The sequence below is a fragment of the Legionella maioricensis genome (assembly GCF_023618015.1).
Classification (GTDB): Bacteria; Pseudomonadota; Gammaproteobacteria; order Legionellales; family Legionellaceae; genus Legionella; species Legionella maioricensis.
This window is the reverse complement of record NZ_JAJKBJ010000008.1, coordinates 1-57671: the sequence shown is the minus strand read 5'-3', so window position 1 is coordinate 57671 and position 57671 is coordinate 1. Positions and strand designations below refer to the sequence as shown.

The following is a 57671-nucleotide window of genomic DNA, read 5'->3' as shown; positions in this document are numbered from 1 at the left end:
TTAGCAAAGAATACCACGGCACTCTTATCTTTTAAATTGACTGCAACCCATGCTCTACAATCATTCATGTCGCCTGAGTGGTAAGCCGTAACAACATCCTCCTTTTCATTGGTTTGTAGCCCCCAACCTAAGCCCCATGCGACATGACTTAAAATGAGCTCGGGTATCTTGTCTCTAGCAATTCCGATCGCTCCAGCTAAACCTCTATCGTGCGTCATGAAGGCATGCGGAACAAAAGGATTTTCAATGGAGTTGTCATGGCTTAGATGTTTGACAAACTTTGCATAATCTGTTGCTGTAGTTCGTAGTGTATTGGCGGCACATGGTTTGGGTTCTTTACATCCATATTGCGAGATTACAGCTTCTATCAACTCCAAATTGTTTGAAAGTTTACCTTTATCAGGTAACTGTCTAAGAATTCCTGGAACTACTCTTTCCGGAAAAGAGCGATTGACTATTTTTCCATTCTCTAACCAATAGGCTGTTAGTTGCTCATCTTCTTTTAGTATGACAATCTGACCAGGCTTCATTTCATCAAACAAGGGTTCTTTTTCAGCATGCAAAAGCAAGTGATAGGCCTTTGGTGGCTCATAAGTGCTATGAGTCATGTCACAATGATCAAACACATGGTTTTTGGCCAATGTTTCTAGATTTGCTTCAGTCAATTTTTCAATCACTTGATGTAAGTACACAATACCAACATTTGAATATCCATGCATTTTTTCTTTAGAATCTTTTTCTTTAGGATTAGGAATGAACTGAAACTTCATTTCACCATGAGCAAGGCCTGTTGTATGTGATAACACCATCCTTGCAGTAAGTGCTTGGGCACAGACAACAGCAGATGTGTTAGACATATCAAATTTCATTCCATCTATCTCAAATTCTTCTAACGGCAAGATATGAAAAAGAGGGGTATCTAAATCAAATTGACTCAGGTTGAATTTATCTAAATTAAATTTACCTGTCCCTTTCTCTGCTTGATTCGTCGCATTTGACTGAATCAACTTTTGCACTAAATAAGCAAATACGGGTTTGCTTAGCGAGGCTGCTCCAAAAACGGTTTCTGGTTTCACTCTCGTAGGTGGTGTAAGACCTGTTAGAGTAGTTATTAATTCAGACTCTTGAGGATCGGCCAATTTATAGGTATCAGTACAACTTTTTCGTAACTTTTGATATGAGGATTGATTACTTTCATTTAACTGTATTTGATGAACGCTTTGTGTCGTTTGATTTACATAATAAAGTTTGTCGTCAAATAAAACTACAGCATCTTTAGTTCCTAATCCCAGCTTATTAAAGGGACACTTGAGTGGATCAACTGGTATTGCAAAAAGACCGCAACCCTCTGTAAGGCCTTGTTCTTGAGTAGATATGATTCCATCACTGCTTATGAAGGCAATAGAAACTCCTGGAATCTGTGCTTTAGACATGACGTCCAGCAAAAGTAATTCTGCCATTTTTGCATAAGACATAAAATTGCTCAAAATACAAACTAGTGATTTAATTATACCTGATGCCGTAAAATTTATTCTCAATCAGCATTTTTTTACGAATTTTTTAACATTGGCGGATGCTCAGGTTGGCGGCTTTTTACCGAACAGAATCCCCCTAGATGGATTAAGTTGATATTTAATTAAGATTGGATCGGTAAAAATAGCACCGATCCAAATTTACATCTATTGTTTACATTTTGTAGGCATCTAAGATACTTTTAAGCCAAGTCTTTGCCTCTAGACTGACCTTGTCATCATTCAAAGCAATGTCACAAACATCATATTTTCGTGAAATTTCTTCACCATACATATCATCTAAGGCCTTATTCCAAAGCATTAGTACAGTGGAAGCTGAAGTTTTTCCTACTTGTTCAAGAATGCCATAAAGTCTATCCTTCCAATAAGCATCTAAAGCTTTTTCTAACCATGCCATGATCTCTGATGTTAATCCAATGTCGTCAAGACCTTTTCCTTCTCCAAATCCTTTTTCCCATTTTTTGGTTCTTAGATGAGCATATTTTTTACCGTATACGCTGTTAACCCATTCCATGTAGTTTTTTCCTGTTTGGATACCTATAGTGGAATCAGGATCGTGTTTCACGTTTTGTTTCAGTTCATCTAAGAGTTGATGCCATTGTTTTTCAAACTCAGCCTTATTATTTGTTTTCATTTCCTTTTCAAATGCTACATATTGTTTTAATTCATCAGGAGTGAATATTTCCTTAACCCAATCATGTTCAAGATGTTCTGCCATTTTATATACCTCAATCAGCTGAATAATGGTTTCCCATGGAATGGATTGATTGATATCAACAGAGTTAATAATGCTTCTTAAGGTTTTAGCTCCGGAAGTACATGCCGCTGCTTTTTGTTCTAACACTTGAGCTTGGGCCTCAAAATGGTTTAGCGCATGACGTTCTTCAGAGAGCAAGGTTTTGATTTGTGACAACTCAAAACCAAAAAACTTTAAAGCAATAATCTGTTGTAATTTCAATAAATCCTTCTCGGAGTAAATACGATACCCATTGGACTGTCGCAATGAAGGTTTAAGTAAACCAATGCGGTCATAATGATGCAATGTTTGCACCGAAACACCGGTCAATTTGCTTAAGTCTTTTACGAACCATTGAGTCATAGTATTACCTCCTTAGGAACAAAGGTAAGATATATAGTAACAATAGGGTCAAGCGGTTTTTTCATAAAATGGATGTTTATTTTTTTATACCTAACGTTTCAAGGACAAATCGGCAACGCTCTTCAATCGCATTATTAGGCACAAGCACAATTTCAAAACCAAACTCTTTGTATACCTCTATGTGAATTTGCTCAAAAATAAGGGCATCTTCATAACTGATTTTGCGAGCGGAGGTTGGTTCAATAAACCCCAAGTTCTCAAAAAAGAATACTTTGCGTTGATAGATACCCGCTTTTAGGCAGCGGTCAACTTCAGCTAATAAAACAGGTGAGGGTGTAAAATCACGATGATGCCAATGAGCGGAATAACGTCCCAATGCATAAGCACAAAATGGTGATCGATCATAAAATTGTAACTCACCTTTAGCATTCAATTGCCTTAATTTTTGTGTTAAGGCAATCTTATCTACAAAATCAGCCTGCTCCCATGGGCGCATAGTTCCCTTTGCCTGCTCTTCTGCAATGACATCCGTTGCAGATTCAGGAATCACTACATGCCCTAATCTTTTCAATGCCAAAATAACAGAAGTTTTTCCACTGCCTGGGGTGCCAGTGAAGATAAAACGATTTGCTTGTTCTAATCTATTCATTTAATTCAAATCTTTTTTGGATCTCACCGTTTATCTCAATGTTTTCAAGGAACATCTTAAGAGGTCGAACCCATAGTTTAAAATCACCGTAAAGCGCTCTGTACACCACCATATCTTCCAAGCTTTCCGAATGCCTGGCGATATCAATTACTTCATACAAATTACCTTTATAATGACGGTATATTCCTTTTTTTATAAAACTCATAGTACCTTCTTCATATAATAACGCTTATGACCTTTAGGGCAGTCATCCAGAACTCCAAACTCTTCGTAACCATATTTGAGATAAAAATCTTTTGCTTGAAAATCAAAGGTATCGAGGTGAATTAAAGTAACTCCTAATTCTTTAGCTTTTTCCTCAACTTTATTGAGTAAAATGGTACCCAAACCTTGGTGGCGATATTTTTCCTCAACAAAAAAGACACTGATGTACAGGATCTTCCATGTATAAACCTCCGAACAAATACCCGCTATTATTTCATCACCATTCTTGATCGTAACATTTATATCAATTACTTCAGGTTTTTGTGTGGAAGGGACGCACGATGTATTAAACTCAAACAACTTTTGATCTACAATTTTAAATGAATCTTTTGCATTGAACTCCAATTTATAGTTTGTATTTGGTACATACACATCGTGGCTATCAGTTGTTTTTTTAATTACGGCATCACTTTCTGCATGCAAATTGGTTAATTTTTTAGTAAACCACAAAATTAAATCATCATCCAAAGGATATGTTTCCCCAGGAATGGTTGGTTTATAACTATAAGTTACCCCTAAACCATCAGGAATATAACCACGGGTAACATAAAGTCGTTGAGCTTGTCCATATCCTCCATCGGAACCACCATATAACCCAACACCAATACCTACAACATCACACTGACTTGCTGCCTTGTCTTCAGCAACAGTGAGTAAAGCACTGCCTATTCCGAGCTTGCGAAAAGCAGGCAATACATTTAAGTCCATAATTTCTGGGATTTCTTTATGAGCAAAGGGTTCATAGTGTGAGGCCCATTTTAGAGTAACATAGCCCGCAATTTGGTCTTGAACATAGGCTACCCAAACTACTCGCTCAGATTGTTGTTGTTCTTGATGATACCCTTCAAACAAGACGTAAGGTTTTTGCCAATTTGCTTTTTGAAACGCATCGACCAAAACGGGGATATCAGATAATTCCATTAGCTTAATGGCAATTGACCGTTGGTTTTCTGCTAAAGGTTCAAGCTGTTTTATCATGTACACCATATTCCACTCATACCCTGCAGGTTTTAAATCAAAAAGAGCGTTAAAACCAACTGACTGATAAAATCGGTAGGTTTTAAGGTAATTCTCTTCCAATTCAGAGGGGCTAAGTGTTTCAACGGTTATGGTTTTAGCTCCTTGTGTTGCAGCAAAATGGCAAGCCGCTTCGATTAATTGCTTTCCTACACCTTGACGATGATAATCACGTTTTACAGCCATCCAGTAAATATTGGCATTATTAGGATAAGGAAAATCAATAGAAACGAGGCCCATAGTGTCATCTCCATCTTTCGCCGCAAAATTAGTGCGTGTGTTTACACCTATTGCGTAGTGCTCGTTCGCTTCTGGTAAACCAAAGTATTCTGGCAAATCCTTTGTAATGGTTCGACATAAGGTTTGAGCCCAATCTCCCGTTATTTTTTCGATTTGAATCATAGTATTTTCCCTACCGCAGTATCTCTCGCATCACCTTCATAGCCATCTGGATCATCAAATGGCATGTCGATATAACCATTATTTCTATAAAATCTTAGAGCATCCGGTGAGGACTCCACGTGCAAGCTTTGATATCCTTGGTTTTTGAGCCACTTTTCACATAACGCCAAGAATTGGCTACCGTATTGATGGGTTCTTTTTTCCTCATCAATCACAATGATACGCAAAGCGGCTCTCTGATGAGGCCATAATTGCAGATGGGCATAACCAATGATGTCGCTTCCTTGAGATAAAACAAAATGAACATGAGCATCATGCTCAAAAGTCCAAGTGTAAGGGTCAGAAAGCCCAGCTTTATCAAAAAAATAGAATTGTCTGAAATGACGTACTTTATCCCATTCTCGCGGCGTTAATGCCTTCACCACTCTTAATCCATTAAACCCTGCTTTTTTATCAATTGTTGCAATAAAATCTTCTTTGCCCAAACAATAGGCAGTAATGTCATAGGGATATTGATGGGCCAACTCTTGTTTTAAACGAGCATAAGCTTCTCTATCTTCTGGATGTGCTCTCATCCAGTCCCTAAATTTTAAATGCCGCTCGATTTCGGAATTTCCAAACTCAAAAATATGAGCATGATGTGTTCGTAGACTTTCTCCCTTTTGGAAATAGCGGCGAAAAGGAATACCGTATTCTCCTTTGGCTTCATAGCCAAGTGCCTGCATAGCAGCATTGGCACTGTCCACTTTGCTAATATCTAAAACAACTGGAATCATATCGATTACTGGTTTTGCAGCCAAACCTGGTACTGATGTGGAACCGATATGATGAATTTCAATGCAATTACTGCCTAATGCTTTTTTAATTCGCTTTGCTTCCTGTTCAAATTGCATAGGCCAATTAGCATTATAAGGAACTACTTCGATGAGTCTTTGTTCTTGGTTGACTTCCATCATTTATTCTCTCTCTTGAATATGCTGAACTATTTCACCCACAAATGCAGTGACTTCTTGATAGGTTTCTTCGGTCAAGATATCGCTTGCATGATTTAGTTCAGCTTTAGTTAATGCTCGTTGAATTAAAACTCGCCATTTTGGGAATTGATTTTTAGCCCAAGTTCCAGCTTTTAACTTAGAGCCTTGTTCCTGATGTTGGAGCACATACAAAGCCCGGCATAGAGTTAATACAACATAATATTGGTACCCTAAAGAATTTTTGGTATGAGTAACCCAATCTTGCCACTCAATGGCCTGTTTTTTGACATGCTCTATAAACTCACTATTTGATACAGGAGCAATAATCGACTTTGCTGATGGACCATATAGAATGAGGCTATCTCTTTGCAACAAATAATAATTAATAAGCCAGTCAGTCCCCGCCTGTTTGAGGTGAAACGGTTCCCCTGGGCTAATGACAGCAATTTGACCTGGCTCTGTCTTAAAATGTTGTAACATTTTATAAGATGCATAAGCTACTTCAATTCGGTCATTCCAAGCTGGAAAATGCTGAACCAGATTGGCATGCAAATCATCTAAAGCCGCGAATTCTTCTGGTGTCATTTCTTTGTTTAATGCCACAAGAACATCAATGTCGCTGGTTGTTTCATCAAAATCACCCCAAACAAATGAACCATACACATAAACGCCCAGCAAATGTTCCTTTAAAATTGATTGCAAACCGGATAGTAAGTCATTAAGTAAATGATGCACTACCCTAAACTCTGTATGTGGTTTATTCATTTGCTACCCCACTATCCACTAAGAGACTCTTCTTTTCGTTCATCTGGTAAAAACCCACCTACCTGCGCATCCCATAGTGTTTTGTACAAACCACCGCGATCTAATAGTTCAGCATGTGTCCCGTCTTCAACGATATGGCCTTTATCAAATACTAAAATTCGGTCCATATGCAGCAGAGTCGATAAACGATGTGCAACGACTAAGGTTGTTTTTCCCTGCATCAACTCCCAAAGACTGTCTTGAATGTTAGATTCTGTAATAGAATCGAGTTGAGAGGTGGCTTCGTCCAACATTAAAATGGGCGCATTTTTTAAAATCGCACGTGCAATGGCAATGCGCTGGCGTTGACCACCTGAAAGCTTCACCCCACGTTCCCCGACCAAGGTCTCATAACCTTCTGGCAAAAGACTGATGAATTCATGTGCATGGGCCTTCTTGGAGGCTGAAATGACTTCCTCATCCGAAGCTGTTGTCCTGCCATAACGAATATTATCCATCAGGCTTCGATGAAAAAGCATTGGGTCTTGTGGAATCATGGCAATGGCTTGTCTTAAACTCTCTTGAGTCACTTCGGATAGGTTTTGACCGTCGATTAGAATTTGCCCATCCACCACCTCATATAGTCGTAAAATCAAATTAACAAAAGTGGACTTGCCGCTTCCTGAATAGCCCACCAAACCCACTTTTTGACCGGCTTCAATTGTGACGGACTTATTTTGGAACAGGGAGTAACCACCTTGGTAATGAAATTTCACCTTGGAAAATTCAATTCGTCCTTGCGTGACCACTAATTGGGATGCATTATTTTTATCCTGTATCTCATGAGGGATGACCAATGCATTTAAACTTTGTCTTGCCTTGCCTAAAGCTTGGTTAAATTGGTCCACTTGGTACATGGTGTACCACATCATGTGTCCCAATTCCATGGAAAGCCCAAGAATCAAAGCAAAATCACCAATGCTCATCAGTCCCTTGCCATACAAGTGAATTAAGGTAATCGAGGCCAAACCTATCATTACCGCAATCATTCCACCCTGTGCGCAGCATAACAAAACAATAAACAGCTCTTTTCTTTGAAAAGCCCGTTGTACCAAGCTAAAAAACGTGTTCATACGTTCCACTTCGTAGATTTTGCGTGAAAAAATACGAATATTGGATTGATTCGCCAGGCTATCGACTAATTGCCCAGAAAGCTGCGATTCGGAATTTGCATGGTCATCGGACAATTGAACCAATCGTGCCGACATCCAAATACTAAATGAGGCAAAGGCAATGAACCAAAGAAATAAAATATAAAAAAACAGGACATTAACAAAATAGGCTGTAATAAATGAAACCACTAATAATGAAGCACCACGAAGAAAGTCGATAGACACGCGATGCAAAATAATCTCAAGATTATCAGCAAGAGTAGTAATTTGTGTGGCAATTCTCCCCGATAGATTATCCTGAAAAAATTGCGTACTACTTCCCAACACATACTCAAACATTTGGCTAATGATTTGGTTTTTAAGCACTGCTTCGTATTTATAGTTCAAGTACCCGATTGTTCGCCAGGTGATATTGTCAAAAACAATAAAGTTCACTACCAGTAATCCAGCGATCCAATACAAAGAGGAGAAGTCCGTACTTGTTTTTGCTGCCAAGGTATTAATAAAGGATTTAATCAATAAACTATTAAACGGTCCCCAAAATCCAGCCATTAAAGCAAGCAGGATAAATAAAAAAACCATGCGTCGATACGGTTTTAAAAAATGCCACATAAAAGAGCCTATGTGGTTAGGCAAACGATTAGTCATGATGAACACCCTCTGATTGTTCCTCATTGAAATGATGTATCTTCCCTTGATGAACGTGATACTTAGTTTCAATGTGAATGGAATCTAAAAAATCATAATCGTGAGAAATAACCAGTATTGCACCTGAAAATTCACGTAATACTTGAATGATATGATCGCGTGTTTCCAGATCTACATTGTTGGTTACCTCATCTAAAATAATTAGCTTAGGCGGATTGGCAGCAATTAAGGCTAAAGAAAGCCTTGCCTTTTCACCACCAGAAAGATCTTTGACCTTTATTTCTACCTCGATGTTTTTGCGAAATAAAAAGTCATTCAAATGGACACGAAGTTCAGCATGAGAAGCATGGGGCATCTGACTTTTCATCAAATCCAGAACTGTTTCGTCACAATTCAGATGTTGATAATGCTGATCGAGATACCCAACTGTATTGCGCTCTGGAAGAGTCCACTCACCTGTTCTCTTAATGTGACTATCCTCCAAGATCGCTTTGACAAAGGTGGACTTCCCTGATGCGTTGTCCCCATACAATGCCACCCGTTCGCAGCCATTCAAGTGAAAATGAATCTCTTCAAGAATCACATCGAAAGCCTCGTAGGCAATAGAAGCGTCTTGAATACTGATTAGGGGCTTATGGTGGTCAAGACCGTTTAATTTAAATTTGGGCTTAATCGTTTCCGGAAGGTTTAAAGATGAAAGCTCTTCAAGCACCTGTTGTTTTTTATGATTAATCTGACTTAATCGTTTATTTCCTGTTGTCATTGCATTGGCAAGCTTTGTATGAGACCGAATCGTTGGCCATTTACGCTGCGCTATCTTTTTTTCACCCTGAACACGAGAACGTTTATTCCGTTCTTGTTCTCTCATTAGAGCAAGATGTGATTCTTTCTTCTCCCGTGAAATCCGTGATAATTCCTGTTCAATCGATGCTTTCTTGTCTTCAAGCATTTGCTGATAATCACAATAAGCCCCTCTAAATACAGCGAGCTTACCTAAATCAATATGCCATAGAGTATCTGCGACTGTATTGATGAGCTCCGTATCATGAGAAGCAATGACCAACGTCCCCGGATAATGCAGGAGCATACGCATTAAAGAACGGCGATTGCGTCTGTCCAGATGATTTGTGGGTTCATCCAACAACAACACATTCGGATCTTCAGACAATATCTTGGTTAATGCTTGGTTTAATCGTTGACCACCACTTAAATCAGGACATTCTTCAATCACTTGGGGTAAATAACCAATACGAACATCCTGTGGCATTTTAATTTCGCCAGCAGAGGCTGAACAAAGACCAGCAAATCTCTTAAGTAAGGTTGATTTTCCTGAGCCATTTCGGCCAATCAGTGCAATACGCTCACCAAAGTGAATTTCACCACTGAAGTCTTGAAAACAGATTTTATGCGGGTAGATAAGACCTAGGTCTTTAAATTGAATCGGTTTATGATGCATGATTTACTCTTAAGCATATCTTTTAGGACAATAAAAATAGAAAATCAAAAATGATTTACTCTCTCTGCCCTGTAGAAGGGCGTACTTAAGATGTAATTTTCATGGCGTTATAAACCTACTTTTGATGGTTTTTTATATCACTTGATATTTTAATGCAAAATAGTTGCTGATGTCAATTTTTATTTCACTCTCTTTGGGCTCGCGAAACCATCTTTTTTATAAGAATTTCTTAGGCTTCAAATAGGCCTAGTGTAATGAAATGAACTCCTTATTTATTCCAATCCGTAAACTGGGATATTATCCCGTCTGTAAGGAGAGGAGTCCATTTCATTACACTAGGCCTATTTGAGGAAAAAGCGAAGGATTGGATGGCACAACAATCGAAAAAACTTTCATCCAAGGTTAACATACATTTTAATTATGGCGGCAAAGGTAGTGTGGTTACAATTTTTGCTTCTTTAGAGGAAGCAGAATGGTTGATGTCACATCTTAATGGTGAGTCACTAAAAAAAGAATGACTGAACACAATTTATTCGATAGAATGATCATAATTTAACCGCTCCAGGAAAAAGTGTTCGGTTGACTGTTGTTTCAAACCAAATTAAGGAAAATGGTAATGAGTAACATTCTAAACATTAAAAATCAATTTCACCTCTCAATACACAACCTTAATGCCTTATGTACAGGATTGTTACACCTCAATCCAATACATAAAAAAAGTACGGGTAATTAATTCAATAATTACGGGATTTTCCGTCACTTTGTTTCTCTTAAGGTAAGTCCGAAACTCATGTGACACCGTTTAGCATTAAAAAGTGGATGCCCACTCGTTGTAAGGAAGAACCATGACGTATCAAAAATTGGAACTTGAGTTAGCTTTAGACCTTCATCCGTCAGAAAACATGGAGCAGGACAACCCCAATCAAAAAACAAAAAAAGATAAAGAACGTTTTGAGAAGATTGTAATTACTCAAAATAAAATACAAAAAATCAAAGAAGAATTGAATCAATTGATTCAGGCGATGAATCACAATCCAAGCTTATTATCGCGTGCTGCCAGTTTCTGGAATGAAATCCCCTTATGGCAAAAAATTACTGCAGGTGTCGTGCTCACCGTACCAGTGTTGATGATTGGACTCATGGCAAATCTTGCAGCCCTTATTACGCTCAGTATTGTTACTGGAATTGTTTATACGGTAAGCCATATCCTTCTTGAAAATCATCAGAGTCAAAATGCAGACAATATCGAAGGTTTAAAGGCAGGAATCTCAAGTCTTGCTGATCTGCTGGACTCGGTTATTTCAACTCTAGATCTCTTACGCGAACAGCTGGCAATTGAAATTGATGCATTCCAGAAAGAAAATACGCGCCTAACCGCTAATATTGATCAATTTTGTGAGCAAATTAAAACATTAAAGTCACAAATTAATGAGCTTACGGATACCGAAAAAGCACTGCGTGCCACTCAGATTGAACTTGAACTTACTAGCAAAAGGCTCAAAGACTCAAACGATGCGCAGTCTCAAGCTTTAGAAAATACTCAAAGACAATTAGAACAGGTTGCTCAGGCGTATAAAGAAAATCAAAATCAGTTATCTGATAAAATAAAAGAACTGGATAACGTGAAAGAAAAAATGGGAATAGAAGTTGAACAGGCGCGGGCTGTTGGACTGGTATTAAGTGGAACAGTTGAAACATTTTCTAATATGGTTATTCAAGACAAAGAACAACGAGCTGCTTTTCAAAAAAGATTAGAGGAATTTCTAACCAATAAAGAGAAAAGCTTTGTTGAGGTGGCAGACCGAATTTGTGATGCCGAACGCAAACTGTCAATAGTTACCAAACAATTAGAAGAAAGTAATCAGCGGTATCGCAAACTTTTAGACCGACAGGAACAACAGATTATTCGCCTGGAACAAATTGATGTGTATCAATCTGAAGAGACACAGGAATCGTTTGATGGTGTTAAGCCAAGCATCAAAGGGTTTTATGCAATAAAAAAAGAGGCTCCTTTTTTAGCTGTTTCTACCCATGGGGCACAGATGACCGTTGTGATATAAAAAGGCAATATATTCCTTTAGGACTTATGGGTCGTAAGACTTTAAGCTGGGTATTGATGCGCCACAATTTAGGTAGGGTAACGACAGAGATGACTCATTTGGCTGCGATTAATATTTTGTTTGAAAATAATAAGTTTTGATGATTTGAAAAAGAATATCGTTTAAATGACCTATAACTCTCTCAATCAAAATATTAGATTGATGGGGTTTTGATTGAGCCAGAATCGTGCTAATTGCATCGTCGTGCTGTACCTCTTTGGCCAGTATTAGTAATAAATGTTCAGGTTGTGTGTAAAGGAACTCATAAATTAACCCCTGAAGATTTTCTTGAGTCACTATTCTCGTGGATAAAAAAATTAAGCACTCACGTTCGAGTGTATTCAATAAAATAGTCACGTTTTTTGAACTCCACAAATAGAAATCTTTTCAAAACACTCTCATGAAAGAAAATAGCTTTTGTAACAAAAATGGATGCCCATCTTATTCAATTCTAGGATAATCTTGCATCAGAAACATGAATTAACTGAGAAAAAATGGGTTTTTTTATTTGTTCCATGGGCCTTTATCTCTAAAATGATCTTTCTAGCATAAACATCCTAATTCAATCAATAGTGTCTCATTCGTGTGGCTGCTATTCATGAAAAAAATCAAAACTGGTTTTATACTCATGGATAAGGGTAATGACTGACTTGATAAAATGAGTGCAACTTTTATTCCCATCGGTATGATTACTTTAGGTATTCTACTTCTTTCAAAAGGAGGGTATCTAATTCATGGCCTTCTTCGTGAAACAAATGGATATCGTTACCACTGGATTGCCTAATTGACTCTTATTGGTCTGTTCATATTGAGCTATTTAAGCTGCATTCTTTACGGTGTTTTTATTGATCCCCACTGTCTTAATTATTTTTATGCCTCTGTATTTTTATTGGGCGGACTTTATGTTTATTTATCGTGTCAGTTAATGGAAAAAACGATTAAAAAAACAGAAATGATTAATGATTGATGACTTAACGTTGCGTTTTGCAACATTGGAACATCGAAGCAAACATGATGGACTCACTGGTTGTAACACAAGGGAGCATCTTCTTGATGTGCTCAATACTTACTTCCAGAATATACAAACAGGTGGTGGAATGTGTGTCATCATGTTCATTGATATGGATAACTTTAAATTGGTGAATGATAACTTTGGTCATGATGTCGGTGATAAGGTGTTGCAAAATTTTATCACATTATTAAAACAACGGCTTCGAAAAAACGACTTGATTGCGCGTTATGGTGGTGATGAATTTATTGCAGTGATGAACCATATTTCTTTGGAGGAGGCTTCTCATATAGCACGAGATATCGTGCAACTTGCATCAAAGTCTTATGATGCCAATGAGTTTAACGTTGGATGCTCGGTAGGTATCTCCATACTAAATCGTGATTCTGTATCAGTCATTGAGATCATCAAACAGGCTGATATAGCCTGTTATGCTGCAAAACAAAACATCACATACGATTCGGTTTGCATTTACAATGGTTCATAAGCAAGTGGAGCATCCAATTAATTTACGCTCATAAACCGAATCCGTTATTTCTATTAATTTGTTCTCCTTGTTGCTTTTTGTTGTGTCATAGGCTCGGCTCGTCGTTTTTTATTTTCTATCTTAGCGTTGACAAAATACCCCTTATGGGTATATACCTATAGGGGTATACAGGAGAAAATACATGTCAAAACACCCAGAGCATCACCACGAATTATCCCGACTTAATCGAGTTACAGGTCAGCTTGAAGGCATTAAGCGGATGATTGAGGAGAAACGCTATTGCGTGGATATTCTGTCGCAACTACGCGCTGTTCGTAATGCGGTAAAAACCATTGAGCTTGGCGTGCTTGAGCGCCACGTGTTGAATTGCCTTAATGAAGCGGCCTGCCATGGCAATCAGGAATCTCGCCAGGAAAAAATGGATGAGATTATGGCCTTGCTTAAAAAATACGATTGAGGTGCATGATGAGTACAAATAAACACGGTTCTCAGCACCATAAAGAAGCACACAGTTGCTGCAATCATCAGCATTCACAAACATCTGCGCCTACTGTGACGACATCAAAAAACGCCCTGTATACTTGCCCCATGCATCCCCAAATCCGTCAAGATAAACCAGGAACCTGTCCCATTTGCGGCATGGCGCTTGAGCCTGAGCAGGTGAGTTTAGCTGAGCAAAAAAATCCTGAATATGAGGATATGTTTAGGCGTTTTATACTGTCCTCTATCCTCAGCATCCCGGTTGTTCTCTTAGCGATGGATGAGTATTGGATGGTCGCACCTACTCGAATGTCCTTATCCTTGTGGCTTCAAGCAGCACTGACCACTTTGGTGGTTTTAGGTTGTGGCAGGCCTTTCTTTGTTCGTGGTTGGCAATCGCTTTTGTCCCGTCACTTGAACATGTTTACCCTGATTGCTTTGGGAACAGGCGTTGCCTGGGGCTATAGTTTAGCGGTAGTTATTTTCCCCCAATTGCCACCCCTACATATGCAGAAAAGCAGCATGATGCCGGTGTATTTTGAAGCAGCAGCAGTCATTACGACCTTGGTGCTTTTAGGGCAAGTATTGGAATTAAAAGCACGCGAGCGCACAGGGGATGCCATTCGCGCATTGCTTCATTTAAATCCAACCCTTGCTCACCGATTGAATAATGAAGAGCAAGAAGAGGACATCACACTTGATGAAGTAGCGGTAGAGGATAGGTTGCTTGTGCGCCCCGGTGAAAAAATTCCGGTTGATGGGGAGGTAATTCGCGGGCAAAGTGATGTCGATGAGTCCATGTTAACCGGTGAGCCTATGCCTGTCGCCAAAGAAGTTGGCAATCAAGTCATTGGCGGGACGCTCAATCAACATGGCAGTCTCATTATAAAAGCCGCTCATGTGGGTAAAGACACCATACTTGCCCGCATTATCACACAAGTCAGTGAAGCACAGCGTAGCCAAGCGCCTATTCAGCGTTTGGCCGATGCTGTATCGGCTTGGTTTGTGCCAATCGTTTTAGGGATTGCGATACTTTCGTTTCTCGTCTGGTTTTTAATAGGCCCTGCGCCTTCCTTAAGCTATGGCTTAATCGCTGCCATCTCCGTACTGATTATTGCCTGTCCTTGTGCTTTAGGACTTGCAACGCCTATGTCAATCATGGTTGGGATAGGTGAGGGCGCACGACGTGGTATCTTAATTAAAAATGCAGCATCACTAGAGCAATTACGCAAAATCAACACGTTGGTGGTGGATAAAACAGGAACACTGACTCAAGGCCATCCGGCATTGACCCAAATTATCCCCAGTGGTCACTGGCAAGAAGCGGAACTTTTGGTTCTTGCCGCCTCCCTTGAGCGGCATAGCGAACACCCATTGGCTAGAGCGCTACGTGATGAAGCGCAAAGACGTCAGATGACACTGAAAGAGGCCACCGATTTTATTGCAGTCCGAGGAAAGGGGGCTCAAGCGCAAATCGATAGTGCGATGGTTGCCATTGGCAATGCGCACTGGTTGTCTGTTCCTGACAATGAAATTCCAATTGCTGCGTTAAAAGCACAAGAAGAAGGGGCTACTTTGATTTATTTAACGGTTGATAAACAATTGGCGGGTGTTTTTATTGTGACCGACCGTATTAAAGAGTCCAGCCAACTTGCAGTTGCTTCTCTTATGAAAAAGGGTATTCACGTCATCATGCTCACGGGTGATAATGCTATGACTGCAAACGCGGTGGCCCAACGCGTAGGTGTTACAGAGGTGATTGCAGAAGTATTGCCCGATGAAAAAAGCAAAGTGATTTCCGAACTGCAACAAAAAGGACATGTGGTTGCCATGGTGGGAGATGGAGTTAATGATGCCATTGCGTTGGCAAAAGCCGACATTGGCATTGCGATGGGAACCGGTAGTGATGTGGCGATTGAAAGTGCTGGCATGACCTTATTATCAGGTGATTTAAGCAAGCTTTTAGAAGCCTACGAATTATCGGTCCATACGGTACAAAACATTCAACAAAACCTCTTTTTTGCCTTTTTTTATAATGCACTGGGTGTGCCGGTTGCAGCAGGCGTTCTTTATCCACTCACGGGCTTGTTGCTTAACCCGATGATAGCCGGTACGGCCATGGCACTCAGTTCAGTGTCAGTGATTGTCAATGCGTTGCGTTTGCGTCATAAACTGACATGATAGAAAAAGCAATGAAGGACTTAGGTAATTTTAGGGGCAGAGTATACATGATGAATAAAAAATGGCGCTTGAACTATTTTGTAATTTCATAATAGCTCGAAAGTCCATCTTAGTGCATGCTAAAAACCCTCCTTGAATTTAAAAAACAGGCAGCAATTAAATAAGGACAAGGGGCAGGCATCAGCTGATTCGTGATGGCTCTTGTGATAAGGACAGGGGATGTCAAGCCTTAAATTTCTTTAAGCTTAACTTAAATAGGTTGTTTGCTGTATTTATTGAAAAATTTTAAAGGTTGCAGAATAAATAACCCTAATTCTCTTATTCAAGGATATATACCCAAGAAACCTCAAGATGCGAGTTTTAAGATCTCAAAGTTGTCATTGATTCTATCACTAAGAGAGTTGGCAATATTCGGCAGGATATTGTCAAAGAAATCCCAAATAGCCTGTTTAAAATCCTTAGCACTTTTAAAGAATCGGTTATTTCTAACTTTTTCATTCATTAATTTCCACAAGCGCTCTATGGGGTTCAAATTTGGACTATAAGCCGGTAAATAATGGAGTTTGATTTTGAGTTTTTTCGCTTCTTTTTTTACGTCCTTGGCACAGTGATAACCTGCTCTATCTAATATCAAGTGGATACGTTTATCAGATTGATATTCTTTTCGTATGATGCGCAGATACTCGATGATTGATTCGGCATTAATCGTGTCATACTGCCGAACAATGCTAGAGGCTAAATCGTTTAATTTGATAGCCCCAATCAAGTTCATTCTTGTTCGAGAAGCAGTGGTTGCTACTTGTTTTGTTTCACCTGTCCTAATCCAACCATAACTCAGCTTAGTTGCTTGGCTGGGATGAACAGAATCCATGAATAATATGGGCTCGTTACCCCCAGAGACTGTTTTGAGCCGCCGATATTTCTTAATGAAATTCTTCTGCAACATGCTATCAGCTTTGTGTGGCACACCTTTCGGTTTCTTATAACTGAAACCATTACGATGCAGCCATTTATTAAGACCAGGTACACTATATTTTATTGACCAGCGAGCGTAAATGTAATCAGCAATGTCTTGTACTTGATGGTAGGTGTGTTGCTCTAGGTGGGCAATCAGCTCCGCTGTCATTTCCTCATCCAATCGGCTTTCCGAACCACCATTTGCAGGTTTTAATTTAGACTCCCGGTAATCATTCAGATGCCGGATGATTGTGCTCTCATGTTTCCGCAGCGCCTGAGATATCATTGGGACTGTCCAACCCTCACAGCGAAGCAATACTGCTTTGATACGATCACGCTCTTTACCGTCATTGGTCTCTTCGTGTCGCATTTCAAGACGCTCTTTTTCTAAGGCAGTCAGTTTGATTCTTTTCATCTGCATAGCTTGATCTCTCTCGATCAAAAAAGCAAGCATCTTCAAAGATCACGGGTATATATTTTGCCAGAATTAGCATCGATGCGTAATTTAATTTTTTTATCCTCTTTACCAAGGGCCTTTGCCTCATACTGACTGCCGTGCGCTTCAATTTTGAAAATAGTATGATAGTCCGCGTCTTCAATTCTCTGGGCCGCTTCAAGCATTGAGATGGGGTATTTCGTGGTTTTTAAATTGGTGTTGATAAAGTCCCCTGTATTGGGGTTCATTCGAAGAATAAGCTGAATCCCTTTCTCATCAAGGCTTCCACCTCATATAAACCATCATCAAATTCAACCTCTCTTATCGCGCTATAACCCCGAGTCTGCAGAATTTTCAAAATTTCAGACATAGGTAAGGTGTGTCTGGGAATTTCATCGGCCAGAATTGTTTGTGTGGCTAAAGAAAAAATAAGGCCGCCACAGATTGAAATAAAAACCTCTTTTTTCATATTGGCCTCCTGTGCGGTGTTGACGGGAATAAAATTTCATCAATTTAACTCCGTGTTTTATATTGAATGAATATAAAACGAAAGGAGTACAATTTACTTTTATTTCATCCATAATAATGATATTAAAAAATAACAGCAAGTGAGTTATTCTAAGGATGCGAATGATGAAAAAATCTAGTTTAGTAACCTCATATGTATTGATGCTCATTTCTTTAATGTTTTTGTTGGCTTCCTGCGCTTCTTCTATTAATAAAGAAGATTCAAAAAACAATCAACAGCCTAAGCGAGTATTTAGTGGGTATCACCCGCATGGTCATGGTCACGGACACTATTAAGCCAAATTAAATTAAAACAGTGACATTAAGATAACCGTTAGTGATATATATTAATGCATGGGTATGGTGTGAAAATATTTTTGATATAAAGACAAATAGAATCCATTTTTTTCAATATGTTTTAAGGCTTGATTGATTTGGTTCATTAGCATCTTAGAATCCATTTTGGCCATGATTCCATAACCGATGCCGACGGGGAAGGGTTTGCCTAATCCTTTAAACAAGGTGTTATTATTAGCTATCCAATAATCAGCCGAAAAATCATCCATCAGCAGGGCATCCACTTCCTGTTGATTTAAGGCAGTGATGAGTTGATTGGTTGAAGGATATTCTCTAACCCTATTGGTTTTAAATTTCTGAGTAATGAGTTGTTTGAAGAGAGAGCCTCTGATAATGCCTATTGATCTATTGTTGAGTTGTTCAAGAGATGTAATTGAGTCGTTTTTTATGGTCATAAAACGTGCTGCACTGGCCAGATAGGGAAGACTAAAGAGAAAGGTTTTCTGCCGTTCGTTGGTGATGGTAATTGCCGCTATGCCCAAGTCAATTTTACTCGCTTTTAATTCTGTAAACAGCTCGTCAAACAGCATGGATTTCAATTGACACTGAGCTTTAATTTGCTTGCAGAGCTCCGTTATGAGCTCAATGTCAAACCCAAAGAAATGATTTTTGTCGGCATTCATTGAAAACGGCGGGTCATACGCCACTATTCCAATAGTTAATGACTGAGCCTTCAGTTCGGCAGTCAAGATTATTAAAAAAACAAATAATAATCGTAGGTACATAGGATAAACAAGTTAATGGATTATAAAGATCAGTGTATACCAGTTTGGTAATCATTTCAGTGACTTAATGCTATGATTTTCTGGTTTTTTTAGCAATAGGGTGTATCGAGGCCCAAAATCAAGGTACACTGAACGATAAGGTTTGAAAAGGATTTGATAGGGTAGGGAATGCGTAATTTATTTTATTATGTTATATGGAGTGCAATGAGCCTTGTAGCGAGTGAGGCGCTCGCGGCCACCCCTTTGACATTCAAACAAGCCCTGGGCATTGCTTATCGCAATAATCCCGAATTACAAGCCGAAATAGATAAAGCACAAGCCATGCGCGGTTTTTTTATCCAAAGTGGGCTTTATCCCAATCCTCAAGTGACTTTAACCGCAGAAAACTTTGGCGGCTCGGGAAGTTATTCGAGTTATGAAGCGGCAGAAACTACGGCATCAGTGACCCAGCCCATCCCTTTGGGGAATCGGTTACAGTATCTGAAAAAAGCAACCTATGCAGACTACTTAGCTTCTCTTGCCCAAATTCAAGTGCAAAAAGCGATACTTTATGTGGCAGTTGGTGTGGCCTATGTGGATGCACTTTATGCAGGTCAATGGCATCAAGTAACCCAAAAACTTATTCGCCTCAATCAAGACATCGTAAGCGCAATCGAGCGTCGAGTTAAGGCAGGCGCAGGAGCGGAATTAGACTTACGTTTGGCCCAGGTGCGCTTAGGCGAAGCGCGTATTCAAGAAAATAAAGCCGCACGGGATGCTTTATTTCAGCGTGCGAAATTGGCGCGTCTATTAGGTGATGGGTTACGAGTTGATAGACAATTGGTGGATAAAGGTCTTCCTGGAGTGACATTGAACTGGGCTGTGTTACTTAGAAAATTACCGCAAAGCCCTCAGTTAGTGCAGCTTCAACAGCAATTACACGCCAAGCGTGCAACTATTACTGCAGTTAAAAAATCTGTGTGGCCGGATTTAAACATTCAATTAGGCGGTCGTCATTTCTCTGATGATGGCAGTAATGCCGCAGTGGCTTCTGCTTTTGCAGAAGTGCCTGTTTACAATAGAAATCAAGGCAAAATCATAACCGCTGAGGCACAATACACCCAAACGGCTCATGAGCTTCAAGGTACACGCCTTGATGTGCGTCAAAATGTCTATGGGGCTTTTCTACAAGCCGAACAAAGTCATTATGAGGCAAGCTTGGTGACGAATTCATTATTACCTTTGGCCCGTAAATCAATCAAATTGGCACAAGACGGCTACCAAATGGGACGTTATACGTACATTGAATTATCTACAGCCCTTAATTCGTTGTATGAAGAAGAGCGTCATTACCAACAAGCTCATGCTGATTATCATAAAGCCTTAATTCAACTGACCGGGCTTTTAGGATTAGCGCCTTCTAAGGAGAGTAAATGAGAGTTTTAAAGCCATTCCTATCCTGCATGCCCTTTATAATTCTGTTATTGGGGTTAAGTTCCTTTTCGTTATGGGCAGCAAATGAAGAATCCCATGGCGATGAAGAAAAAAATCATCAAGAAACCATGGAAAAGGGTCCGCAAGGTGGGCGTTTGTTTAAGGATGGAGATATAGCCCTTGAGTTTTTAATTTTTGAACGAGGTATGCCACCGCATTTTCGCGCTTATTTGTATAAGAATGGTGAGCCTATCGCGCCTGGGAAAGCGCAATTGACCGTTCAGTTAAAGCGATTTGGTGATAAAAAAGAAGCAATTGCGTTCACTCCTGTCGAGAATTTTTTACAAAGCGTTGAGGCGATTGAAGAGCCTCATTCTTTTGATGTGAGCATTCAATTAGAATTCCAGGATAAACGTTATGCCTGGCATTATGCGACTTATGAAGGCCGCATTAAAATGGCGCCAGCCATTCTGAAAGCGGCAGACATTCAAACGGCTAAGGCACAAAGCCAAACAATTAAAACACAACTTAAAGTCGTAGGCAAAATTGCTCCCAATCGAGATACCTTAGCCCCCATCTATGCACGCTATTCAGGCATTATTAAATCAATGACTAAAAATTTAGGCGATGAAGTCACCAAAGGGGACGTATTAGTTACGATTGAGAGTAACGAAAGTTTACAAAATTATACAATTAATGCCCCCATGAGCGGAACCATCGTGCAAAAATACGCAACCAATGGGGAGCTTGCGCAAAACACCAAACCTATTTATGAAGTGGCTAATTTGGCTACTGTGTGGGCCGATTTTACCTTGTATCGTAAAGAGGTGCCTTTAGTAAAACAAGGCATGAGTGTGGTGGTAACTGGAGATGAAGGAACACCAAAATCCATCAGCACCATTTTTTACATTGCGCCCTTAGGCATTGAAGACAGTCAAACAACGCTCGCACGAGCAGTTCTTTCTAATGAGCCTCGTGTTTGGTTGCCTGGGATGTACATTAATGCCGCAATTACCATTAAAGAAAAAACGGTTCCAGTTGCCATACTTTTGTCGGCTATTCAGCGCATGGATGAGAAAGAGGTAATTTTTATCCAGCAAGGAGATTATTTTGAGGCAACGCCTGTTATTTTAGGCCAAAGGGATGATGAGTGGGTCGAAGTAGTTTCGGGGCTTGATGCAGGCCAGCGCTATGTCAGTAATAACAGCTTTTTTATGAAAGCAGAATTAGGTAAGGATGGCGCGAGCCACGAGCACTAAGGATTGGTAATGCTTGAAAAAATAATTCGTTTTTCCCTAAAGCATCGATGGTTTGTCTTATTATTTACGACAATCATTGCTCTTTATGGTGTGTATAATTTTCAACGTTTGCCTATTGATGCGGTACCTGACATCACCAACGTGCAAGTGCAAATCAATACTCAAGCCTCTGGCTATTCACCCTTTGAGGTGGAGCAACGAATTACTTTTCCTATTGAACTGGCTATGAGCGGGTTGCCTAATCTGGATTACACTCGTTCTTTATCACGTTATGGACTGTCGCAAGTCACGGTGGTCTTTAAAGATGGAACGAACATTTATTTTGCGCGTCAATTAATTAATGAGCGCTTGCAGGAAGTAAAAGACAAGCTTCCTCCAGGAGTAGAAACCACCTTAGGCCCAATCTCTACAGGGCTTGGTGAGATTTTTATGTACACGGTCACTAACAAGGCAAATGTACCAGTAAGTCAGCGTTACAATCCAACGGAACTGCGTACCGTTCAAGATTGGATTATCAAGCCACAACTGCGTAATGTGGAGGGAGTGGCTGAAGTAAACACCATTGGGGGTTATGAAAAACAATTTCACATCACTCCAGATCCCATGAAACTGGTTCGGTATGGGTTAAGCTTAAACAACGTGGTTGAGGCATTAGAACGCAATAATGCCAATGTGGGTGCGGGATATATTGAAACCAATGGCGAGCAGAACTTAATTCGCGTACCAGGGCAGGTGCAAAACATCACCGATATTGAGAACATTGTTATTGCAAGCTTTGAAGGAACACCTATCCGAATTCGTGATATTGCAGAAGTGGCTTTAGGCAAGGAGCTACGAACAGGAGCAGCAACAGAGAACAGTAAAGAAGTCGTTTTAGGCACAGTATTTATGCTTATGGGCGAGAACAGCCGCACGGTGTCTGAACGAGTCGCGGCCCAAATGAAAGTTATTAATAAATCATTGCCAGATGGTATTGAAGCAGTCACGGTCTATAACCGAACCTTGCTTGTGAACGCTACCATTAATACGGTGAAGAAAAACCTGATTGAAGGGGCATTGCTTGTTTGTGTTATTTTGTTCTTGTTTTTAGGTAACATTCGCGCAGCACTGATTACCGCGATGGTGATTCCTTTATCCATGTTGCTTACCATTACAGGGATGGTATCTAATAAAATCAGTGCCAATTTGATGAGCTTAGGCGCTCTTGATTTTGGTTTGATTGTCGATGGTGCGGTCATTATTGTTGAAAACTGCATTAAGCATTTGGGTGAACAACAGCATGCTTTGCATCGTGTTTTAAATTTAGAAGAGCGCTTGAAAGTCATAGCTTATGCCACAACGGAGGTGATTCGGCCTAGTATCTTTGGTGTCTTTATTATCACGGTGGTTTATTTACCGATTTTAACGCTCACAGGGGTTGAGGGGAAAATGTTTTTGCCGATGGCGCAAACGGTTATTACCGCGCTGCTTGCTTCCATGCTCTTTGCTCTGACTTTTGTTCCAGCTGCCGTTGCCATTTTTTTAGGTGGACGTGTACAAGAAAAAGAAAATTGGTTGGTACACTACCTCTCACTTGTTTATGCAAAAGCCTTGCGCCGCTGTTTTCATGCCAGAAGGTTGGTGATAGGAGGTGCAGTTGCTTTGGTAGGGATTAGTCTCTTGCTCGCATTTCGTTTGGGCGGGGAATTTATTCCAAGTCTTGATGAAGGCGACATTGCCATGCACGCGATGCGAATTCCTGGCACCAGTTTAACACAAGCCATTACCATGCAGCACTTAGTGGAAGAGCGAGTAAGCCAGTTTCCCGAAGTCAAACGAGTTTTTGCAAAACTGGGGACTGCGGAGGTGGCCACTGATCCTATGCCGCCCAATGTCGCTGACACGTTTATTATGTTAAAGCCTCGGAAGGATTGGCCGAATCCTAAAAAAAGCAAACAGCAACTAGTACAAGAAATCGAGGCGGCAGTAAAGCAAATTCCAGGGAATAACTATGAATTTACTCAGCCCATTCAGATGCGCTTTAATGAATTAATTTCAGGGGTGCGTAGTGATGTCGCGGTGAAAGTATTTGGTGATGACATGAATACATTGCTCGAAGTAGCTGAAGCCATCAGTGCTCAATTAAAAAAAGTGCCTGGTGCTGCTGATGTAAAAGTAGAGCAAGTCAGTGGTTTACCGCTACTAACCGTTGAAATCAATCGCGATGCTTTGGCACGCTACGGCTTACAAATTGGCACGGTTCAAGATGCCATTGTCATTGCCACAGGCGGCAAAAAAGGTGGCGAGCTCTTTGAGGGAGACAAGCGTTTTGATTTAGTGGTGCGCTTGCCTGAAGAGTTACGTACAAACCCTAATGTACTACGCCAAGTATTTATTCCGTTGCCACAGGCTAAAGATGGCGAACGACATTTTATTCCGTTGAGTGAAGTAGCCAAAATGGTGCGCAGTGAAAGCCCCAATCAAATCAGTCGGGAAAGTGGTAAACGGCGTGTGGTGGTCAGTGCTAACGTTCGCAATCGGGATTTAAGCTCATTTGTGAATGAAGCCAAGCAACGGATTGACCAGAGTGTCAAAATTCCCAGTGGCTACTGGGTAACCTGGGGTGGTCAGTTTGAGCAGTTGCAATCAGCCTCTCAACGGCTACAAATCGTTGTTCCTATCACACTATTGGGCATTTTCTTATTGTTGTTTATGAGTTTTGGTCGAGTACGAGATGCGCTCTTAGTGTTTAGTGGCATTCCTTTGGCGTTAACTGGTGGGGTATTTGCACTGTGGCTTCGAGGGATTCCCTTGTCCATTTCAGCAGGTGTTGGGTTTATTGCGTTGTCAGGGGTGGCAGTTCTTAATGGCCTGGTCATGATTACCTTTATTAATAAACTGCATGAACAGAAAAAAATGTACTTAAAAGATGCGGTGCTACAAGGCTCTCTGGCGAGGCTTCGTCCGGTACTCATGACTGCTTTAGTGGCCTCTTTGGGGTTTGTACCGATGGCTTTGGCTACGGGCACGGGCTCTGAAGTACAACGTCCCTTGGCGACCGTGGTCATAGGTGGCATTATCTCATCCACTTTTCTAACACTCTTAGTCTTACCCGGTTTGTATTACCTGTTTCATGAGCGGCACAAGAAATCACTAATTAAAAAATCAGGCAAAGATGAGTGATTTCTTTGATGGAACTGTAACAATATGAGTAATTGTCATTTTAAAGTAAGTGGAAAGACATCCATAAAGAACACTATAGCAAAGATAAGTGCGGCAGCAAGAGAAAGATAAAATCCCAAGTGTGTTATAAATTTCATTTTATGGCCGGAGCTTCCTTTTGCCAGGATAATCAAAATTAGCCCCATAAAAAAACAAATCCTAAGATGATAAGAAGACTGTGATTTGAAAGAAGGGGCGTCATTCTTCTTCCTTGTATAAAAATAAATTCATTTAATTATAGCTCTTTTGAGCAAAGGACACGGATAGTGTTTTGACAACTTCTGTGAATGAGCTACACTAATAGTTAAATACTTATTTAACTGTTTAATTAACTATGCTAACTCAAGACCAAATCATCACTTTAAGCGATATCTTGCATTTGATGGGTGAGCCCAATCGTTTAAAGCTTCTTATCGCGTGTTTGGATGGTCCAAAATCAGTTTCAGAGCTGGCGGAACAACTGCAACTTTCGGTGCCATTGGCGAGCCATCATTTAAGTCTATTACGTTCTGCACGTCTTCTTTTAGCAAATAGAGAGGGAAAACATATTTATTACACTATTTATGATGCGCATGTGCGTTGTATTTTAGAGGACATGCTCAAGCACTTTACTGAAGAAATGGAGAATTAACATGAGTTTTCTAAAACGAATGCTTGGAAGTCTTGGCGGCCATCATGGCGGATATCGCCGCTCTCATCATGGTCAAATAAGCCAACAGAATAATTACTCAACCAATCCTGAATCAAGAGGATTGAGTTGCCCGCGCTGCAAGAGCTCTCTAGCTCCTGGGGCACGATTTTGTAGTCAATGTGGCAGCGGTCTTGAGAATACTCAATGCAGTTGTGGTGCCACTATTACTGCAGGGGCAAATTTTTGCGGCCAATGTGGGAGCTCATTATGACAAAGCCTCTAACTTTAACTACTTTTTTTGTTGCAGGCCTTGATTGTCCGGCTGAAGAGCAATTAATCAGGCGCCAATTAAAAGTGATTCCTGAAGTGGCGCAGATGGATTTTAATTTCATTGCTGAGGAAGTGACCGTGCACCATCGTCTTCCAGCTATTGATGTGTTGCAAAAACAAATTGAAGCGTTAGGCATGAGTGTTCGGGTTCAAGGCAGCACCTCCTCTGCAAAAGAAGAGAAGAAGCAAGTTGATTCGTCATGGCCATTGCTAGCTTTGGCAGGCTTTTTAGCGCTTTGCTCTGAGTTAACTGCTTATTTCATTACTAAAGAGCAATTTATTTGGGTCATTCTTCCCGCTCTGCTTGCCATTACCTTAAGTGGTCCCTCTACTTTTAAGAAGGGTTTAATCGCGCTGCGTACTAAGGCCATGAACATTAATAGCCTGATGTTAATTGCAATCACCGGGGCCATGATTATAGGGGCCTGGCCGGAAGCCGCGATGGTCACTGTTTTATTTGCTCTTGCTGAGCGAATCGAACGTTATTCTTTAGATAAAGCCCGCCTTGCCATTCGCAGTCTCATGCAAATTGCACCAGTGGTGGCTCGGATTAAAATGGATAATGGTCAATGGCAGACTTTGCCTGTAGAAGAGGTAGCCGTTGGTGCGGTATTTAAAGTAAAACCCGGTGAGCGCATCCCACTGGATGGGGTGTTGATATCGGGACAAAGTACGGTCAATCAAGCCCCGATTACAGGGGAATCCATGCCAGTGAGCAAGCAAGTAGGTGATGACGTGTTTGCAGGGACTTTAAATGAGCACGGTGCCTTTGAGGTTAAAGTCACTAAGGCTTCGGGTGATACATTGCTTGCTAAAATTGGTAAAGCCATTGAGCAGGCACAAAGTGAGCGGGCGCCAACGCAACGTTTTGTCGATGAGTTTGCCAAATACTACACCCCAATTATGGTCTTGATTGCACTGGTTATTGCACTTATTCCCCCGTTGGTGTTTGGTTATCCTTTTTATGACTGGATATATAAAGCCTTAACGTTATTGGTTATTGCTTGCCCTTGTGCTTTGGTCATCTCTACACCGGTAACGGTAGTCAGCGGATTGGCTTCATCGGCACAACATGGTCTTCTTATCAAAGGAGGCAGCTATTTAGAAATGGGGCACCAGCTTAAATTAATTGCTCTGGATAAAACAGGCACCTTAACAGAGGGAAAACCTGTAGTGACTGATTTTATCGTTTATGATAAACAACAATCGAAAGAGTCCTTATTAGTCCTTGCTGCAAGTCTTGATAGTCATTCGGAACATCCAGTGGCTCATGCTTTGGTTGAATACTGGCGGCAAAATCAACCTAATGAGTCTTTGCTTGAGGTAGAGCAATTTTCAGCACTTCCTGGCCGCGGGGTGCAAGGAATTATTAGTCAAGGATTGTATTACGTTGGAAATCATCAACTGGCAGAAGATAATAAGGTGTGCTCTCTTGCTGTAGAGCAGGAACTTAAGCGTTTGGAAGAGGAAGGAAAAACAACAGTCATTTTGAGTAATTCAGCGGTGGTTTTAGCCGTTTTTGCAGTGGCCGATACGCTTCGTGCTACGAGTAAATGGGCAATTGACACCTTGCATCAACAAGGACTTAAAACAGCGATGTTAACCGGTGATAATGCCCTGACGGCTAAAGCCATTGCCAAAGTGCTGGGGATTGATGAAGTGCAGGCGAATGTTTTGCCTACTGAAAAATTACAAGCAATTAATCGGCTTTTGGAACAGTATAAAACGGTGGGAATGGTGGGTGATGGAATCAATGATGCACCAGCACTTGCAAAAGCTACGATTAGTTTTGCGATGGGCAAAGGTACCGATACGGCTTTAGAAACCGCAGATGTTGCGTTAATGAATGATAATTTAGCCATGCTTCCTTTATACATTGATTTAAGCCGAAGAACGGCGCGTATTCTTCGCCAAAATATTACTTTGTCCCTTGCAATTAAAGGGGTGTTTTTCATTCTGGCCCTGGGAGGATTAGCAACGTTATGGATGGCGGTATTTGCTGATATGGGTGCGAGTCTAATTGTTGTTGCGAATGGGCTGCGCTTACTTAATTCCCATAAAGGGCATTCGGAGTATCAGGAAATGAAGGGATAATGAGAGTCTTGGTGGGTTTGTCACGAAAGAGGTTGCATGATGAATGATTGGGTTGAAAATGAACAATATAGCGCTCATCCATTGCGTTTTTTAGTGGTGGAATCCTCATTAGGAATTCGTATTCTCATTCGTATGCATTTATTAGAGTTGAAGCATTTGGTGGATATGGCAGGGGATGATGAATCGGCAAGAGAGTTGGCTTTCATGAGAGTTTATGATTTTATCTTAGTGGATAAAAATTTAAATTGCTATGAGCTGATTGACCAGATACAAAAAAATTCGGTATTAAACAACCATACGCCCATAATCATTTTAACTTCTAGCCATAATCAGGAAAACCCGTCTCATGAGAGCGCTACTTATTTTAAAAAACCCATATCCAAGAAGGATGCAGTACAGTTGCTTTATTTTCTAAAAAATATTAAAAAATGAATTTTTTTAAAGGTGGCGTGCAAACATAAAATGGAGAAGATAAGATGCATTTATCTTCTGTTATTCAGTATGTTACGATGTAAGTAGTTTCAAGTTATTTTGATTGGCTGTTAAGGAGAAATAATGAATACTAATGGATTTAAAATAATTGTATTAATCGGTTTATTGGGTTTGGGCTTGACTGCCTGCACTCCTAAAACAACACCTGCTCCAGCTCATCCTGAGGTTAGCTATGAGGGAGGATTTGGTGGCGATGGTGGTCATGACCACCAACCTAAGAACGACTAAATAGGAAAACATAAATGTTTACTAATGGATGGTTTTTAAGTTCTTTAGGTATTGCAATTATTGTATTGATTGGTCTTATCTGGTGGTTCAGAAAAACTAAGAAAACCATCCATTTTTACACCGCTTTTATTACTTTTCTTATCCTTGCCGCGATTTTCTTACATGGTGTTTCATTTAAATTAAATTAGCTGGTGCTGATGAGGAGCAATAATGAGTAAGGATGTACCTCATGATTTAAAAAAATACTCAAAAGAGCAGTTACTGTGGTTCGCTCTTTTGCTCACGGGAAGCTTTTTAATTGCCGAGGTCGCTGGTGGCATTATCACAGGAAGCCTTGCATTAATTTCTGATGCCGCACATATGCTAACGGACGTTACCGCTCTTATTATTGCTCTAATTGCGATTCGTATTAGTAAACGTCCTGCCGATGCGCGTCGCACGTTTGGTTATAATCGATTTGAAATTTTAGCGGCTGCATTTAATGCGGTCCTTCTTTTTTTAGTGGCCCTTTATATTTTGTTTGAGGCCTATCAGCGACTCAAACAACCTCCTGAAATTTATTCCTTAGGAATGCTCCTCATTGCCAGTCTTGGTTTGGTTGTTAATATAGCGTCTATGTACCTTCTTTCCCAAGAAAAAGATAAAAGCTTAAACCTTAAAAGCGCTTATCTTGAGGTGTGGAGTGATATGTTGGGCTCTTTAGGGGTTATTGTTGCCGCACTTATAATTCGCTTTTTAGAGTGGAGTTGGGTCGATTCTGCTGTGGCAGTATTAATCGGTTTGTGGGTATTGCCACGCACCTGGGTTTTATTAAAAGAAACAGTGAATATTCTTCTTGAAGGTGTGCCAGCTGGAGTGGATCTGGAGATAATTAAAAACCACATGATGGCTGTTGAGGGTGTTTTGGATGTACATGACCTGCATATTTGGGCGATTACCAGTGACAAAATTAGCCTCACAGCGCATCTTGTCATTACTCCCTTTGTAGAAGAGGGAGCTATAAGAGTGAGCGTTCAGAGCATTTTATTCTCTCAATTTGATATTGGGCATACGACCTTACAAACGGAACATAAGAAAACTCTGGATAAAGAGGGTCTTTGTAGTTTTTCAAGCCATTAGGTTTCTAATAAGAACTGCTCTTTGATGAGCTTCGGATTAAACCATCATTACTGCTAATCTTTAAGAATTAAGATGGAATAGGAGTCGTTCATGGAAACTGCGACCAAGAAACAAGGTTTTGTAATCAGTATAGGGGCCCGATTGCTGATTGGATTTATGGCTCTTAGTTTGCCTTTATTGATATTAATTATGCTGTTATTACCTAAAGTAAATGATGTGATTGATCTCACACATAAAATTCATAGTGAAAATTTACCACCAATCCTTGATAGTCAAATTTATCAAGCTCAGGACATTCTTGAACATTGGGCAATGACTGGAGATCCAAAGGATAAAGTTTATTTTGCTCATATCTGGAATGAAATCACTCATGTTAGAGATCAGTGGGATCGAGTCATACGCAAATTAGATGATCCAAAACTACGGCATGAGTGGAGCAAGCTACAAGAATTATATTTGCCTTTTTATCAAGCTCAAGCGTCAGTACTCAATGCTTCTCGAGACCCGAATAATCCAGATAATGTAGAAAACAGCAGAAATAAGACAAGAGCTTTTGAAAAATCAATGATCAATATCATTGATGGTCCTTATTATGAAGAGACCGGCAAAAGAACTGGTGGATTATTCAGCGACTTAGCACGTGAAATAGAAAAGAATGTAAATACAATAGATAACAGCCTAATTTCCTTAAAAAAATCAGCCTTTTGGCTACTCATTTTAGCCATTGTTTTAACCCTTGTTGTGCCTTACACAACCCAACGAGCTATAGCAATTCCAGTAGATAAAGCGATTGATATAGCCGAACGAATTGCTGCAGGAGAGCGTGATGTCGTGATCCAAATTCAATCGGCAGGCAAATTAGGTAAATTGCTTCTATCGCTCAAAGCCATGCAAGAAGCCATTAGAAAAAATGAAGAAATTCTTCGTACTAAAGAAGAAGAATCTCGAGAATTATTTGAAAAACTCGTTAATGCATCGAAAAAATTTAGAGAATACAGCAGTAAAGTTGCTGCAGGAGATCTTCGAGAGCGTCTTGAAGTTGATAAAGAAGGTATTTTACACGAGCTGGGTAACGATTTAAATTCGATGACCAATGGTTTGGCATCTATTACCCAAAAAATCACCAAAGTAAGTAATAATATCGTAACTATGGTTGGGACGGTCATTACGTCTGCTAATCAACAAGCAGAAAGTATTACCTCCCAAGCAACTGCAATTAATGAAATCAGTGCTTCGCTGGAAGAAATTGATAAAAGCTCAAAAGAAACGATGACCAAAGCACAAGCGCTGAAAGAAGTGGCTAAAAATACCTATGAACAAGGAAAACGAGGTAGAGAGTCGGTCCAGAAAAGTATTCAAGGATTCAAAGATTCAGAAGAAAAAATGAAGCTTATTGCGCAAACCATTCTTGATCTAAGTAATCACACCCAACAAATTGGCGACATCACATCGGTGGTCAATACTTTGGCCCAACAATCAAAAATGCTGGCATTGAATGCTTCAATTGAAGCATCAAAAGCAGGTGAGGCAGGAAAAGGTTTTGCTGCAGTAGCTAATGAAGTAAGACATCTTGCCGAACAATCAGAACAATCGACAGTACAAGTACAAAAAATTCTTGAGGACATCCGACGAACTACAGAAAAAGCCGTTACCGTTACGGAAGAAGGAACAAAAACTCTTGATTCAGGAACACAACTTATCGAAAAAGCAGGCCAAGTCATTCAAGCGCTCAGCCAAATGATTCATGAAGCATCTATTTCCAGTCAACACATCGAGGTGGCTATACGGCAGGAAGCTGTAGGTATTGAACAAATTGTTGAAAGTATGAATGAAATTAATCGTACCACTTCAACCTTTTCAAGCGGCATTAAAGAGATGATGGCATTTATTCATAATTTGGATGATATTGCCAAACATTTAAAGGAAGACATCAATTTATATAAAGTTTGAAGGCAGCGCATGTTTTTAGGTGACCTTATTATTTAAGAACGGGTTGTATTTTTTAGGCACAGCTCATTTATCAATTTTCAATAAAAAATTATAATGGACGACTAAGAATCCCGCAGCAACAGAATAAATGGAGTAAAAAATTATCTGATGTGTCAATACACGCAAGTAGGTTTTTTCCACCGATCCCGTTCAAGCTGCCAATAATAATTAAATCAGTATGGTTAAGTCTATTATGCATTCAGTAAGATTGGTTTTACTATTACTGTTAAAGGCAGTGGTTTTCTTGGAAAAAGCTATTTTTTCCAAGAAAATTGTGCCCTAATGGCCAGAGTCAATTAGAACAATTTTAAATGTAGAGGGGAAAAGAGTAAATGAACACCATAAGCCGCTATGTCGTACCTTTTCTAGTTCTTGGATTCGTTGGTTGCAGTAAAAATGTACCTTTATTGCCTGAAGCACAGCATATCAGGGTTGCTCCACCGAGCAACAATATGAAGCATTGCTCCGATTTGGGCAAAGTGGTTGCCTATGATGTGAATGGCGTTAGTCAATCTTATCAATCCCATGAGCATCTTTATCAGGACGAATTAAATACTTTGAAAAATAATACCGCCGAGTTAGGAGGCGATACGTTAGTTATTACAAAAGATAAATCAACTTTTAGTGGTAATCCTAAAACACATTTAGTCGATAAACATACTTTAGAGGGTAAGGCTTATCGGTGTAAGTAAATGACAAAGAAATCCTATCGGTGCTGCATGAATTATGTAGGAGTTAAAATGCTAATTTTTATTCTCAAAGGTACCACTTAGGTTATCCATAATGAATGCAAAATGAAATTGTTCTCAGTATGATAAGTTAGACCATGATAAAAAGGATTTTATAATGTTTGAAATACTCCCCAATTGGCATCCGATTTTGGTGCATTTTACCGTCGCATTATTTACTACATCATTTGGTTTTTACCTACTTACGTATTTATCTAAATCCACGCCTCTTGTCTCGGATAAAATGACGTTAGAATTTGAAGTTGTTGGCCGTTGGTGTTTATGGTGTGCGGCTTTAGTGACGATTTTGACGGTTATTGCCGGTTTTTATGCTTATTATACAGTGAAGCATGATGAGCCAGCACACATGGCCATGATGAACCATCGCAATTGGGCATTGTCTACTGCTTTTGCCATGTGGCTTGTTGCAATTTGGTCTTTATGGCGCTATTACAAGCAAAAAGCAATGACTCTTACGTTCCTTGTCGCAATGTTTCTTGTTCAGGGTTTGTTGCTCTCTACAGCCTGGCGTGGTGGGGAGCTTGTGTATCGCCATGGATTGGGTGTCTTGTCGCTACCAAGTACCGAAGGTGAAACCGAACATCATCATGAATAAAGCCCATGAAAAGTGCGTCGATTTTTTCTTAATAAACATCTTAAAACGCAATCATTGAAGAATAAGAAGGGAGAATGGATTGTGCTGAAAAAAATAAGTGTATTTCTCACCAGTCTTTTGGTGATGACCAATGTGTTTTCTGCCCAGCGTGTTGTTGATTTAGTTGTGGGCTACAAGACCGTTCATTTTGCTGGAAAATCTCGAGTTGCGATTGCGGTAAATAATCAGATTCCAGCACCAACACTACACTTTAAGGAAGGCGATAAGGTCACTATTAATGTATACAATCATTTGGATAAACCCACAACAATTCATTGGCATGGTGTTTTAGTTCCTTGGCAAATGGATGGTGTGGAGCATGTGAGTCAAAAAGCGATTCCATCAGGAGGTGTATTTCATTATCAGTTTGTACTCAAGCAATCAGGAACGTATTGGTACCATGCACACTCTGAATTACAAGAACAACAGGGCTTATATGGTGCCTTCGTCATCGACCCGATTAAGGCACCCAAATATAAATACACGAAAGATTTTGTTGTGGTGTTATCCGATTGGAGTAATACCAAACCAGAGCAGATTTTAAAAAATCTAAAGAAAGAAGGGGATTATTATTCTCCGCGATTTCCGCTGCAGCCCTCTTTATTAAAATTTATGCATGATTATAAAAAAGGCTCCGCAGAGGAACGTAAGCGATTGTTTAATGACTACAAAATGATGCAACAAATGCGCATGAGTATTTATGATTTTAGTGATGTTGCTTATGATGCATTTTTACTCAATGGTCAACCCAAATTCAAACCTTGGACTGCTTTGGTGAAGCAAGGGGATGTGGTACGGTTACGCTTTATAGGTGCTGGAGGAAGCACCATTTTTCGTGTAAAAATTCCTGAGTCTGAAATGCAGATGGTGCACGCCGAAGGGAATGATGTGAGACCCTATATGATTAAAGATTTTGCCATTGCATCAGGTGAAACCTATGATGTGCTTGTTAAAATTCAAAAAAACACACCCTACATCATTTATGCAGAATCCTTAGATACAGTAGGGGCTGCATACGGTGCCTTAGTGACCTCTTCGCAACATTCTGTAGATTATTCAAAAGTACCTCCATTTCCTGAGCCATTGCCAGTTACTCGAGATATGATGGCCATGATGATGGGGAATATGAATCAAGGTACTTTACCTCAGACAGCAAAATCAGCCACTAAGACAAAAGAGAGAAGACATGCTCTTAAAATGAACATGAGTTCAATGTCTCATGAAATGGACAAGAAAAAATCACACGTTAAGGGAGCAAATAATTCATCGTCTATGCCCAACATGAAAATGGACTCCAACATGAAAATGGACTCCAACATGAAAATGGACTCCAACATGAAAATGGACTCCAACATGAAAATGGACTCCAACATGAAAATGGACTCCAACATGAAAATGGACTCCAACATGAAGATGGACTCCAACATGAAGATGGATTCCAACATGAAGATGGATTCCAGCATGAAGATGCCCACGGAGCCAACTATTATTGGAGACAAGATGGAGCCACCCAACTCCTCTTACAAAACTTCAATGGGCACAAAATATCAGCCCATGATTGCCGCAGTGAAAACAAATGATCCGAATACTCCAGTAGCGCATGTAATCAATATGGAGTTGTTTGGGTATATGGATCGATTTATTTGGTTTATCAATGGAGTTCCTGCTTATAAAGCGAAACCCATACGTTTAGATCCTGGGAAACGCTATCGGTTTGTATTTACCAACACATCCATGATGCATCATCCCATGCACATTCATGGTCATTGGTTTATTTTGCGCAAGGGGAATGATGCCTACGATCCTTTATTGCATACGATTGATGTGCCACCAGGTGCTACGATAACCGCGGATGTTGACACCGATGCCAGTGGCCAATGGTTTTTTCACTGTCATTTTCTTTATCATATGATGACTGGGATGTCGCGTGTGTTTCAATATTCTACATTAATAGAAATTACACAGGGTAAAAGAAAGCCGCAAAATATTATAAAACAAACGCCTTATTACAATCGTCCCATTGTACGAGTGGATGAAACCATGCCTATCGATTCTTCCTTGGTGAAGTATCCGATGGTCCATCCTGCAGGTTTATGGCGCGCCTCATTTATCGATGCTGGTGCTGATCCGTTTCATAATGCACAACGCCTAAATTACAAGGGTTTATATGGTCCTGATTATCATAAGCTTGAATTATTCGTCAATGATGCGGAATTGTTGAAGGGAAAGGTTGAAAGTGCTGACATTGATATTTTTTATTGGCATTTAATCAGCCAGTTTTGGGCGATTAAAGCAGGTGCTAATTATACCAATAAACCAGCAAATACACCCTATTGGCAGCCAGGTATTGGTATTGAAGGGTTAATGCCTTATTTTATCGATACCAATCTTCGAGGCTATTACTACAATGGAAGTGCTAAACTGGATTTGGAGTTATCGCGAGATACCCAGATCACCAATAACTTTTTTATTAGGGCAGGGGTACGCAGTATTCTGGCTTCGAAAACAGTCATTCAAGCCAATATCGGTAATGGACTCAATCAAATGCGCTATATTGTCAGGCCTTATTATCGGCTGGCTCCTGGATTAAATATTAATGTTGAATACGAACATGAGCAAGATTATGGCGCTTTTAAAAACATACAAATAATTAATGGGGAAGCAGCCAGTCAAGATACGGTAACATTTGGCCTTACCCTGTTATTGTAAGAGAAGTGGACAATTAATATTGAAATTTGAGCTTTTTATTTTAAATCAACTCTGATTATGAGCCTTGTCTTGTACTATTCCAGGTGTTGAGCAAAAGATTAAAGTGGTGTCATTTAGAGTTAGAGGGTCGAGGGTTAGCTGATGTACTTACGAATCATATCTCCAACGTTTGCGGCTCTGGGTGCCGCTGTGTTTTTGGTGGTTGCATACCTTTTGCCAAAGAACTTGTTGGATTATTATATGTTGGTAGTGGTATAGGATTGATTGTAACCTGCTTAATTAAAGACCACGGTTGGCATCATTCAGGATTGGTAAAAGATGATTGGATTTGGCGGAATTTTAGAACCTGTATTATTAACGTTTGGCCTACAGTAAACAAGTGCCGCAACAACTTCTATATTATTGAATCTTAAAGCAGTACCCACTGCCTTATAAGGGGGTAATTCCATTTCGTTGTATAAGGACCCTTCACCACCTTGTTGAGCCTGCTTTAGAAGTGCTGATAATAAAGCTGTATTGTAATAGATCATGCACCAGGGGGTTCTGGTTAAGTAGAGCAATCAGACCTCCGTCCACTTGTTATTCAAGTATCAATAAAACAGATCGAGTTGGGTAGGGCTTCAGGTTTTGATTCCCTTTTCATTTCATCACATCCATTGGCTTATTTAGCCCTGGTGCAATTATTAAGATCTTTTTGAGAATTTTGATGTATACTATACCTACGTATAGTATACATTTTTAGAGATTTAATTTATGGCACATTTATTAAGGGATAAAAAGAAGCTACTTCATCGCATTAACCGTATTCAAGGCCAACTGAATGCATTGAAAGAAAAGCTAGAGCATTCTGAAGAAAATGATTGTGGCGGTGTTTTGCAGTTAATCGCTGCATGTCGTGGTGCAATGAATGGTTTGATGGCCGAAGTTATCGAAGGTCACATACGTAATCATCTGGTTGATCCTGATAAAAGTCCATCATCAAGCCAAGCACAAGCAGCTCAGCAATTATTGGATGTTGTTAAGACCTATTTAAAGTAAGTTTAAATAAATTGAGGAACTGTCAATGAATCAAGAACATAATGATCACAGCCATATTTTTACTTTGGTAGAGGGATTGCGCATAGGATTCGTATTTATTTCTCTTCTATTGAGCTGGACACCTTTAGGGACTCAATTTGTACCATTTAAATATATTGGTTTTATTGCCGCACTCATAGGTGGGTATCCTATTTTTAAGGAAGCATTTTCATCTTTAAGCGAACGCAAAATGACTATGGAATTATCCATGACAATTGCATTGCTAGCCGCTTTAGCTATTGGGGAAGTATTTACAGCATTAGTGATTATACTTTTTGTATTAATTGCTGAAGTACTAGAGGGTCTTACTATCGAGCGCGGCAGACGTGCTATAAAAAGTCTTCTTGATTTCATGCCTAAAGAAGCATTCATTCGGCACCAAAATGGTGAGAGCAAAAAAAATATCGAGGAAATAAAAGCGGGTGATACTATTATTGTTAAACCGGGTTCCCGTATACCAATAGATGGAACTGTTATTAGAGGACTAACTTTTGTTGATCAATCTGCAATAACAGGTGAGTCAATGCCAGTAGAAAAAATTGCTGGATCTGAGGTCTACGCAGGATCTATCAATCAATCTGGTGCCATTGATGTGGAAACAAAACGAGTTGGTAAAGATACGGCTTTTGGAAAAATTATTCAGGCAGTTGAAGCGGCGGAAAAATCTCGTGCTCCCATTCAGAAAACAGCTGATCGTCTTGCAGGCTATCTTGTTTATTTTGCTATTGGTGCCGCACTTCTCACCTATTTTCTTACTCATGATATCCGCTCAACTATATCTGTGATTATTGTAGCAGGTGCATGTGGCGTAGCCGCGGGAACTCCATTAGCTATTTTAGGAGCAATTGGTAGAGCTGCGGGCAAGGGGGTTATTATAAAAGGTGGCTTATATATCGAAGTGCTAAGTAAAGTGGATACGGTAGTTTTTGATAAAACAGGAACCCTTACTTATGGCGCACCCTCTGTTGTTGCTGTTTGTCCTATGCCCGGCATTACTGAGCAGGCTGTACTTGAGGCTGCGGCTATTGCTGAACGATTATCAGAACACTCAATCGCCAGAGCTATTTTGCAAAAAGCAAGCGAGCAAGATCTGGATATTATTGAACCGGAACACTTCGATTATAAACCTGGAAAAGGGATTATTTGTTGGGCAAATCAAGAAAAAATTATTGTTGGTAATTTGGCTCTGTTTCAAGAGGAACAGATCAATATCAGTGACGTTAAGCCAGGCCCGAACTATTTATCTGAGGTGTTTGTCGCGCGTAATAATCAATTACTCGGTGTAATACGAATTGCAGATATCATACGTAAAGAGGCCAGAGAAGCAATAAGTGAAATAAAAAGAATGGGTTTAAACACAATTCTTTTAACCGGGGATACCTTAACGATTGCGCAGGAAATTGGTAAGCAGCTTGGAGTAGCCAAGGTAGAAGCCGAACTGCTTCCAGAGCAAAAAGCAATCCGTATTCGAGAGTTTATGTTAGCAAAGGCAAAAATAGCGATGGTTGGTGACGGTATCAATGATGCGCCTGCATTAATTGAAGCAAATGTGGGTATTGCTATGGGTACTGGGACGGATGTGGCGCGAGAGAGCGCTGACATTGTATTATTAGGCAATGATTTATTCAAATTTGTTGAAACAAAATTTGTTGAAACAGTTGGAATTGCAAGAAGATGTTACAAAATTATTATGGCGAATTTTGCAGGCACACTTTTGGTAGATACGGTGGGTATTTTATTAGCGGCTTTTGGCTTTCTTAATCCGCCATTGGCTGCTTTTATTCATGTTTCTTCAGAACTAATTTTCATTATGAACTCTGCCAGGTTGCTTCCAAATGTAATAATAAATAGGAAAGAGCAAAAAGGGATTGTAAATAATACTATTTAATATTTTCTGACTCAAAATTGGCTTCTATTCCTGAAAGGATATTTTCTGTCATGCATGTATTATCAATTACCTTTGATTACGATAGGTTTTTCATAAACAGAATCCTTTAGGATATCAAACTGTTTTATTGAGGACATTATTTGCGAAGGACATCGATAGGCGCTTCCTTCAATGGTATGATTGCTGATGTCTGTATGTCGGCTCGGACTCCATAATTGATATCGCTTAACCAAGTTTTGATGTTTTTCAAACACAACAACATTTGCATTTAATTTTTTTCCTTCATTTTTAAGAAAATTAATGTCATCCTTTTCTAGGTTTTTTTCTAATCCCCAGGTAAATTGAATCTTCGTACCATGCACATCCTTGCCAGAGATTTTGCCCAAAAATGTGCAGGATTTTAAATCCGAAATAGTGTGATCATAGAGAATCGTGATATTTTGAGCACCGGGTTTTAAGGATCTTGGTACACAGCCAATAGTGGTACTCATGATAAAGAAAATAATCATTAAAAAAATCGATTTATTCATGGCAATCCCTTATAAATCTTATGACAGAAATCGACGATTGTTTGTCTTAACGCTCCCTGAGATCGCCGGCCCTTATATTCAAAAAACATATAAATAACTTTTGGTTACACATTATATTTTCTTTGTTGCCAAAGAAGATAGATTACTGGAATGACAATCAAGGTAAGTACTGTCGCACTGAGCATACCCCCAACCATTGGGGCCGCAATGCGTCGCATGACCTCAGAGCCTGTGCCTCCTAAGAGCATAATAGGTAATAGACCGCCGATAATGGCAGTTACCGTCATGATTTTAGGGCGAAGCCGTAAAAGAGCACCGGCCACTACCGCATCAAAAACATCCGCTCGAGTCAGGGCACGCTGCTGCTGTAACGCCTCTTCCCTTGCTTTTTCCAAGGCCTGGTTAAGAAATACAAGCATAATGACCCCAGTTTCTGCAGCGACTCCAGCTAGGGCAATAAAACCAATGCCGACCGCGACAGAGAGATGATAGCCTAATAAATACAAGAGCCAAATGCCCCCGACTAACGCTAAGGGTAATGTCCCTAAAATAATCAGAACCTCAGCTAATCGACCAAAATTAAGATACAGCAAAAAGGCAATAATTGCTAAGGTTAATGGGGCTACCAAAGAAAGGCGTTGTTTGGCGCGTTCCAAATATTCGTATTGACCAGACCAAGTTAATGAGTAACCCGCGGGTAATTTCACTTGACTCTGAACAGCATCCTGAGCTTCTTTAACATAAGAACCTAGATCGCGTCCGGCAATATCAATGTAAACCCACCCATTAAGCCTGGCATTTTCACTGCGAATCATGTCGGGGCCTTCGGTAATTGATAAAGAGGCAATTTCACTTAACGGAATCGTGGCACCCATTGGCGTGACAATAGGCAATAAACGAAGCTTTTCTAAGGAATCGCGAAGGTCGCGAGGATAACGAAGATTTACAGGATAACGTTCGCGTCCCTCAATGGTTTGGGTTACATTCATGCCACCGACGGTTGTTTCAATAATTTCTTGAATGTCCTCAACATTTAATCCATAACGAGCCGCTTTAAGACGGTCTATATCAATGGTGATGTAATGGCTGCTTGCAACGCGCTCTGCAAAAACAGACGTGGTGCCGGGAATTTTTTTCAAAATGATTTCCAGTTGTTCCCCAATGGATTGAATGGTATTTAAGTCAGGCCCCGCAATTTTAATACCCACTGGAGTTTTTATCCCTGTGGCCAACATATCAATACGGGTTTTGATGGGCATGACCCAGGCGTTGGAAAGTCCCGGCAATTTAAGCCGTAAAGACAACTCTTCGCGCAATTTATCCATGGTCATTCCTGGGCGCCATTCGTTATGGGGTTTAAATTGAATGGTTGTTTCAACCATAGATAAAGGTGCTGGGTCGGTGGCAGTTTCTGCTCTGCCTATTTTACCAAACACCGTTTTGACTTCTGGGACAGTCGCAATAAGTTTATCGGTTTGTTGGAGTAGTTGTTGTGCTTTTCCGATGGAGATTCCAGGAAATGTTGTGGGCATGTAAAGTAAATCTCCTTCATCAAGTTCCGGCATGAACTCATTACCCAAATAATGAAGGGGTAAAAAACCAAGAAAGACAATTAGAGCGGCTAGGGCTAAAATCATTTTTGGGGCTTTTAAACTGGCATATAACACCGGTTGATACAATGCAAGTAACATTCGGTTAATAGGATTTTCATGTTCTTGTTTGATTTTACCCCGGATAAAATAGCCCATGAGTACGGGAACTAAAGTAATCGAAAGAAGAGCGGCTGCGGCCATCGCATAGGTTTTGGTATAGGCAAGAGGGGCAAACAATCGTCCTTCCTGTGCTTGTAAACTGAAGACCGGTAGAAAGCTAATGGTAATAATGAGTAAGGAAAAAAATAAAGGAGGCCCTACCTCAAGTGAGGCTTGTTGCATGATGTGCCAACGATTCTTTTCTGTAAGGGGTTCATGCTCGAGGTGTTTATGTGCGTTTTCAATCATCACGATGGCGGCATCAACCATGGCGCCAATGGCAATGGCAATTCCTCCTAAGGACATGATGTTGGCATTAATACCTTGAAGGTGCATGACCATCAACGCCAATAAAATTCCAATAGGTAAGCTTATGACAATGATTAAGGAGGAGCGAAAATGAAATAAAAAGACGATACAAATAAGCGACACCACAATAAACTCTTCAATCAATTTATCTTGCAGGGTATTAATGGCACGCTGAATTAAGCTTGAGCGATCATAAGTCGTACTAATTTCTACCCCTTTGGGTAGACTTGCTTGCAATTGTTTTAGTTTTTCTTTCACATTCGCGATGGTTTGCATGGCGTTTTGCCCAAAGCGCATCACGATAATGCCACCTACAGCTTCACCTTGACCGTTGAGCTCGGTAATTCCGCGGCGCATTTGTGGGCCTAATTGCACTTGAGCGACTTCTTGTAACAAAATAGGAATGCCATTTTTACCAAGTCCTACGGGAATTTGCTCCATATCTTTTATGGATTTTAGATAGCCCTTGGCGCGTATCATGTATTCGGCTTCACCCATTTCAATGGCAGAGCCGCCTGCTTCGCGATTGCTGCGTACCACGGCTTGTTTTACTTGTTGAAGGGTTAATCCGTAAGCGCGTAAACGGTCAGGATCTAAGGTTATTTGATATTGTTTGACCATGCCTCCTGCGGTCGCTACCTCAGCTACACCAGGCACTTTTTGTAATTCATATTTCAAAAACCAATTTTGCAGACTGGTTAATTGGGCGAGGTCGTGTGTTCCTGTGCGATCCACTAATGCATATTCATAGACCCAACCCACACCAGTTGCATCAGGACCTAAAGTGGGCTGGGCACCTAGGGGTAGGCGATTGGTAATTTGGCTTAAATATTCCAAAACCCGTGAACGGGCCCAATATAAGTCAACCCCATCTTGGAAAATAACATACACATAAGATACTCCAAAACCCGATTCACCACGTACCGTCACCGCACCCGGTACTGCCAACATCGCAGTGGTTAGAGGGTAGGTTACTTGGTCTTCAACGATTTGTGGCGCTTGACCTGGGAACTCTGTTTTGATGATGACTTGCACATCAGACAAATCAGGAATGGCATCGACTACAGTATGTTTTACTGTATAGATTCCCCCCAGTATGAGCATGCCGGTCATTAATACAATTAAAAAGCGATTTTTAATCGACCAGCGAATAATGGCAGCTATCATTTAGAGTTATCGTCCTTGGGTAATTTTTTTATCTTAGTAATCATAAAATCAGTGTTCTTTTTTTCTAAATCAAATTGAATCGAGTCACCGATTTTAAGCTCATCAAATACAATGTCTTGTGCTACTGAAAAATTCATTTCCATGGCAGGCCAATTTAAAGAGGGAATTGCCTCGTGTTGAATGGTGAGCGAATGATTGGCAAAATTTATCTTTTTTATAATCCCGACTCCTTCAACGGATGTATTAGAGGTAGCACTGGATTTTTGATTCTTTTTGTCTTGGTTCGGTGTTTGTAACCGTTCAAGTCCTGCTTTTAAATTGGACTCGGAATCAAGAAGAAATTGTCCAGAAACAACCACCTGTTCGCCTCGTTTCAATCCGGAGATAATTTCAACTTGGCTTTCTGACTCCATACCCACGGTTACAGGACGAACTTCAAATCGTCCTTGGGCTTGCGCCACGATTACGCGATCACCTTGGCTGCTTCTTATTAATGCTTCGATGGGAATATGAAGCACATTGGCTTTAGGTTGGGTAAGAATGGTAATACTCACATACATATTAGGCTTTAACTGATTATCCGAATTTTCAAAGCGAAATCTGACTTTAACAGTGCGGGTCGTGGTGTCTAATTGCGGATAAATGTACTCTACAGCACCTTTCCATTGTTTATTAGGAAAAGCAGATATTTTTGCGATGGCACAATCCCCAACATGCACCCAACTGGCTTGTTCTTCAAAAATTTGAGCAATCATCCACACACTAGCAAGATCTACAAGGCTCATCATCTCTAAATCTGGAGTGACTCGCATGCCTTCACGAATATTAAGTTGGGCGACAATGCCATCTTGAGGTGCATAGATAGCGACTAATTGATTGGCTTTATGAGTTGTTTTGATTTCTTGAATTTGTTGTTCGGAAATATGTAACGACTGTAATTTTTTATAAGAAGCATTGATTAAGACCGGCTTTTTGTTCTCTAAAGCAATTAAGTATTCTTCTTGAGCAGTTACTAATTGCGGCGAGTAATACTGTAATAGAAGTTGGCCTTTTTTTACCGTCTCACCTACTGTTTTAACCACGAGATTTTTTACCCAACCATCAGCATAGGTATGAATATGACCAATTTTGTTTTCATTAGGCTCCACATAACCCACCGTATCAATTTGCTTTGCCAAATCACTTTGCATCACAGGTGCAAGACGAATGCCTAGATTATTGCTCACGACAGGAGAGATTTGCACTGTCCCATCATTTGGATGTTCATCAGCATAGACCGGAGTTAATTCCATTCCCATGCGTGATTTTCCAGGTCCTGGGTAGTGAATGGTGGGCTCCATGGAATCAATCCAATAAAGCGGTTTTTTTTCTTCTTTGGCCATGGATGCTTTTTTATTAGTGGCATCTGTTGACCATCGCCCAAGAACAATGCCTAAAATCAGAACAACGAGTGCAAAAGTGACTAATTTTTTGTTCATGTTGGGGTTCCTTCGAGATAGAGCAAGGTTGCATGAGCTTTTAAGCGCTCTACTTGCAGTTGAATGTGCTCTAATTGAATGGTCAATTCACTGCTGTAGGCGCGTAATACGGTGGTTAATTCGGTCGTAGCATTTTGATAAGCGAGTAATGCCGCCTTAGCATTTTGCTTGGAATCTGGAATTAATTGCTGGTTGTATAAATGTTCTCGCTCTAAAAGATGTTTCCAGGTGGTATATTGTACATTAAGAGATTGCAGCAAATCACGATAATGAATGTGTCTGTCCATTTGAGTTGCATTTAATTTATTGAGGCTTGCATTGAGTTGTCGGTCTTGGCGGTTTGCCGTGAAAAAAGGCAAATCCATAGTCACTTGAGCCGTCAGCATATCAGAGCGTGGTGTTCCATCAGGCATTCTACCTTGTCTTAGTCCATAACCTACACCCAATTGCCATCCCGGTTTATACTGCTCTTTAGCATAAGCGACTTCGAAAGAGGAGGCTTTGATATTTGCTGCATCTGCTTGTAATAGAGGATGTTTCATAAGGCTGTCTTGTAATTTTGCCATGGAAGGCAGGGCAGGCCAACGGGGCATGGACAGTGCTAAAGGACGATTGACGTTATTCATGCCAATCCAACGACCCAGTTGTGCTTTCAAAATTGCAATTTGCTGCTTGTTTTGAATTATTTGATTCTTCAGTTTTGATAGTTCTAACTGAACTTGCACTACATCGGTTTGGTTGATTTTTCCTGTGCTGTATTGAGACTCTGTTACTTGCAGTAACTCTTTATAAAGTGATTCATTGGTCTTTAGGGTGTGTAGCGCTTGGGACCAGTAATACAACTCCAACCAAACTTCACGCACAGTACGAATTAACGTCAGTTTTTGTTCTGTTATCTTAATCAGTTCGGTTTTGGCTAATGCGCGCGTTTGTTGGGATTTCATTTTGAGCGATCTACCGCGTGCAAATTGTTGCTGGAGTCCAACTTGTACCATCGTCATTTCGTCTTGAGTAAAACTAAAGGTATCGGTTGGAACATTAATAGTCCCTGCGGCTAATTGGGGATCGGGTAGTTGTCCGTCTGCGATTGATTGCTGTCTTAGGGCTTGGCTGTTTGCGTTTAAACGTTGTAGCTCTGGAGATTGGTTAATTGCTAGATGTTCTGCTTCGGTTAGAGTCAGTGGTCGGTTTTGTGCAAAAGCAAAGGGTGCTATTCCCCAAAAAAGGTATAACATTGCTGCAAAGAATCGAAAGACACCTTTTGTTTTCATGTACTGACCTTAAAAATTAACTGTCTAATAATAGTAGTGACACGGTACAATATAAAGAGTGCCCTCAGTTGTTTTATAGATAATTGGGTTTTCCTGCATATCAAGCCCAAACTGGCAATGATCAATCATCAGTACTCATCTCCTTCGTCTCTTGCAATGCAAATGCATAAGTGAATAACCCTATTGTGGCTATAAAAGCTAATGAAATAAATCCCACATCTGGTTCTGGTTAAGAACCTCCAAAAATGATCTGGTCTAATATTGAGTAATTTCAATATTAGATTATATCTATTTTTCTGGTTCCAGGTTTCTTTCTGAAAACCATGAACGTTGTAGCCAAAAGGCAACATCCACTAACAAAATAAGAACAGGTACTTCAACCAGTGGGCCAATGACTGTTGTAAAAGCAATGCTAGAATTTAGTCCGAAGGTAGCAATTGCTACAGCAATAGCCAGTTCAAAATTATTACTGGCTGCTGTAAAAGACGCTGCTGTTGTTTTTTCATAGTTAGCACCAACGAGTTTGCCCATCGCAAAACTGATAAAGAACATCACAATAAAATAAAGTGTTAATGGAGTTGCAATACGAATCACATCCAAGGGAAGTTGTAAAACCATAGCCCCTTTCAAAGCAAACATTGACAATATCGTAAAAAGCAGAGCAACTAGGGTAATAGGAGAAATTTTTGGTAAAAAATGGGTTTCATACCAAGACAGCCCTTTTTTCTTTATCAATACAAAGCGAGTTAGAAATCCAGCAAAAAAGGGAACTCCAAGATAGATAAAGACACTTTCAGCAATGGTCATAAAATCGATGTGAATTATTTGGCCAGTCATGCCTATCAGAGGAGGCAAGACCGTGAGGAAAAACCAGGCATAGATACTAAAAAACAACAATTGAAAAATGCTATTAAACGCGACTAAGGCTGCAACATATTGATTATCACCCTCAGCCAGCTGATTCCAGACAATGACCATGGCAATACACCGCGCTAACCCAATGAGAATGAGTCCAGTCATATATTCAGGGTAGCTATGCAAAAATAAAACAGCAAGCCCAAACATGAGGAATGGACCAATAAGCCAATTTTGAATTAAGGACAATAATAAAATGCGCCAATCTCTAAATACCAGCGGTAATTCTTCATATTTCACTCGGGCCAGAGGAGGGTACATCATTAAAATCAATCCAAATGCGATAGGAATATTGGTGGAGCCAATAGATAATGAGTTGATAAATTGTGGTGTTTCCGTAAAGAGTGAACCGATACCAACACCTGCGGCCATGGTCAGGAAAATCCAGAAGGTTAAATACCTATCTAAAAAAGAAAGGCGATGGGTGCTACAAGTGTTCATGATAGCAACTCCTTTTCTATCCGTTGTTTCAGTTGATTAAATACCTCCTCAAATGCGGCATTAATTTCCATTTCAGAGCCTTCTGCTTTAGCAGGATCAGGAATACTCCAATGGAGTTTTTTCGGGTGACCAGGGAAAATGGGACAACTTTCGCGAGCGGCCTGATCACAGACGGTAATCACTAAATCAATAGACTCTGATTTAAACTCATTCCAGGATTTACTACGAGGCGCATTTGGCTTTATGCCATGATTGGTAAGCGTTTCAATTGCTTTGGGATGTATGTTTCCAGTCGGGAAACTACCCGCGCTAAAGGCTAGATGGCGGCCATTGGAGTAATGATTGGTTATAGCTTCGGCCATAATAGACCGACAAGAATTACCTGTACAAAGAAATAATAATCTAATTGGCTTAGTATTCATCAGCCACAGCATCCAGTTGCTTTTGACTTGGTATCACAGCAAGAAGTTGTTGTGTTTTTTTCTGGTATACAACAAGAGCTTTCAGTTGAATCTCCACCCGAAAAAAATTGTACATCTTGCATGGTATGATAGGCTTCCCAGACGATTCCATTTGGGTCATTGACCCATGACTTCTCTGATTTGGCATAACAACAGGTTGTTTCACCCTCACTATGCATAGAAATATTGGCTTCTGAAAATTGTTTTCTTAATTCCGCTAACTCAACGGCATTATCTACTTGAATACCTAAGTGCTCTACCCCATGTTTGTCAGCACGCGTTGAAATTGCAAAATTGATGCGCGGATCTTCCAGCATCCATTTGGCATAATCAGATTTCACTTTGACAGGCTCAGCTCCAAACAAAGCATTATAGAAACGGATGCTCTCATCAAGGTTGCTCACACCAATATGAATATGAAAACGCTTCATGATTTACTCCTTAGTAGAAGGACAACAACTATTTAACTCAATAACGAGACAATTTTTTGTATCGGGTTGTTGAATTCTGACTTGTTGTTTGCTGCAACAATCCTGAACAAGAAAGGCGATAAAATCCCGCATTAATTCAAAATTTGCTGAATAAAAAACATAACGTCCTTTACGGCAAGAGGTTACAATTCCAGCATGAGACAAGTGGCTTAGATGAAATGACAAGGTATTGTGTAAGATACCTAATTCATCGCCAATTGCACTTGCTGATAACCCTTCAGGTCCCGCCTGAACAAGTAATCGAAAAACTTGCAAACGGGTTTCTTGCGAAAGAGTATCAAATATTTTTATAGATTCTTTTGTGTCCATAATTCCAGAATAGTCGAATAATTAAATTTAGTCAAATGTATTAGGTGCGGCAATCCAAAAATGATCTACATAGAGTACATTAAAATAATTTGCTTCTACGTTCTAATAATATAACGTCTCTCCAAACACCATTTAACTGACCTAACTTTTCTCTAAAACCAATTTCACGAAAACCAAGTTTTTTATGAAGTATGAGACTTGCTGAATTTTCAGGAAAGATCCCAGCCTCCAATGTCCATATTTTATTTTTCTCTGATTCGGAAATAACTTTCGAAAGAAGTAAACTGCCAATCCCCTGATTTTGATTATATTTAGATACATAGACACTAACTTCAGCTACCCCAGAATATACACAACGATTTGATATAGGGCTTAACATTGCCCTACCCATCATTTGTGTGGATGTTGCTACAAATCTACATATGGTTAAATGGGTTTTATCCCATTCATGCCACTTTGGAGCAGCTGTTTGAAAAGTTGCATTTTGAGTGGCTATACCTTCTAAATAGATATTTTTAACCTCGTTCCAATCAGAAGACAGCATTGTTCTTATAGTAGTTGTCATAGTTCACTCAGCTAGATAAACCGTTGAAGTATTTTTATAACTTTGTCTTATTGGAGTCAATCAGCGCAGGATTTGTCCTTGCATTCAAAATATTCGAGATGCTGTTGATAATTTATATTCAGATAGGAGGCAGTTTCTGGGGTATTCTTAAAATACCCCATAATAGAAAACAACGGAGCGTTTCTATAAAATTCAGCAGTCCATTTAGAGTAATTTTTCTTCATTTGGTGTAAGCTCTATTTTATTATCATTAGGACGATCGCTATGACAGATAAAATACGTGGAAAGGTAAAATGGTTTAATAAAGATAAAGGATTTGGCTTTATTGAGAGTAGTGGCAAGGATTATTTTGTGCACTTCAGTGCCATTCAGGGTAGCGGTTTTAAAAATCTTCATGAAAATTCTAGTGTTCTATTTAAAGTGGGTAAAGGCCAAAAAGGCTTGCAGGCAGAAGAAGTTGAGATTGCATGATAATTTATTATTTTTTTATCTATTGAAGAAATATTTAAATGAAGGAGTCGTTTATGGAACGAATGACAGCAGTGGTAACAGGAGGTACCGGTGGGATAGGTTCTGCAATATGCCAACGTCTTGCAGCTGATTACCAAGTCATTGCATGTTATTTTAAAAATGGCAAACATGACGAAGCAAAACGATGGCAAGAAAGTCAGAGAGAGGCCGGCTATGATGTGGATATTCTCTATGGTGATACGACTCAATTTGCTGATTGTGAAAAACTCACTGATTTATTGATGGAGCGCTATGGACGTATCGATGTTTTGGTCAATAATGCGGGGATCACATGCGATACGACTTTAAAGAAAATGACCTCCCAACAATGGCAACAGGTTATTGATGCCAATTTGACCAGTGTATTTAATATGACGCGTAATGTGTTACCCGCTATGCTTGCTCAAGGCTATGGTCGAATTATTAGTATTTCATCGATTAATGGTCGCAAAGGCCAATTTGGGCAATGCAATTATGCTGCAACCAAAGCAGCTCTTTTTGGTTTTACCAAAAGTTTAGCGTTGGAAGTAGCTAATAAAGGAATTACAGTCAATACCATTTCTCCAGGATATATTGAAACGCCCATGTTAGCTTCTATCAAAGAAGAGATTCTCAATGCAATTGTTACTTACATACCCGTTGGTCGATTAGGTAAACCTGAAGAGGTAGCTGATGCAGTCACATTCCTTGCAGCTCCCGAAAGAGGCTTTATTACTGGCGCTAATCTAGATATTAATGGTGGGCAATACATGTAAAGAAGATGAATCCATATTTATCTTGTGTTAATTATTATTTATTTTACTATTTCACGGCCTGGAGTGTACCACAACTTGCTGATTATATAGAAAAAACTCATTCGGGACTTCGAGGATTTACAAGACCAAATTGTTTAGCATGAGGCAATTGTACGAAATCTATTAGGATGACAAAATTGTCTCACCAGTGGCGAGACAATTGCCCTGGACTCACAATCTCATCATTCTTAGTCAAGGTGAAAATAGACAAGAGCGTGAATTTTATATACAGAATGAGTGAGGTAAATAAAGGGAAGGTAAAAGGTCGATTGCTCGCCTAAACTTATAATTGGAATTAACTAGTTAGGTCAAATAAGGATTGGCAACTAAGTAAGAAAAAAATGCCATAGCCATTTAGCAACTAGGGTAATAACTATTACCCACAAGAGCACAATAATTGACGCAACCACCCAGTTTTTTGGTAATAACTCACCTTTATCAATAGAAATATCTGCAAGCCGATTGCAGTCATTCCAAACCTCTTGAGGTATTAGTTTAATCGCTAAGTAAATTCCTAAGGGGATAATGATTAAATCATCTAGTAATCCTAGAATAGGAATGAAATCAGGAATTAAATCAATTGGGCTCAAAGCATAAGCGAGAGTCATTAGTACAACTAATTTAGCTTTCCTATTAACTCTAGGATCTCGTTTAAGAAAATATAATATCCAAACATATTTCTTCATGGATACCACTACTTTATTTGAATTATTCATACAGGTGATAATCTCCTAAATAGAGGCCATGGAGCATAGTGAACAAGTTGTATTCAACCCAGAAAAAGTGATTAATGAGATGATTTGAGGTATAAATAGAATTGTATTTACCCGTCAACATATTGAAAACCTGTCATGGATGATGCTTCCTGCTATTGGCATGATGAACCATGGTGAGTGGCTTTTGATAAAATTATATGTTGTTTCAGGATAAATTACACATCAGTTTAAGATAAATTACCAACCTGTATGATGTAACCATAATTGTGAGATAATGTTCCGTGCTTCTTCGTCAAGAATGAAAATTGCCTGCACGAAATTAGGGCACTGAGCCTGGACTAAAAGTTCCTGACCACAGTCAGGATCATAAAACGAATACATTAAACCAAGTAAAACTTGTTTGCCATGACTGTAGCTGCCAATTGCATTTTTGATAAACTGGTAGTTTGGCTCTAACTGCCATTTTTTCTGAGCCATATCAAGAGATGAGGCTTTTATATTAAAAAATTCAGCTCCTACTTTTTTAATCCCTTTCTTCCAGGCAGAAACAAACAACTCTTCTGTCATAAAGCACCTTGGTTTAAAAGATGTTCAATTATATTCCATACATAAATTTTCTTCCACATTCCGGTGATTACTGCTCAGAGTGCAACTTTGATTAATAAAAAATAGTCCCCCATAGTCTGGAATGTAGCTTTAATCCATTATTTAAATGGTATCTAAGCATTAAAACCTCATATCAATATTTAAAATATTGTAATCCCATTAAAATGCTTTATTTTCAACAAAATATTACTTGTTTTTTTTCTTGACTGAATATTTGAATTTTACAATAGCAAGATTAACTTCTATGCTAGCTTCAGTTTCAGATGTGTCGAGGTCATCAGGAACTACTAGATCTGAAATTAAATCACCTGTTTTTTGCATGAGCTCTTGATACTTTGGTGAGTTTTGTGGGGTTTGTGGTATTGCTTTAATAGTGCGTGATATTTCTCTTACCTTTGTGAAGGTATCGATGATAGCTAGGGTAGTTTCTGTGGCTTTTGGGCTTTTTAATATAGTCGCTAGCATATAAAGGCCTTTCTCTGTGAAAGCCTTAGGCAAATTAGGTGAAAATTTTAGAGAAGTTAGGTGGTCGCAATTTGCGACTACCTCCTGTTTTTCTTGTTCGGTAAGTTCAACCAAATAACCTTCAGGAAATTTTTCTGGATTTCTGCTTACAGCTTCGTTAATTCTTTTAGTTTCTACACCATATAACTGAGCGACATCACTATCTATAATGACATGTTTGTTTCTGATTTCGATTATTTTATCTTCTACGTCTAATTGGCTGATATTCATTATTAAATCCGGGGTTAAAGCTTGATACACCATTATAAGGCGCGCTGAGTTTTTATCCCAGAAAAATTTATAAAAACAGGGGAGATTTAAGTTGGTGTAGGATGTGTTAATATTTGGGGTAGATAACGTACCTTATCTACCCCAAATAGGGTATTATTGAAAAAACACTCATGGAGAAGGCCTTGAATTTCCTGGATGACCAAAATGACAAAAATCGAAAGTTTGGGGTAGATAAGGTTTTTCATCCCTTGGATGTTCATTTTGATACCAATTCTTTGTCGGCCTGGTTGTCATTTTATTTTCAGGTTCATGTCAAAGGCGCACCTGAAAAAACAGTTCAGGCGAAACAAAAAGACTTATCTAAATTTTTAAATTTTTTCCAGGTCGAAGTAGGGCATGACCAGGTGGACAATTGGACACCAGCAGTCAGCAAACAATTTCAACGCTCCTTGTGTAATACCATTTCTGAGAAAACCGGTAAAGGATACAAGGCGACTTCCATAAATCGAACCATGGCAACCATTCGTCATGCAGGCCGATGGCTTTACCAACAAAGACCCTTAATAGCTGGTGATCCGTTATCTGGGGTTAAGGATTTACAAACCGATGCGCCAGAATGGAATGGTTTAAGTTCGAAACAGCTTATGCGTTTAAAAGCAGCCTGTGAGCAGCGTGCCAAAATGTGTACTCGAAAAAATCAAAATGCATTACTGGAGACGGCAGTCTTTTATGTATTGTTAGGAACTGGCTTGCGGGAATCTGAATTGGTCTCATTAAATATACACCAGTATCATTCAAAAGGGTTTCATTCTGTTGTTCGACATAAAAGTAAACGGGTGACTACTAAAATTGCGTTACCGCAAGAAGCCAGAGAACATTTGGATAATTATTTAAAGAGCCGAGTTTCAGAGCCTAACGAACCCTTATTTATAAATAGGGCAGGGAATCGTATTAATACACGGAATATTTTTCGAATATGTCAGCGTGTTTTAAAACAAGTGCTTGCACTTTTACCCGAAAATGAGCGATTTGAATTTACACCCCATAAACTTCGACATACTTTTTTAAAGAAAGTGACCGACAAGCATGGAGTGCATTTTGCGCAAGAGTTGAGTGGGAACGTTTCTATTAAAGAAATTTTTCGATACGCCAAGCCCAGCCAAGAAGAAATGCAGTCAACAATTGAAGATCTTTTTGCATAAAGTGAATGCCCTACTAAAAATTCACTTTACATAATTATGAAATATGACGAATTTTATCGCCATATTTCAGCTAAGTTAACATCTTCACTATCTGGTTGATGCTGTCTTTCCAATTTGTCTACTTGGACTACGAGTGGCAGATTAAAAGATGTACCTGTTATTATACAGCAGCCTTTTGCTAAGTTTGGGATCATACCTTTTGATAATGTATCTAACGTGCTTATAGTATTATCTAGTAAAAATAAATCTTTATCATTTACGAGGCGATGTATAAAAAAATTATGAATCTGAGACATTATTGTTGCGGAAATATCGGCGGGTCGTTGGCTTGATAATGTCAAAAAAACACCAAATTTACGTCCTTCTTTAATTATTTCTTCAAATAATTCCAAACGATAATCTTTCCAGCTTTCTTGTTCACGTGTTGACTGCAGAGATAAGACATTATGGGCTTCATCAATGATTAAATGTAAAGTCTTTTCCGGTGGGCTGTTAACAGTTTTTTTATGAGATTCATAATAGTATTTAGCTAAAAGTAGAGGAATAATTTTTTTAATATCTTGATTGCATTTTCTTAATGATATGATTTTCAAAAAGTGAGTATTATGCTTTTTCGAAGAAACAGATAAAGTTTTTTCCAAGTCTTTTACTGTAGATTCTATTCTTTTTAATAATGGTTGTATGTGCTCAAATTGAAAATGACTTGAAGTTAAATCATTAGTTAACTGTAAATGAACACGAATAATTAGCTCTTTAAAAAAATCAATATTTTCAATCGTTATTTTATCAACATTGGCCTTCATTATTAGTTTATAAGACTCTTCACTACCATTGAAGTGTTGGTTACTATCAGTAATAAAATGTTCCTGAGTAGAGTGCCACGATATTTTATTTAGAAACTCTTCCATATCCTTATTATTAATATTTACCATTGCAGTGAGAAGTAAATCTTTAACTTCCTTTTTTTGGGATGATGCGGAAAATGATTTTTTAAAGGTGTATTTTATATAGGCGAGAAGATTACTATTAGTGTCTTCGTCATAATATTTTTTCCAAGAATTAACTAATCTATCTAGGAAAGGCTTTTGCGTATTTGAGGTTGCTTTAAATAATAAGCCTAATACTTCTGAATCCAATAAATTCTCTGGACTAATGGGAAATTTATTTTTTTCCCTTCCAGTTCCTCGAGTATTTAAATGGTAAACGGTTTTGTCTTTTTCTTGGACCAGCTGATCATTCGTATATTCACCATTGAAATCGATTAATATGAATTGGCTTTTATTTTTAATTTCATTTAATTTTGAATTAAATAAAGTTGTATATAACTTTGCTAAAGTATTCGACTTACCACTTCCGGTATTTCCAAATATACCAATATGTGTGTTGAACAGTTTTTCCCATTGAAGATAGACAGGTATATTTTCTTTTAACATTTTGCCAATAACAAGATCATGATTTGCCATGTCATTATGATAGATTTTAGATATTTCTTCTTCAGAAATAAGAAACACCGGATCTTTAATCATGGGTAAAAATTTAATTCCTTCGGTAAAAATATCTTTTTTAAAGTAACCAATAGGTTTAACTTCTACCTTTCTTATATATGTGATTTTGTTGCTCTCTGCCTCAAATCTAGATTCGTCAAGAAATTCCCCTTCAACAATACAGGCAATATTTATAAACCCCCTTTGAATAATTAAATGTTCTCGAATAGATACACCTTTAAACTTATTCCCTTTATAAAATATAGTATCTTTACTTGATTCATCGAAAATTTTTAAAATTATTTTTATACCGTGCACCGCTATAACCTCACCTACTAAAATGGTCATTATTGTCTCTCTGGGTTATTGGGTTCCAAAGTGAAAACATTGGTATTAAATATTTCAAAATTTAAATTTTCCTTGCAGGAAATAAATTGTATGTTCTTATATCCAAGAAACTTTTTTTCCAGATTCTTTTTTTCTTGATCATTAAAACAGCAAACGAATAACTGCAGTAGATGATTTGATAAAGAACGTTTAATCAAATTAAGTATATGTTCATCAGCAAAAGAAAAACCAAATGAGATAAGTATGGTATGATCCTTTTCAAGTTCATAACTTAAAGCCCTGAGCATTTGATAATAATGTTCCTCAAATACCGTTTCATGAAACTTCCACTTTTCAGGATTAACAATAGGTATTTTTTTGTATTCCTGCCAGAACTGTTGTTCCAAATCATAACTTAAATCATCTAAGCGCATAGAGTTTAAAGATGAAAATTCTGATTTATCAGAAGAAATTATGTCTGTGAATTGATCTAATAGAGGACTCATTTGAGTAACAATTTGGCCTATTTCTGAAAATTTACCTGATGATTGATAATCGACAATTATGCGATCATCTTCTTTCTGCCAATAAGCCGAACCATGTAGATGAATTAGATTTATTTGAGGTACATCGATATAATTTTTCTCAAAAATTCCTGTCTGGCATAAAAATGTATTAAAGTTTTTGGCTTGTAAATATTTTTTTCTAAACCCTCTTGTTCCATCATTTAAGATAAAATCGCGTTGCCCTTGTTTTAATATTTCTTCCGATGAAAGAGCTATACATCCATCATAGTTTGTTGTAAAAATATTACATCTTCGTTTAGGCGATGTGCGTTTATATAAAATACTTAAAATCGTATGGATAAAATTACTATATTGCAGTATTACATTTTGTTTGGAAGTCTCTAAATTATGTATACAAAATTCTAAAACAGGTTTTATACATGATTTAAAATAATACATAAATAGTAAAGTTTTTAGTTTAGGTTGATTTTGGCTTTCAAATTTTTCCGCTAAAGTTTCGATAGTGAATCGGTTACCATTCTCGCCTTCTAACATTAATTCCAAGGTTGGGAATAAGCCATAAGAGGCTCCCGCACCAAGGAGTATATTTATATTTTTATCATAAATATATTCAATGTTTATTTGGCTTTCCATTGTATATCCTTTCACAATTAATTCAGTTGATTATAGCAGGAGATATGGCTAGTTTTAATTATTCAATTAACATTCAATATACTTATATAAACATGTCATGGTTAGTCTCTAATTAATAAGCATATACTTTCAGGAACAACCCCATTAGGGTTGACAAATAACCCCTTTGGGGTCATAATGTCATTATGAAAATAATAAAAAAATTACAAGTTGTGGTTGAAACGGCTGAATATTTAAAGCAAGCAGAATCTTGTATGGATAAGAAAAGCAGAGAGGACTTTGTAAGTCATATTGCTCAAAATCCTACGGAAGGAGATCTCATCCCCGGCACTGGTGGGGCAAGGAAGATTCGTTGGACAACTGATAGTAATCAGGGTAAGAGTGGTGGTGCTCGAGTTATATACTATTATCATAACCAAAAAATACCCATTTTTTTATTTACTGCCTACGGAAAGAGCAAGAAGGAAAATATTTCCGAAAGCGAGAAGAGCATATTAAAAACCATTATTAAATCTATTGTTAAGGTTTATGGGGAGGTTGAACATGAGTGATTTAGGTGAAAGTTTAATTCGCGGCGCCCAAGAAGCTCTTGAGTATGCCAAAGGTAATCAGGAAGGCGCAGTTACACATGAAGTGCTGGTTCCTACTCAAGTAGATGTTATGGCTATTAGAAAGAAAATGCATATGAGCCGACAAAAATTTTGTGAAGAATTCGGGTTCAGTGTTCGAACATTAGAAAAATGGGAGCGGGGTGAACGAACGCCGGAATCATCTGCAAGAGCTTATTTAACTGTTATTGCAAGCAACCCTACCGCTGTTATTAACGCGTTACATAAAACAAGTTGCGACAGAGGATAGGGCATAAGAAGCCGCCACCTATTGATCTATTATAAACCCGATCTTGACTTGGTAATGCATTTGCATTGCGATATATTATATGAGGTATTTAGGAGAGAAATTGTGGCCAACCTATTACACATTGAATCTACTTTAACAGATAGATATCAAATTATTATTCCTGATACTGTTCAGCCTGATGGGCATGTATTCCTTTCGAAAATGGAAGAAAATCAAGATGCCTACTATAGATAATTTTCTGGATTCTATAGCTGAAGATATAAGAAATAACCCCCAGCATTTAACTTCAATAAATAAAACATTATTCAATCGAATTGAATCATTTCTGAATGGTGTTGAATTTGATTTGAATGAAATGTTATTAGATGAGGAAGAAAAAGAATAACCAAAGATTGAGGATAAAACCTTTGGAAAGCCTCTATGAATAATCCACTCATCATTAGTGATTGGATTATACTGGCACATCCTCTTTTTATAAATCAAATTGCTTCTCTGGTAGAAGAAGTAAGGGAGTTAAAGTCAAAAGATCCATAAATTATCGTTCAAAATCAGCAACCAAAAAATTAGCCGCTATTTTCATTTG

Annotated in this window: 61 protein-coding genes (1 of these 61 running past the window's edge); 32 read left to right on the top strand and 29 right to left on the bottom strand. The window is 39.1% G+C overall.

Annotated elements, in window-relative coordinates; genetic code table 11:
- From LOX96_RS08295 to LOX96_RS08255, 9 genes are all read right to left on the bottom strand, one after another.
- Nucleotides 1-1475: the start of a serine hydrolase domain-containing protein gene (locus LOX96_RS08295; protein ID WP_058478608.1), read on the bottom strand. It extends 1627 nt beyond the left edge of the window; the window shows 1475 of its 3102 coding nt (coding positions 1-1475); its start codon is at nt 1473-1475; the stop codon falls past the left edge of the window.
- A gap of 211 nt (nt 1476-1686) precedes the next feature.
- Nucleotides 1687-2631 (bottom strand): MerR family transcriptional regulator, encoded by a 945-nt coding sequence (locus LOX96_RS08290; protein WP_058478607.1) that lies wholly within the window; start codon nt 2629-2631, stop codon nt 1687-1689.
- Nucleotides 2632-2707: 76 nt separating this feature from the next.
- Nucleotides 2708-3280, bottom strand: coding sequence for an AAA family ATPase (locus tag LOX96_RS08285; RefSeq protein WP_058478606.1), 573 nt, complete (start codon nt 3278-3280; stop codon nt 2708-2710).
- Nucleotides 3273-3485, bottom strand: a complete 213-nt coding sequence (locus LOX96_RS08280; protein WP_058478605.1) for a DUF1653 domain-containing protein — start codon at nt 3483-3485, stop codon at nt 3273-3275. Before LOX96_RS08280 ends, LOX96_RS08285 begins: the two co-directional genes overlap by 8 nt.
- Nucleotides 3482-4963 carry a GNAT family N-acetyltransferase gene (locus tag LOX96_RS08275; RefSeq protein WP_058478604.1) on the bottom strand — a complete coding sequence of 494 codons (1482 nt, stop codon included), beginning with the start codon at nt 4961-4963 and terminating at the stop codon, nt 3482-3484. Before LOX96_RS08275 ends, LOX96_RS08280 begins: the two co-directional genes overlap by 4 nt.
- Nucleotides 4960-5916: a bifunctional GrpB family protein/GNAT family N-acetyltransferase gene (locus LOX96_RS08270; RefSeq protein ID WP_058478654.1), complete on the bottom strand. Its 957-nt coding sequence runs from the start codon at nt 5914-5916 to the stop codon at nt 4960-4962. The genes LOX96_RS08275 and LOX96_RS08270 overlap by 4 nt, the downstream gene beginning before the upstream one ends.
- A 3-nt stretch (nt 5917-5919) precedes the next feature.
- On the bottom strand, nt 5920-6702 hold the full coding sequence (locus LOX96_RS08265; RefSeq protein ID WP_058478603.1) for a nucleotidyltransferase domain-containing protein: 783 nt from the start codon (nt 6700-6702) through the stop codon (nt 5920-5922).
- A gap of 11 nt (nt 6703-6713) precedes the next feature.
- Nucleotides 6714-8501, bottom strand: a complete 1788-nt coding sequence (locus LOX96_RS08260; RefSeq protein WP_065235623.1) for an ABC transporter ATP-binding protein — start codon at nt 8499-8501, stop codon at nt 6714-6716.
- Nucleotides 8494-9957, bottom strand: coding sequence for an ATP-binding cassette domain-containing protein (locus LOX96_RS08255; RefSeq protein WP_058478602.1), 1464 nt, complete (start codon nt 9955-9957; stop codon nt 8494-8496). The genes LOX96_RS08260 and LOX96_RS08255 overlap by 8 nt, the downstream gene beginning before the upstream one ends.
- A 368-nt stretch (nt 9958-10325) precedes the next feature.
- Here LOX96_RS08255 and LOX96_RS08250 point away from each other — a divergent pair, with 368 nt between their 5' ends.
- Nucleotides 10326-10475, top strand: coding sequence for a hypothetical protein (locus LOX96_RS08250; RefSeq protein WP_230849080.1), 150 nt, complete (start codon nt 10326-10328; stop codon nt 10473-10475).
- A 327-nt stretch (nt 10476-10802) separates the two neighbouring features.
- Complete coding sequence (locus LOX96_RS08245; protein ID WP_078061484.1) at nt 10803-12017, top strand: LegC2/C7 family Dot/Icm T4SS effector; 1215 nt, start codon at nt 10803-10805, stop codon at nt 12015-12017.
- A gap of 108 nt (nt 12018-12125) precedes the next feature.
- On the opposite strand, the gene LOX96_RS08240 is transcribed toward LOX96_RS08245, so the two are convergent.
- On the bottom strand, nt 12126-12413 hold the full coding sequence (locus tag LOX96_RS08240) for a hypothetical protein (RefSeq protein ID WP_058478601.1): 288 nt from the start codon (nt 12411-12413) through the stop codon (nt 12126-12128).
- A 301-nt stretch (nt 12414-12714) separates the two neighbouring features.
- On the opposite strand from LOX96_RS08240, the gene LOX96_RS17630 reads away from it, so the two are divergent.
- From LOX96_RS17630 to LOX96_RS08225, 5 genes are all read left to right on the top strand, one after another.
- Nucleotides 12715-12840 carry a hypothetical protein gene (locus LOX96_RS17630; RefSeq protein ID WP_330138487.1) on the top strand — a complete coding sequence of 42 codons (126 nt, stop codon included), beginning with the start codon at nt 12715-12717 and terminating at the stop codon, nt 12838-12840.
- Nucleotides 12841-13023, top strand: a complete 183-nt coding sequence (locus LOX96_RS17625; protein ID WP_337955819.1) for a hypothetical protein — start codon at nt 12841-12843, stop codon at nt 13021-13023.
- Entirely contained in the window at nt 13016-13552 is a 537-nt protein-coding gene (locus LOX96_RS08235; RefSeq protein WP_310790476.1) for a GGDEF domain-containing protein, read from the top strand. The genes LOX96_RS17625 and LOX96_RS08235 overlap by 8 nt, the downstream gene beginning before the upstream one ends.
- A 181-nt stretch (nt 13553-13733) precedes the next feature.
- On the top strand, nt 13734-14009 hold the full coding sequence (locus LOX96_RS08230) for a metal-sensitive transcriptional regulator (protein ID WP_058478600.1): 276 nt from the start codon (nt 13734-13736) through the stop codon (nt 14007-14009).
- 8 nt (nt 14010-14017) lie between these two features.
- Nucleotides 14018-16213: a copper-transporting P-type ATPase gene (locus LOX96_RS08225; protein WP_058478599.1), complete on the top strand. Its 2196-nt coding sequence runs from the start codon at nt 14018-14020 to the stop codon at nt 16211-16213.
- Between the two features lie 346 nt (nt 16214-16559).
- Here LOX96_RS08225 and LOX96_RS08220 read toward each other — a convergent pair whose 3' ends face one another.
- Genes LOX96_RS08220 through LOX96_RS08210 form a run of 3 tightly spaced genes read right to left on the bottom strand, consistent with a single transcriptional unit; the run spans nt 16560 to nt 18075 of the window.
- On the bottom strand, nt 16560-17591 hold the full coding sequence (locus LOX96_RS08220) for an IS630 family transposase (RefSeq protein WP_250421105.1): 1032 nt from the start codon (nt 17589-17591) through the stop codon (nt 16560-16562).
- A 35-nt stretch (nt 17592-17626) separates the two neighbouring features.
- Nucleotides 17627-17854: a PepSY domain-containing protein gene (locus LOX96_RS08215; protein WP_250421106.1), complete on the bottom strand. Its 228-nt coding sequence runs from the start codon at nt 17852-17854 to the stop codon at nt 17627-17629.
- A complete protein-coding gene (locus LOX96_RS08210; RefSeq protein ID WP_230849077.1) occupies nt 17851-18075 on the bottom strand; it encodes a PepSY domain-containing protein in 225 nt (74 codons plus the stop codon). The genes LOX96_RS08215 and LOX96_RS08210 overlap by 4 nt, the downstream gene beginning before the upstream one ends.
- 161 nt (nt 18076-18236) lie before the next feature.
- Between LOX96_RS08210 and LOX96_RS08205 the strand changes: the two genes are divergently transcribed.
- A complete protein-coding gene (locus LOX96_RS08205) occupies nt 18237-18410 on the top strand; it encodes a hypothetical protein (protein WP_155522664.1) in 174 nt (57 codons plus the stop codon).
- A gap of 50 nt (nt 18411-18460) precedes the next feature.
- On the opposite strand, the gene LOX96_RS08200 is transcribed toward LOX96_RS08205, so the two are convergent.
- A complete protein-coding gene (locus LOX96_RS08200; protein WP_065235622.1) occupies nt 18461-19195 on the bottom strand; it encodes a transporter substrate-binding domain-containing protein in 735 nt (244 codons plus the stop codon).
- Between the two features lie 204 nt (nt 19196-19399).
- On the opposite strand from LOX96_RS08200, the gene LOX96_RS08195 reads away from it, so the two are divergent.
- The 14 genes from LOX96_RS08195 to LOX96_RS08130 all read left to right on the top strand — a co-directional run bounded on the left by LOX96_RS08195 (nt 19400) and on the right by LOX96_RS08130 (nt 36043).
- Nucleotides 19400-20611: a TolC family protein gene (locus LOX96_RS08195; protein WP_375152885.1), complete on the top strand. Its 1212-nt coding sequence runs from the start codon at nt 19400-19402 to the stop codon at nt 20609-20611.
- Complete coding sequence (locus tag LOX96_RS08190) at nt 20608-21867, top strand: efflux RND transporter periplasmic adaptor subunit (RefSeq protein ID WP_058478597.1); 1260 nt, start codon at nt 20608-20610, stop codon at nt 21865-21867. Before LOX96_RS08195 ends, LOX96_RS08190 begins: the two co-directional genes overlap by 4 nt.
- 9 nt (nt 21868-21876) lie before the next feature.
- Entirely contained in the window at nt 21877-25029 is a 3153-nt protein-coding gene (locus tag LOX96_RS08185) for an efflux RND transporter permease subunit (protein ID WP_058478596.1), read from the top strand.
- A 373-nt stretch (nt 25030-25402) separates the two neighbouring features.
- Nucleotides 25403-25699 (top strand): ArsR/SmtB family transcription factor, encoded by a 297-nt coding sequence (locus LOX96_RS08180; RefSeq protein ID WP_058478595.1) that lies wholly within the window; start codon nt 25403-25405, stop codon nt 25697-25699.
- Between the two features lies 1 nt (nt 25700).
- Nucleotides 25701-25970, top strand: coding sequence for a zinc ribbon domain-containing protein (locus tag LOX96_RS08175; RefSeq protein ID WP_058478594.1), 270 nt, complete (start codon nt 25701-25703; stop codon nt 25968-25970).
- Entirely contained in the window at nt 25967-28123 is a 2157-nt protein-coding gene (locus LOX96_RS08170) for a heavy metal translocating P-type ATPase (protein WP_058478593.1), read from the top strand. The genes LOX96_RS08175 and LOX96_RS08170 overlap by 4 nt, the downstream gene beginning before the upstream one ends.
- 36 nt (nt 28124-28159) lie before the next feature.
- Nucleotides 28160-28555 carry a response regulator gene (locus tag LOX96_RS08165; protein WP_230849075.1) on the top strand — a complete coding sequence of 132 codons (396 nt, stop codon included), beginning with the start codon at nt 28160-28162 and terminating at the stop codon, nt 28553-28555.
- Between the two features lie 123 nt (nt 28556-28678).
- Nucleotides 28679-28843, top strand: coding sequence for a hypothetical protein (locus tag LOX96_RS08160; protein ID WP_165481737.1), 165 nt, complete (start codon nt 28679-28681; stop codon nt 28841-28843).
- 14 nt (nt 28844-28857) lie between these two features.
- Complete coding sequence (locus LOX96_RS08155; RefSeq protein WP_165481736.1) at nt 28858-29031, top strand: hypothetical protein; 174 nt, start codon at nt 28858-28860, stop codon at nt 29029-29031.
- Nucleotides 29032-29053: 22 nt separating this feature from the next.
- Complete coding sequence (locus LOX96_RS08150; RefSeq protein WP_058478592.1) at nt 29054-29962, top strand: cation diffusion facilitator family transporter; 909 nt, start codon at nt 29054-29056, stop codon at nt 29960-29962.
- Between the two features lie 90 nt (nt 29963-30052).
- Nucleotides 30053-31912 (top strand): methyl-accepting chemotaxis protein, encoded by a 1860-nt coding sequence (locus LOX96_RS08145; RefSeq protein WP_058478591.1) that lies wholly within the window; start codon nt 30053-30055, stop codon nt 31910-31912.
- A 371-nt stretch (nt 31913-32283) separates the two neighbouring features.
- On the top strand, nt 32284-32643 hold the full coding sequence (locus LOX96_RS08140) for a DUF4156 domain-containing protein (protein WP_058478590.1): 360 nt from the start codon (nt 32284-32286) through the stop codon (nt 32641-32643).
- Nucleotides 32644-32797: 154 nt separating this feature from the next.
- Entirely contained in the window at nt 32798-33295 is a 498-nt protein-coding gene (locus LOX96_RS08135; RefSeq protein ID WP_058478589.1) for a DUF2231 domain-containing protein, read from the top strand.
- 123 nt (nt 33296-33418) lie between these two features.
- Nucleotides 33419-36043, top strand: a complete 2625-nt coding sequence (locus tag LOX96_RS08130; protein WP_120083090.1) for a multicopper oxidase domain-containing protein — start codon at nt 33419-33421, stop codon at nt 36041-36043.
- A 302-nt stretch (nt 36044-36345) separates the two neighbouring features.
- Here LOX96_RS08130 and LOX96_RS08125 read toward each other — a convergent pair whose 3' ends face one another.
- Nucleotides 36346-36603, bottom strand: a complete 258-nt coding sequence (locus LOX96_RS08125; protein ID WP_115324599.1) for a hypothetical protein — start codon at nt 36601-36603, stop codon at nt 36346-36348.
- A gap of 193 nt (nt 36604-36796) precedes the next feature.
- Here LOX96_RS08125 and LOX96_RS08120 point away from each other — a divergent pair, with 193 nt between their 5' ends.
- A complete protein-coding gene (locus LOX96_RS08120) occupies nt 36797-37081 on the top strand; it encodes a metal/formaldehyde-sensitive transcriptional repressor (RefSeq protein ID WP_058478587.1) in 285 nt (94 codons plus the stop codon).
- Nucleotides 37082-37106: 25 nt separating this feature from the next.
- Nucleotides 37107-39008: a heavy metal translocating P-type ATPase gene (locus LOX96_RS08115; protein WP_058478586.1), complete on the top strand. Its 1902-nt coding sequence runs from the start codon at nt 37107-37109 to the stop codon at nt 39006-39008.
- A 62-nt stretch (nt 39009-39070) separates the two neighbouring features.
- Here LOX96_RS08115 and LOX96_RS08110 read toward each other — a convergent pair whose 3' ends face one another.
- The 9 genes from LOX96_RS08110 to LOX96_RS08070 form a co-directional block, all read right to left on the bottom strand.
- Nucleotides 39071-39538: a DUF4156 domain-containing protein gene (locus LOX96_RS08110; protein WP_058478585.1), complete on the bottom strand. Its 468-nt coding sequence runs from the start codon at nt 39536-39538 to the stop codon at nt 39071-39073.
- A 104-nt stretch (nt 39539-39642) separates the two neighbouring features.
- Nucleotides 39643-42765: an efflux RND transporter permease subunit gene (locus LOX96_RS08105; RefSeq protein ID WP_058478584.1), complete on the bottom strand. Its 3123-nt coding sequence runs from the start codon at nt 42763-42765 to the stop codon at nt 39643-39645.
- A complete protein-coding gene (locus LOX96_RS08100) occupies nt 42762-44243 on the bottom strand; it encodes an efflux RND transporter periplasmic adaptor subunit (RefSeq protein WP_078061483.1) in 1482 nt (493 codons plus the stop codon). The genes LOX96_RS08105 and LOX96_RS08100 overlap by 4 nt, the downstream gene beginning before the upstream one ends.
- Nucleotides 44240-45514: a TolC family protein gene (locus LOX96_RS08095; protein ID WP_058478583.1), complete on the bottom strand. Its 1275-nt coding sequence runs from the start codon at nt 45512-45514 to the stop codon at nt 44240-44242. Before LOX96_RS08095 ends, LOX96_RS08100 begins: the two co-directional genes overlap by 4 nt.
- Nucleotides 45515-45802: 288 nt before the next feature.
- A complete protein-coding gene (gene arsB / locus LOX96_RS08090; RefSeq protein WP_058478582.1) occupies nt 45803-46870 on the bottom strand; it encodes an ACR3 family arsenite efflux transporter in 1068 nt (355 codons plus the stop codon).
- Nucleotides 46867-47292 (bottom strand): arsenate reductase ArsC, encoded by a 426-nt coding sequence (locus LOX96_RS08085; RefSeq protein ID WP_058478581.1) that lies wholly within the window; start codon nt 47290-47292, stop codon nt 46867-46869. The genes arsB and LOX96_RS08085 overlap by 4 nt, the downstream gene beginning before the upstream one ends.
- Nucleotides 47292-47762, bottom strand: a complete 471-nt coding sequence (locus tag LOX96_RS08080) for an ArsI/CadI family heavy metal resistance metalloenzyme (RefSeq protein WP_058478580.1) — start codon at nt 47760-47762, stop codon at nt 47292-47294. The genes LOX96_RS08085 and LOX96_RS08080 overlap by 1 nt, the downstream gene beginning before the upstream one ends.
- 3 nt (nt 47763-47765) lie before the next feature.
- Entirely contained in the window at nt 47766-48131 is a 366-nt protein-coding gene (locus LOX96_RS08075; protein WP_058478579.1) for an ArsR/SmtB family transcription factor, read from the bottom strand.
- 79 nt (nt 48132-48210) lie between these two features.
- Nucleotides 48211-48696: a GNAT family N-acetyltransferase gene (locus tag LOX96_RS08070; RefSeq protein ID WP_058478578.1), complete on the bottom strand. Its 486-nt coding sequence runs from the start codon at nt 48694-48696 to the stop codon at nt 48211-48213.
- Between the two features lie 264 nt (nt 48697-48960).
- Here LOX96_RS08070 and LOX96_RS08065 point away from each other — a divergent pair, with 264 nt between their 5' ends.
- Nucleotides 48961-49167: a cold-shock protein gene (locus LOX96_RS08065; RefSeq protein ID WP_058478577.1), complete on the top strand. Its 207-nt coding sequence runs from the start codon at nt 48961-48963 to the stop codon at nt 49165-49167.
- A 53-nt stretch (nt 49168-49220) separates the two neighbouring features.
- Entirely contained in the window at nt 49221-49961 is a 741-nt protein-coding gene (phbB, locus tag LOX96_RS08060; protein WP_058478576.1) for an acetoacetyl-CoA reductase, read from the top strand.
- A 365-nt stretch (nt 49962-50326) separates the two neighbouring features.
- On the opposite strand, the gene LOX96_RS08055 is transcribed toward phbB, so the two are convergent.
- The 3 genes from LOX96_RS08055 to LOX96_RS08045 form a co-directional block, all read right to left on the bottom strand.
- Complete coding sequence (locus LOX96_RS08055; protein ID WP_058478575.1) at nt 50327-50716, bottom strand: YkvA family protein; 390 nt, start codon at nt 50714-50716, stop codon at nt 50327-50329.
- A 237-nt stretch (nt 50717-50953) separates the two neighbouring features.
- Nucleotides 50954-51283 carry a hypothetical protein gene (locus LOX96_RS08050; protein WP_058478574.1) on the bottom strand — a complete coding sequence of 110 codons (330 nt, stop codon included), beginning with the start codon at nt 51281-51283 and terminating at the stop codon, nt 50954-50956.
- 225 nt (nt 51284-51508) lie between these two features.
- On the bottom strand, nt 51509-52057 hold the full coding sequence (locus LOX96_RS08045) for an ORF6N domain-containing protein (RefSeq protein ID WP_058478573.1): 549 nt from the start codon (nt 52055-52057) through the stop codon (nt 51509-51511).
- Nucleotides 52058-52239: 182 nt separating this feature from the next.
- Between LOX96_RS08045 and LOX96_RS08040 the strand changes: the two genes are divergently transcribed.
- Nucleotides 52240-53259: a tyrosine-type recombinase/integrase gene (locus LOX96_RS08040; RefSeq protein ID WP_058478648.1), complete on the top strand. Its 1020-nt coding sequence runs from the start codon at nt 52240-52242 to the stop codon at nt 53257-53259.
- Nucleotides 53260-53312: 53 nt separating this feature from the next.
- On the opposite strand, the gene LOX96_RS08035 is transcribed toward LOX96_RS08040, so the two are convergent.
- Nucleotides 53313-55091 carry an ATP-binding protein gene (locus LOX96_RS08035; RefSeq protein WP_058478572.1) on the bottom strand — a complete coding sequence of 593 codons (1779 nt, stop codon included), beginning with the start codon at nt 55089-55091 and terminating at the stop codon, nt 53313-53315.
- A complete protein-coding gene (locus LOX96_RS08030) occupies nt 55091-56230 on the bottom strand; it encodes an SIR2 family protein (RefSeq protein WP_058478571.1) in 1140 nt (379 codons plus the stop codon). The genes LOX96_RS08035 and LOX96_RS08030 overlap by 1 nt, the downstream gene beginning before the upstream one ends.
- A gap of 185 nt (nt 56231-56415) precedes the next feature.
- On the opposite strand from LOX96_RS08030, the gene LOX96_RS08025 reads away from it, so the two are divergent.
- From LOX96_RS08025 to LOX96_RS17550, 5 genes are all read left to right on the top strand, one after another.
- On the top strand, nt 56416-56781 hold the full coding sequence (locus tag LOX96_RS08025) for a type II toxin-antitoxin system RelE/ParE family toxin (RefSeq protein WP_058478570.1): 366 nt from the start codon (nt 56416-56418) through the stop codon (nt 56779-56781).
- The gene (locus LOX96_RS08020) at nt 56774-57088 is read left to right on the top strand and encodes a helix-turn-helix domain-containing protein (protein ID WP_058478569.1); all 315 of its coding nucleotides are present in this window, start codon (nt 56774-56776) and stop codon (nt 57086-57088) included. Before LOX96_RS08025 ends, LOX96_RS08020 begins: the two co-directional genes overlap by 8 nt.
- 102 nt (nt 57089-57190) lie before the next feature.
- Nucleotides 57191-57322 carry an AbrB/MazE/SpoVT family DNA-binding domain-containing protein gene (locus LOX96_RS17555; protein WP_261341902.1) on the top strand — a complete coding sequence of 44 codons (132 nt, stop codon included), beginning with the start codon at nt 57191-57193 and terminating at the stop codon, nt 57320-57322.
- Nucleotides 57306-57473, top strand: coding sequence for a type II toxin-antitoxin system PrlF family antitoxin (locus tag LOX96_RS08015; protein WP_230849074.1), 168 nt, complete (start codon nt 57306-57308; stop codon nt 57471-57473). Before LOX96_RS17555 ends, LOX96_RS08015 begins: the two co-directional genes overlap by 17 nt.
- Nucleotides 57474-57508: 35 nt before the next feature.
- On the top strand, nt 57509-57622 hold the full coding sequence (locus LOX96_RS17550) for a type II toxin-antitoxin system YhaV family toxin (protein WP_147286496.1): 114 nt from the start codon (nt 57509-57511) through the stop codon (nt 57620-57622).
- Nucleotides 57623-57671: the final 49 nt, after the last annotated feature.

What these genes read in the sequence shown, in the direction of transcription:
- LOX96_RS08195 (WP_375152885.1), top strand. Translation starts at nt 19,400, where the DNA reads ATGAGCCTTGTAGCGAGTGAGGCGCTCGCGGCCACCCCTTTGACATTC.
- LOX96_RS08105 (WP_058478584.1), bottom strand. Translation starts at nt 42,765, where the DNA reads ATGATAGCTGCCATTATTCGCTGGTCGATTAAAAATCGCTTTTTAATT.
- LOX96_RS08250 (WP_230849080.1), top strand. Translation starts at nt 10,326, where the DNA reads ATGGCACAACAATCGAAAAAACTTTCATCCAAGGTTAACATACATTTT.
- LOX96_RS08165 (WP_230849075.1), top strand. Translation starts at nt 28,160, where the DNA reads ATGATGAATGATTGGGTTGAAAATGAACAATATAGCGCTCATCCATTG.
- LOX96_RS08015 (WP_230849074.1), top strand. Translation starts at nt 57,306, where the DNA reads ATGCCTACTATAGATAATTTTCTGGATTCTATAGCTGAAGATATAAGA.
- LOX96_RS08120 (WP_058478587.1), top strand. Translation starts at nt 36,797, where the DNA reads ATGGCACATTTATTAAGGGATAAAAAGAAGCTACTTCATCGCATTAAC.
- LOX96_RS08175 (WP_058478594.1), top strand. Translation starts at nt 25,701, where the DNA reads ATGAGTTTTCTAAAACGAATGCTTGGAAGTCTTGGCGGCCATCATGGC.
- LOX96_RS08215 (WP_250421106.1), bottom strand. Translation starts at nt 17,854, where the DNA reads ATGAACCCCAATACAGGGGACTTTATCAACACCAATTTAAAAACCACG.
- LOX96_RS08075 (WP_058478579.1), bottom strand. Translation starts at nt 48,131, where the DNA reads ATGGACACAAAAGAATCTATAAAAATATTTGATACTCTTTCGCAAGAA.
- LOX96_RS08160 (WP_165481737.1), top strand. Translation starts at nt 28,679, where the DNA reads ATGAATACTAATGGATTTAAAATAATTGTATTAATCGGTTTATTGGGT.
- LOX96_RS08035 (WP_058478572.1), bottom strand. Translation starts at nt 55,091, where the DNA reads ATGACCATTTTAGTAGGTGAGGTTATAGCGGTGCACGGTATAAAAATA.
- LOX96_RS08145 (WP_058478591.1), top strand. Translation starts at nt 30,053, where the DNA reads ATGGAAACTGCGACCAAGAAACAAGGTTTTGTAATCAGTATAGGGGCC.
- LOX96_RS08260 (WP_065235623.1), bottom strand. Translation starts at nt 8,501, where the DNA reads ATGACTAATCGTTTGCCTAACCACATAGGCTCTTTTATGTGGCATTTT.
- LOX96_RS08115 (WP_058478586.1), top strand. Translation starts at nt 37,107, where the DNA reads ATGAATCAAGAACATAATGATCACAGCCATATTTTTACTTTGGTAGAG.
- LOX96_RS08150 (WP_058478592.1), top strand. Translation starts at nt 29,054, where the DNA reads ATGAGTAAGGATGTACCTCATGATTTAAAAAAATACTCAAAAGAGCAG.
- LOX96_RS08110 (WP_058478585.1), bottom strand. Translation starts at nt 39,538, where the DNA reads ATGAATAAATCGATTTTTTTAATGATTATTTTCTTTATCATGAGTACC.
- LOX96_RS08135 (WP_058478589.1), top strand. Translation starts at nt 32,798, where the DNA reads ATGTTTGAAATACTCCCCAATTGGCATCCGATTTTGGTGCATTTTACC.
- LOX96_RS08210 (WP_230849077.1), bottom strand. Translation starts at nt 18,075, where the DNA reads ATGAAAAAAGAGGTTTTTATTTCAATCTGTGGCGGCCTTATTTTTTCT.
- LOX96_RS08025 (WP_058478570.1), top strand. Translation starts at nt 56,416, where the DNA reads ATGAAAATAATAAAAAAATTACAAGTTGTGGTTGAAACGGCTGAATAT.
- LOX96_RS08285 (WP_058478606.1), bottom strand. Translation starts at nt 3,280, where the DNA reads ATGAATAGATTAGAACAAGCAAATCGTTTTATCTTCACTGGCACCCCA.
- LOX96_RS08200 (WP_065235622.1), bottom strand. Translation starts at nt 19,195, where the DNA reads ATGTACCTACGATTATTATTTGTTTTTTTAATAATCTTGACTGCCGAA.
- arsB (WP_058478582.1), bottom strand. Translation starts at nt 46,870, where the DNA reads ATGAACACTTGTAGCACCCATCGCCTTTCTTTTTTAGATAGGTATTTA.
- LOX96_RS08055 (WP_058478575.1), bottom strand. Translation starts at nt 50,716, where the DNA reads ATGAATAATTCAAATAAAGTAGTGGTATCCATGAAGAAATATGTTTGG.
- LOX96_RS08225 (WP_058478599.1), top strand. Translation starts at nt 14,018, where the DNA reads ATGAGTACAAATAAACACGGTTCTCAGCACCATAAAGAAGCACACAGT.
- LOX96_RS08290 (WP_058478607.1), bottom strand. Translation starts at nt 2,631, where the DNA reads ATGACTCAATGGTTCGTAAAAGACTTAAGCAAATTGACCGGTGTTTCG.
- LOX96_RS08205 (WP_155522664.1), top strand. Translation starts at nt 18,237, where the DNA reads ATGATGAAAAAATCTAGTTTAGTAACCTCATATGTATTGATGCTCATT.
- LOX96_RS08190 (WP_058478597.1), top strand. Translation starts at nt 20,608, where the DNA reads ATGAGAGTTTTAAAGCCATTCCTATCCTGCATGCCCTTTATAATTCTG.
- LOX96_RS08220 (WP_250421105.1), bottom strand. Translation starts at nt 17,591, where the DNA reads ATGCAGATGAAAAGAATCAAACTGACTGCCTTAGAAAAAGAGCGTCTT.
- LOX96_RS08255 (WP_058478602.1), bottom strand. Translation starts at nt 9,957, where the DNA reads ATGCATCATAAACCGATTCAATTTAAAGACCTAGGTCTTATCTACCCG.
- LOX96_RS08095 (WP_058478583.1), bottom strand. Translation starts at nt 45,514, where the DNA reads ATGAAAACAAAAGGTGTCTTTCGATTCTTTGCAGCAATGTTATACCTT.
- LOX96_RS08170 (WP_058478593.1), top strand. Translation starts at nt 25,967, where the DNA reads ATGACAAAGCCTCTAACTTTAACTACTTTTTTTGTTGCAGGCCTTGAT.
- LOX96_RS17550 (WP_147286496.1), top strand. Translation starts at nt 57,509, where the DNA reads ATGAATAATCCACTCATCATTAGTGATTGGATTATACTGGCACATCCT.
- LOX96_RS08100 (WP_078061483.1), bottom strand. Translation starts at nt 44,243, where the DNA reads ATGAACAAAAAATTAGTCACTTTTGCACTCGTTGTTCTGATTTTAGGC.
- LOX96_RS08045 (WP_058478573.1), bottom strand. Translation starts at nt 52,057, where the DNA reads ATGAATATCAGCCAATTAGACGTAGAAGATAAAATAATCGAAATCAGA.
- LOX96_RS08065 (WP_058478577.1), top strand. Translation starts at nt 48,961, where the DNA reads ATGACAGATAAAATACGTGGAAAGGTAAAATGGTTTAATAAAGATAAA.
- phbB (WP_058478576.1), top strand. Translation starts at nt 49,221, where the DNA reads ATGGAACGAATGACAGCAGTGGTAACAGGAGGTACCGGTGGGATAGGT.
- LOX96_RS08280 (WP_058478605.1), bottom strand. Translation starts at nt 3,485, where the DNA reads ATGAGTTTTATAAAAAAAGGAATATACCGTCATTATAAAGGTAATTTG.
- LOX96_RS17630 (WP_330138487.1), top strand. Translation starts at nt 12,715, where the DNA reads ATGAGTGCAACTTTTATTCCCATCGGTATGATTACTTTAGGTATTCTA.
- LOX96_RS08050 (WP_058478574.1), bottom strand. Translation starts at nt 51,283, where the DNA reads ATGACAGAAGAGTTGTTTGTTTCTGCCTGGAAGAAAGGGATTAAAAAA.
- LOX96_RS08140 (WP_058478590.1), top strand. Translation starts at nt 32,284, where the DNA reads ATGAACACCATAAGCCGCTATGTCGTACCTTTTCTAGTTCTTGGATTC.
- LOX96_RS08180 (WP_058478595.1), top strand. Translation starts at nt 25,403, where the DNA reads ATGCTAACTCAAGACCAAATCATCACTTTAAGCGATATCTTGCATTTG.
- LOX96_RS08130 (WP_120083090.1), top strand. Translation starts at nt 33,419, where the DNA reads ATGACCAATGTGTTTTCTGCCCAGCGTGTTGTTGATTTAGTTGTGGGC.
- LOX96_RS08270 (WP_058478654.1), bottom strand. Translation starts at nt 5,916, where the DNA reads ATGGAAGTCAACCAAGAACAAAGACTCATCGAAGTAGTTCCTTATAAT.
- LOX96_RS08080 (WP_058478580.1), bottom strand. Translation starts at nt 47,762, where the DNA reads ATGAAGCGTTTTCATATTCATATTGGTGTGAGCAACCTTGATGAGAGC.
- LOX96_RS08265 (WP_058478603.1), bottom strand. Translation starts at nt 6,702, where the DNA reads ATGAATAAACCACATACAGAGTTTAGGGTAGTGCATCATTTACTTAAT.
- LOX96_RS08085 (WP_058478581.1), bottom strand. Translation starts at nt 47,292, where the DNA reads ATGAATACTAAGCCAATTAGATTATTATTTCTTTGTACAGGTAATTCT.
- LOX96_RS08235 (WP_310790476.1), top strand. Translation starts at nt 13,016, where the DNA reads ATGATTGATGACTTAACGTTGCGTTTTGCAACATTGGAACATCGAAGC.
- LOX96_RS08030 (WP_058478571.1), bottom strand. Translation starts at nt 56,230, where the DNA reads ATGGAAAGCCAAATAAACATTGAATATATTTATGATAAAAATATAAAT.
- LOX96_RS08020 (WP_058478569.1), top strand. Translation starts at nt 56,774, where the DNA reads ATGAGTGATTTAGGTGAAAGTTTAATTCGCGGCGCCCAAGAAGCTCTT.
- LOX96_RS08275 (WP_058478604.1), bottom strand. Translation starts at nt 4,963, where the DNA reads ATGATTCAAATCGAAAAAATAACGGGAGATTGGGCTCAAACCTTATGT.
- LOX96_RS08070 (WP_058478578.1), bottom strand. Translation starts at nt 48,696, where the DNA reads ATGACAACTACTATAAGAACAATGCTGTCTTCTGATTGGAACGAGGTT.
- LOX96_RS08230 (WP_058478600.1), top strand. Translation starts at nt 13,734, where the DNA reads ATGTCAAAACACCCAGAGCATCACCACGAATTATCCCGACTTAATCGA.
- LOX96_RS08245 (WP_078061484.1), top strand. Translation starts at nt 10,803, where the DNA reads ATGACGTATCAAAAATTGGAACTTGAGTTAGCTTTAGACCTTCATCCG.
- LOX96_RS08185 (WP_058478596.1), top strand. Translation starts at nt 21,877, where the DNA reads ATGCTTGAAAAAATAATTCGTTTTTCCCTAAAGCATCGATGGTTTGTC.
- LOX96_RS08155 (WP_165481736.1), top strand. Translation starts at nt 28,858, where the DNA reads ATGTTTACTAATGGATGGTTTTTAAGTTCTTTAGGTATTGCAATTATT.